The following is a 57,671-nucleotide window of genomic DNA, read 5'->3' on the forward strand; positions in this document are numbered from 1 at the left end:
GATACGTCCACCCTTCTTTTCTCAATTCCAGCGCTTGTTTCCGTCGCCATTCTTTCATTTCGGTTGTGCTGTTTCTTTTTTTCATACCCCTCATTCTAACCAGATTGTGGGGTTAAGCAAATTATGCAACGCTCTATAAAAACCCGGAATCCTGGACAGATGACAAGGTGACAAAATGACAAGGTGACCGAATGACAAGATGACAAAGTGACAGGATGACAAGGTGACAACGTGACAAGGGATTTTTTTCATCCCTCATCTCTCATCCCTCATCCTTTGGTTTCATCCTTCATCCTTCATCCTTTCCGAGCCTGAAACCCTAATTCAGCAATTCATCATCGGCGGCTGATTCCGGCAGTGGATGGGCCGCCTGTTGCACAATACCGACAATCATCCGGCGCTCAGCAAACAGGTTCGAATCAATCAGAGTTTGGACAATGAATTCCCCTGGCCGTTCAAAAGCCAGATTCATGAAAAAGGTGATGTTGTTGGCATACCCACCTTCCGGAACTTCAAACAGCGTTGGGGTTGAGTGTGCCACCACCTGCTGTTTTCCTGGGTAGAGGATGCGTACTTCGGACAAAAACTTGCCATTTCCGCGCCAGTGATTAACCACGGCGATGCGGGGAAGTTGAACCGGAAGCTGTTGAACATAAATGTCTTGAAACACACCCATAAAGCTGAGTTTATTGCCTAGTTCAAGCCGCACATCGTCACACAGGAGTTGATAGATTAATTCAAGATTTTGGGTTGATTTCACAGTCAAAGACTCCGTTGGGTTGATCGTCAGGTTGTGCCAATCAGGCGTTACGATGATTCTCAACGCAGGCCGGATATCGGCACTTTTAGAAAAGAGTGAAGAATTCAATACAGGCTGGGGAAAACGGCGTTTGGAAATGCCTGAAAACTATGCCACGGCTCGCCGTGCAAGTCCAGAAACGTAAAAATTAGGGGGGGGCATCAATTGGGGCGAAGAGTTCAATGTCAGGTCCCAAAAAACAGCCATTTCCAAGTCGAATTGCACAGTCCAGCAGATTTCACTAACGTTGCCTGACTCAGGTTCACACATTGCCTTGCACCAACGAAGGTCTAATTCACATACCTTACTTCAATGGCTATAAAATCTTTATTTGTCAGTAGTTACTTCTGGCAAAGCGATGCTTCAGACATCAAAAGGAAATTTGCCCGCATGAAAGATCAATCCAGCCTGACTCACGAAAGAATTGCCGCGCCGCGCCTTTGGCCCACAGTGGTTACCCGGTGGAGCTTGTTCGGAATACTTATTCTAACTTTGATCAGTGGTATGGTGGGGCAACTGCCCTCCGGCCAGGCATTTCAAACGCACCCGCCGCCAGCCACGACCAGCAAAACTCCATCAAGCAAGGATATTGCCTGTTACCAGGCGCTGCTCAACCTTGAATCACCCTCTTCGCTGCTCTGTGTGGCAGCGCATCCGGATGATGAAGACGGTGCCTCGCTGGTCTATTACCGGATGAAATATGGCGTCAACACCGCCTCCATCACGGCCACACGCGGTGAAGGCGGGCAAAATGCGGTCGGGACGGAATTGAACGAGGCGCTCGGGGTTATTCGGTCTTATGAAATGCAGGCAGCCGCGGCCCACCAGGAATCTCCGAATTACAATCTGGGGTTGGAAGATTTTGGGTTTTCCAAAACTTCGCGCGAGGCACTGGCCCGATGGGGACACGACGAAGCGCTCAGGCGGCTGGTGGGATTGATTCGAAAATTGCGGCCAGACGTGGTGATTACCAACCATGATACCAAAACCGGGCATGGCCACCATCAGGCAGTTGGGGTTTTGTTGCAGGAAGCATTTGATGCCGCCGCCGATCCAAATCAGTTTTCCGATCAGATTATCGGAGGAGTCTTGCCCTGGCAAATTCGCCGGCTGTATGAACGGGCAATTGGGGAAACCAAACCGGATGTTACTTTTGAAGTCAATCAGGTAGATCCCTATCGGCAGGTCAGTTATGTCCAGATTACCTATGATGCGCTCAAGATGCACGCAACCCAGGGGCCCTGGCCAAATGCCGATCTGAGTCGTCCCGTGACCCGCCGCTATCGCCTGATCAAAAGCAAGAATGCCGGAGACCTGCCAGCCGGCGGCGACAATCTGTTTGCTGGATTAGAAAGTCAATCAAAGCCGGATTTTTCCGATGTCTATGCCGGAGTGGTGAAAGCCAGCTTTCAAGGTGTGATGCCGTCTGAGCGGTGGCGACAGATCCAAAGCCTGACAAAATCGGAAGAACGTGAAGCCGCCCGGCGCAAATTGGGTGACGAGGTGCTGGGGGCCCTGCGGTCAGTTCGGACCCAGGCGCTGAATTCCAAAGACCAGTCACGGGTTTTTGAACAACTGGCCGACCGACTGGCCCATGCCTATGTCGTGCTCTCAGGGATTGAGATCCAGGTTCAGGCCACGCCGCAGTTGATTGTTCCTGGCGAAACCGCCTTTGTCCGGCTGACAATTGTCAATGGAAGTTCACAGCCAGTCAGTTTGCGTCAGGTGCAGATCAAGCTGGCCGATGGCTGGCAGTCGAGTGGTGATTATTCAGCCGCTGGCAATGATGTTCAGATTGAACCTGGGAATCAAACTGATGTGAGTTTTCGATTGACGGCTTTCCCTGCGCTTCCGCCAACTCAACCTGCCCCTGAGCACCTGTATGATGCTGATTTCTTGCAACCTCAGGCCCGGTTTACAGTGACCCTGGCGCGAAATGGCATCCGGTTCCAAGTTCCGGTACCGGCTCGACTCGAAGTTGCGCACCCAGTTGTGGTGCAAGGAGTTCCACGCGAAATCCCGGCTATTTTGAAAGAAGGCGATATCAGAGGTCCCGAGCCACAAATCTTCACCGCCACCATCACGCGCAATTCGGCTCGGGTTCAGGCGGGCGAGATCAAGTTTCATATTTTGGGTGGAGTAGTGGTTTCTCCAAATAAAATCAGCGTGCAATTTGGACCAAACCAGATTCAGGTTCAGGCCAAAGTGATTGTAACCTTTTTGCAGCCGCTGGATCCGAAACAAACCCGGATTGATATGGTCTGGACGGATCTTTCTGCTCCACCGCCGCTGCCGGTCCCCAAAAAAGCAGCCTATGACCCAGAGGAACCCAAACCCGCCACGGCTCCGCTTCAACTGGCAAGCATTCAAGTGATTCCGGTTTCAGTGGCCCTGCCGGCAAAGCTCCGGGTTGGGTATGTGCGCAGCTTTGAATTTACTCTGCCGCAAACCTTGAAATTACTGGGTGTGGAGCATCGTGAACTCCAGGAATCTGACTGGAAGCCAGGGGCGCTCAAAGAAAACTTTGACACGATTGTGCTCGACAATCGGGTGTATCTGGCGGCACCGGATCTGGCCAAACATCAATCACAACTCATGGAATTTGTCGAACAGGGTGGCCATCTGGTGGTTTTCTACCATAAAACCGGCGAGTTCAAACCCGAATGGGCGGCGCTGCCGCTCAAGGTTGGGGATCGTCGGGTGGCTGAAGAAACCGCCCCTGTGACATTCCTGCTGCCAGAGCACCCGTTGCTCAACTGGCCAAATAAACTGAGCCAGACTGATTTCGACAACTGGGTCCAGGAACGCGGTTTGTACTTTCCGTCTGAGTGGGATAGCGGCTATCAGGCCCTTTTGGCGTCACACGACACGGGTGAGGAGGAACTGCGTGGCGGGTATCTGGTTGCGCACCGAGGGAAGGGAAGTTACGTCTATACGAGCTATGCCTGGTATCGCCAGTTGCGAGTCTATCATCAGGGGACATTCCGGACTTTCTCAAATATGATTGCCTATCCGGTCCGACCAAACCAAAGCGAGTAGCGAACAAGAGCGAGTAGCGAGTAGCGAGTAGTCAATCCTGAGCGGGGAGTGAGTAGAATCAACTAAAAGATTCAGAGGTCATTCCTATTACTAAATTAAGGTTGAAAAGTAGTTCTGTTAACATGAAAAATATTTTGGCTTGACTATTCGCTACTCGCTTTGGTTCGCTACTTGCTGATTTGGCTTGACTATTCGCTACTCGCTTTGGTTCGCTACTTGCTGATTTGGCTTGACTACTCGCTACTCGCTACTCGCTCTTGTTCGCTACTCGCTCTTGTTCGCTACTCGCTCTTGTTCGCTACTCGCTTTGGTTCGCTACTCTTCAGGTTCTTCTTCAGGTGGGGGGAGGTTGCGGGAATCAATCATAAAGGTCGTGCGGAAGTGGTGAATTTCTTCCTCTCTTTGAGTTCGGGTCTTCATCATGGCCATAAATTCATCCAGGCTATAATCTTCGGCCACCAGGTAGGTCCGGACAGTCAACGAGATCCCCAGATTGAACTCAGGGTCGAGTTGGTAGCCAAAGGACGCTTTTGAGGCAGGTTCGTAGCTCAGTGACCCGCGTAACCTGATAACCCGATCATATTTAGCCATAAGTGATCCAATTGCGAATTATGAATTATGAAGATTGAAGTGCTTATTATTCAATGAAATAGATTCTCTGGTTTTTGTTTTCCTTGTCTGGGTTGGACAAAGAAATGACAGACACATTCAATGCTGGCTATTTCATTTCTTCATAATTCATAATTCATAATTCCTCCACATTCCCCTCAAAATCTAACACGAAGCCAGGAAAAATGTTTTTCGAATTTGCTGAAGTTCTCCTGTCGTTGCTCATCCGCGAAACCGCGCGTGGTATTTTGCGGGCATACAATGGCGTCAAATTATTCACCACCGGCGAGTTTGCGGTGGTGAACCGGGCGTCCCACCGGCTTTTGATTGAGCAGCGTTTGCTCAAGTTGCGTCGTTATTCATCGCGCCGCCGGAGTCGTTCCCGGATTCCAGTGCTTCTGATTCCACCGCTCATGGTCAGACCTGATGTGTTTGATCTGTTGCCGGAACGAAGCCTGGTACGGGCATTACTTGATCAAGGGTTTGATGTGTTTTTGGTGGATTTGGGCGAACCTCTGCGGCGAGATCGTCGGCTGTCAATGGATGATTATATCACGAAGCGAATCCACCGATCAGTTCGAAAAATCAAGCAAGTGACTGGACATCAAGAGCTTACATTGATTGGTTACTGTATGGGCGGCATTTTCGCTAACCTCTACGGGGCGCTGTATCCACACGAAGGCGTCCGCAATATCATCAATCTGGCGGCACCAACTGATTTTGAAGTCATGTCGGGATACCAGCATCTGGGAACGGTGATTGGCTCACCGTTATGGACGCTGGTCGAGCAACGGGGAATGGTCCCGGCTGCGGTCTGTCAGTCCGTGTTCCAACTCAGCCAGCCCTTGAAAACGCTGACCCAGCCGCTGAAATTGCTCTGGAATCTCTGGAACACCGAATATGTCCTGACACAGCGGGCCATCAGCCACTGGATGAACAACTTTCTCAATCTGCCTGAAGCCACGTTTAAGCAATTCTGGACGCAGATTTTCCGCGAAAACCGACTCTATCAGGGCACGTTTGTCATCAATGGGACGGAGGTGGATTTTCAGAATATTCAGGGATCCTACCTGGCGCTTGCTGGTGAAAGTGACCACCTGATTTCGTCTGAAAGTGTTTTTTCAATTCTGGATTTGATCGGAAGCCAGGATAAGACCTGTGATTTTGTCCCCGGTGGTCATCTTGGCGTCCTGGTCGGTGAAGACTCAGCCACCACCGCTCGCCTGATTGGAGACTGGCTGACACCACGGTCACGCACCAGGGCAACGTTGTCATTTCAGAGTGCGACCCGCCGCTCATATTCTAAAAAGCAGCCAGTCTCAGACGCTGTACCCGCAAACCATCCAATTGATGTGAGTAGAGTTGCGAATTATTAGGAAAAAAAGCAGATAAAGCTCTTTTCCTGGCGAAAATTCGGATGGTATACTGGCACTTTCCTTTGCTGTCTGAAATAATTCCACATCCACTATGTACAGTTAGAAAGGATAGTTTGAAGCCTCCTCCTTCATCTATCTCCTGCATCTGCTTCCTGCACGTAGAAGGACTTTCGTGAACGTGACGAACCAGGAGCACGCCGTTCCTTCGGTCGCCTGTCAAGTTGCCCCAAATCCGTTCCCCATCCGGGAAAATCAGCCGCCGCCTAAAAATCAACTCGTCAGCCGTACTGTCTCCAGGCAGTACCAACTCATCTAAGAGGTGTGGCCGAAAGTACTTGTCAACAGACTCGGTCTTCAAGGGCCGGGCTTGAGTCGCGTCGCCACGACGCCATCCTGCCGGATGGCCGGTGTGGGGAGATCGGTCCAAGCTCCGGTTGACCAGACCCCCGTGCAAATCACGGGAAACGATTGGGAAGAATTCATAGGTACCTGCGGATGCCGCCTCAGTCCGCTGCCCTACGGTGACCGGTTAAACAGGCATGGGAGTCAGTGCCAGTGCTGGTCACGGCAAACCTTCCCAAATCCGGTCGAGAGGAAGCCGAATCCGGTCGGCGGTCACAGTCAGACCGGTACGCACTACCCGACGCAAGTCGGTGCGTGATGTACTCTTTTCACATCACATCGAGGGCGGGAAGGATTCGTTCTTCCCGCTTTCGTATCAACTCAAAAAGGAGCGGCGTTTCCTCCCGGCCCAACCAGGACCGGGTCTCCACGCCGAAGATAGGATGAAGCATGAGTCGACAACGAACGTCCAGCGCATCAAAATTACCCCCGTTCCGTCCTCAACCAAAGCCAAAAAACGCTCCAAAACCGCTCTGGTCCTGGCCGGTGGCGGTGTGACAGGTGTGGTGTATGAAGTCGGTGTCTTACAGGCACTCACTCATTTCCTGACCGGCGAATTTACCCTCAATGATTTTGATATGGTCATGGGGTTGTCAGCCGGGTCGCTGGTTGGCTCGCTTCTGGTCAATGGCATCACCCCAGCCGAAATGATGGGTGCCATGGGCGAGCACCCCTCAACCACGCTCACAAAATTCTCAAAATGGGATGTCTTTCGACCAAATTTTGGTGAATTCTTTGAACGGGCCATGGGGTTGCCCTTTACGCTCACGCAGAATCTCTGGAGAAATATTTCAAACTACACGCTGGGGAAAAATCCATACTCGGAACTGCTGGATGAAATTTTGCCGTCAGCCATTTTTACCAACAGCAAAGTCGCTGATTTTGTCCGCACCAATTTGCAGAATTTGGGCCGCACTAATGATTTTCGGGAACTGGCGAAAAAGTTCTATGTGATTGCCACTGAACTGGATACCGGCGACCGTGTGATTTTTGGCGATGAAGGCTATGACCACATTCCGATTTCAAAAGCGGTTCAGGCATCAACCGCGATTCCATTGTTTTACCGCCCGGTTCGGATTGGACGTCGTGACTATGTGGATGGCGCCATGCGCAAAACACTCCACATTGACATTGCGATTGAGAAGGGCGCTGAATTGATCATTTGTATTAATCCGGTGGTGCCCTTGCGCAATGACACTGAAAAGAAATCCATTCCGATGTTTGGCCATAAAGGGCGCTACATTTCGGACAAGGGATTTCAGCATGTCTGGCGGCAGATGCTGCGCTTGATGTTGCATTCGCGGATTCCCGCCGGGTTGGAACGCTATCGCCGGTTTTATCCCAATGTGGATATTATTTTGATTGAACCACGCGAAGACGACTACAAGATGTTCTTCCACAACATTATGGACTATGACGCACGCGTATCGGTTGCCGAGCACGGATACAAGACCATGATCGCCCGATTGTCGGAACATTTTGAAGAATACGCCGCCATTTTCGCCCGTCACGGCATTGATATTCACCCACCCCGCAAGTCCGCCCACCACGCCACACCGCGCAGTTTTGACAACACGCCACCTGCCCTTCGGCGAGTTCGCATTGCACAAGCCAACCATCGTGAGTTAAATCGGTTGCATTCGGTGCTGCAAAAACTTGACTCCAGGCTCGATTCACTGGCTGAAGAGTCAGCCAAGCCTCCGATTCATCCTGAAGGAGAGTTCAAGAGTCGAGTCGCCAATGTATAGTCTGCAGTTTGAAACGATTTATCCGATTGCCGAATTAAAACGCCGCCGGGGTGTGACCGTGACGGCGGTGGACGAAGGCGGCATCGGCGCCGCGCTTGGGTTGGTGCCAGGAGACCGCATCCTGGCCATTAATGACCGTAAAGTCCGTGATTACCTGGATTTCCAGTTTTACACCGGCTCTGAGGAACACTTGAAACTGGCCGTTGCCAGGGTTGACGGCAAAAACGTTGATTTCGAAGTCGCGCTGGACGAAGGGGAAATCTGGGGCCTTGATTTCGAGCAGTTTGTCCCGCGCCAGTGCGGCAACGAATGCTTATTCTGTTTCTGTGAGCAAAACCCGGAAGATGCCCGCCCATCGCTCTTTTTCCGGGACGAAGACATTCGGCTATCATTTCTGCACGGCAACTACACGACAATGACCACGCTCACGAGTGACGAATTTGAGCGCATTGTCGAGCAACGGCTTTCTCCACAGTATGTTTCAGTTCACGCGACTGACCCTGAAGTTCGGCGTCATTTGCTGGGGCGCAACAAAGCCGATGATATTTTGGGGACGATGCGGCGCTTGCTTGAGCACGATATCGAACTCCACGCCCAGATTGTGCTTTGCCCGCGCATCAACGACGGAGAAGTGCTTCGCCAGTCAATTTATGAACTGGCGGAACTCTATCCCGGTCTGGTTTCAGTGGCGATTGTGCCGCTTGGATTGACGAAGCACCATCGCAAGCGTCACCTGCTGACTCCGGTGTGGGACGAATGGTTTGCCGAAATCATTGAGTTGGTCACCCCGTGGCAGAAAGATTTGAACAAGCGGCTCGGTACGAACTTTGCTTTTTTGGGCGACGAGTTTTATATCCGGGCCAAACAGCCGATTCCGTCAACGCGTCACTATGGGCCGTACCCACAGATTGAAGACGGCGTTGGCATGGTCCGGCGGTTTCTCAATAGCTTTCGAACCACGTTGAAGCAGCGCCTGAAACGACCTGGCCTTGCCGACGAGTTACGCCAGGTGACGACGCTGGCCACCGGGACACTGTTTTACCCAACGCTGGCTGCCGCCGCCGAGGAAATCAATCAGGCGTTTGGAACGCAACTGCACGTGGTCCCGGTCACAAATGAATATTTCGGCCCGGAAGTGAATGTGTCGGGATTGCTGACCGCCACTGATTTTCTGGCGGCACGCGATCAGTTCAAAGGCCAGAAGTTGTTCATCCCCGGCGAATCAGTGATGGGAGAGAACCAGATTTTCCTCGACGGTATGACGCTGGCGGATTTGCGAACCAAGCTTGGGATGGATATCCAGCTCGGAGGCATTACGGGGAAGGATTTTGTGCTGACAATGTTGGGAAATCGTTCGAAGGGGTAAAAACTGGCCAAAATTTTTGAACAAGGTAGTTGACAAACAGGCATTTCGTGACGATAATGCCCGTTCCTTTGCGGATGTGGCGGAATTGGCAGACGCGCATGGCTCAGGACCATGTGGGCTTCGGCCCTTGGAGGTTCAAGTCCTCTCATCCGCATTCCCCATTTGCACCCGTAGCTCAGTTGGATAGAGCGCTTGACTACGAATCAAGAGGTCGGAAGTTCGAGTCTTCCCGGGTGTACTTTTAGAATCAAGGATTTAGCCCGCTTGCCAAAGCGGGCTTTTTGCTTTTTGGGTTCAGGAAAAACCAGTCAGGGAGTTCAAGACGCCTGTGGCCGCTTGAATCTGATTGAGTGCGTCCCAGTATTCGGCGTCGCTTCGAATCATAACGAAACTCCACATCCGACAGGTCAGTTTCCCTGGTTCAATAATAGGGAATATCAGCTTGATGTATGAGTCAAGTTTTTCATTTCTTGAATCTATGCCAACTCGAATAGCGCTCTCGATAGGAAGTTTTTGAAAGTACGGCTCAGGAACTTTCGGAATTCGAACGTTGAATCAAGGACACTTCTCATTTTTCAATAGCACGAAAGATTTTAAACAAAATGTACAAGCTTGCGCCTCAAATCGAATCCTTCGCCGATGCGGCCAGCCGCTACTGCGCGTGGGTGGAAGCGGTTGAAACCTATTCCTTTGAAGAAGTCTCCCACCTGCGGCTTCTCCTGGCGGAGTTGCATCTGGGTGTGTTGCGATTGTGGCCGGTCAAACATGGTGCTGATATCCGGATTGAAGCGCTTTCTCACGAGGAATGGAAAGTGATTTACTCCAGACTGGCCCAGTTTGAACTCAATTACTACTGGGATGTGTTTAACCCGCTCGATTCTGAAAACACAACTTCCATCTGCAGTAGCCTGGCCGACGATCTGGCTGACATCTATCGGGATGTAAAGAAAGGACTTGCTTGCTATGACCAGGGACGTTTGACTGAAGCTGCCTGGGAATGGCGCTTTTTGTTTGAAATCCATTGGGGACAACATTTGACCGGGGCGCAACGGGCGCTTCACTGGTATTTTACCAGGGTGGATATTCTGGATTTGATGGGCTGAGGAACCCGTGAGTTGAAAGCCAGGTTTCACAATCTCAACCCGGCACGATATTCGCGGGCCAGGATGGACATAATCACCAGTGAACCAAAGTTCCCATCTCGCTTGACCACGGCTTCGCGCAGTGTTCCTTCTTCATAAAACCCAGTTGCCTGATAGGTGTGACGGGCACGAACGTTGTCATCAAAGACGTCCAGCCAGAGGCGATTGGCGTTCAGTTCAGAAAACGCCAGCTCAATTACTTTGTATAAAACCGGCTTCCCAAACCCAGTTCCGGGTTGGGAGACCACAATCCGGGCCAGTTCGATGCTTCGGGCGGGTGAGGTGAGCCCGGCCAGGATCACGTAGGCGCCGGGCTGTCCGGCTTCGTCAGTCGCCATCAGGTAGCGTTTATCGGGGTCTGTCAGGTTTTTCAGGTGTGTTTCAGCCGACCAGTGACCGATAAATGCTTCAAATTCAGAGCGTTGTTCCTGGGCTACGATCCAGGCAATATCTTCCGGAGTTGCAGGGCGGAGAATTGGTTGAAATGTCATATCTTTTAGGGTTGCTGGGTTGCTGGGTTCGGGGTTGCTAGGAAATCTAGTTTTTTCAGTTATTGAGATTCAATGGTGTTATGTTTTTTGTCCGATTGTCTGTTGAATCCCTGGTGCGACCAGTTCGTGGAATATTTCATCCATTCGCTCTGGAGAATAGGGCATGTTGCTTTCAAGCCACCATTTCAGCATGGAAAAAAGTGTGCTGGCGATGTGGTGTGCCAGAATCGCCGGCGGCACGGATATCGAGACAGATTGTGACACCAGCTTGTGTTCGATCTTTTTGCTCAGGTAGTCCGTCCCGGTTTTTAGGATCAACTCCATTTTTCGCGACATCGCCAGGGCTCGATACAGGTGATGAAAGTCCTGAAGGTGGCTAAAGAGCTGTCGAACGGGGACGATTTGAGCTTTGCCAGCCTGCTCCAACTGGATGTGCCGGTTGACTCCATCCAGAAGATTTTCGAAATCGCTCAGAAAGAGGTCTTCTTTGTCGCGGAAATGGGCGTAAAACGTCGCCCGTCCGACATTGGCGCGGTCAATTACATTCTGCACCGTGATTTCGTCATAGTGCTTTTCCAGAATCAGCTCAATCAGTGCGTCTCCCAACATATCGCGAGTGCGACGGGTTCGCCGGTCTTTTTTCTGTTTTTCCATCATCAAGCTCCTCACGTTTTCGAACAATCCGGGCCTGGTTGTTCAGTTTGGAACAAATCCGGCCAGGCTGTTTGGTGACCTGATTTCATCTGCTGGATAGACTTACGGTCAACCTTTTATTTTTTGATATCAGAAGGACGTTGACCCATGAAACAGCAGTCAATCTATGGAATTGCTCTGATTGTCGGTTCTCTGGCCGGTGTTGTAACCCTGATTTTCCATCCATCGGGACTGAGCCACACTGCGTCACCTGATCAAATGGGGCATCTGGCTCAAGTGGCGGTGGTCACCCATGCCCTGGCGCTGGTCAGTCTTCCAATCCTGGTCTTTGGGTTTCTTGGATTTACCCTCAAACAAGGGGGAGGTCGTCCGTTGATCCAGGCTGGTTTTGTGGCCTATGTCTTTGCTTCTTTTTGGGTTTCAATTTCAGCCGTTTCCAGCGGGCTGATTGCACCACAACTCATTCGGCAAATGGTTGGAGCGGATGAATCAGCCCAGAAAGTTCTGCAAACCATTTTATCGTACAATTTCCAACTCAATCAGGGATTTGCAAAGCTCTTTGTGATTGGTTCATCCGTGGCGGTGATCCTCTGGTCAATTTCTTTGTTGAAATCAGGGACCATTCGCTGGCTGGGGATTCTTGGGTGTGTGATTGGACTGGTCAACCTGTTTGTTTTTGGTCTGGGGCATCTCCGGCTCAATGTGCATGGGTTTGGTCTGTTTACTTTTATCCAGTCAACCTGGGTGATTTTGTTGGGGGCGATGATGTGTCGAGTTATTGATTTCTTTCCAGGCGAGTCAGGTCGGATGGAATGAAAGCCTTGTGTAATCAATGGATTGCAAGGATAAAGATTACAAAAAGACTTGTCTTGACAAATCCTGTAATCAACCCTTACCCTCAACACACAGCCACAAAACATATTTTGATATTTCCTTCTGGATGTTTATGACAAATGAAGAACTTTTAGCTGCTGTTTTGACGGCACTGGATGTAAAACTTAAACCCATACAAGAAGACATTGCTCAACTCAAGGGTGATGTGAATCAACTCAAGGGTGATGTGAATCAACTCAAGGGTGATGTGAATCAACTCAAGTCCAAAATCCAAACCACGTTTAACGCAGTTCTGGATGTTGGTCGGGATGTTCGAGAGTTGAAAGCTCAATATCGTTCAATGGAAGCCCGCATGGATTTACTCGAATCACGAGTTGAGAAACTTGAAGCACGCCCGTAGTGGCTTAATGAATATTATTCTTGAATTAAGCCCGTCAGAATGTTCTGACGGGCTTTTGCATTTCAGAAACAAGATTCCAAGCTCCAAACTCTGGCCTTCAATTTGCACCTGCTCAGGATCAAAGAAATTAAATTTAACTCTCTGGTAGGAACGAAGGCGATGAATGTCAATCTTAAATCACTCATTGGTAAATTAAATCCAACGTGCCGGGCGGTGCTCGAAGCATCAGCCGGTTTGTGTATGCAACGAACCCACTACGACGTGGAAATCGAGCACTTCCTGATGAAGCTTCTGGATGTGCCCAACACCGATTGCGTCGCGATCTTTCGGGCGTTTGAAGTCAATCAGGCCCAGCTCGGACGCGATATTTTGCGGACGCTGGACCGCTTCAAGACCGGCAATGGGCGGACTCCGGCGCTCTCTCCGCGCATTCCACAACTGATTCAGGAAGCCTGGCTGGTGGCTTCGGTCGAGTTTGGTGTGACTTCCATTCGTACTGGTCACCTGCTGCTGGCACTGCTCCGAAATGAGCAACTGGCCCGTATTGGCCGCGAAACATCGCGCGAATTGCTCCAAATCTCAGTTGAACAGTTGCAGCGCAAGTTCACTGAAGTCACCGCTGGCTCGCTTGAAGCCCAGGCTGCCACAACTGAATTGAATTCACCGGCAGATCAAACTCAATTAAATTCGCAAAACCAAAATTCAATTAAATCAGCCGCGTTGGATCAATTCACGATTGATTTGACGGCGAAAGCACGCAAAGGCGATATTGATCCAGTGTTGGGCCGCGATTTCGAAATCCGGCAGGTGATTGATATTTTGACCCGTCGGCGACAAAACAACCCCATTTTGACGGGTGAAGCCGGGGTTGGTAAAACCGCGGTTGTCGAAGGGTTGGCGCTCCGGGTGGCCAAAGGCGATGTGCCCGAAATTCTGAAAAAAGTGGCGATTCGGACACTCGACCTGGGGCTCTTACAAGCTGGCGCTGGAATTAAAGGCGAATTTGAAAGCCGACTCAAGTCGGTCATTGACGAAGTGAAAGCGTCGCCGCAGCCAATCATTCTGTTTATTGACGAAGCGCACACCATGATTGGGGCTGGCGGTCAGGCTGGTCAAAACGATGCCGCCAACCTGCTCAAGCCCGCACTGGCTCGTGGGGAACTGCGCACGATTGCCGCCACAACCTGGGCGGAGTACAAAAAATATTTCGAAAAAGATGCCGCGCTGGCGCGACGCTTCCAGGTGGTCAAGGTCGAAGAACCAACCGAAGCCAAAGCCATGGTGATGATGCGAGGCATTGTTGAATCACTCGAAACCCACCACAACGTTCGGATTCTGGACGAAGCGATTGAAGCCGCCGTGAAACTTTCGCACCGTTACATTACCGGGCGGCAACTTCCAGATAAATCGGTGAGCGTGCTTGATACCGCCTGTGCCCGTGTCGCCATTGGACAGATGGCGACACCGCCAGCGATTGAAGATGCCGAACGCCAGATTGAGCAGTTGACGACCGAAATCCGTGTTTTGGAACGCGAAACCGCGACGGGTGCTGCGCATGACCAACGCATCAGCGACCTGACTGCTCAACGTGCCCAGGTCGAAGAAACGCTTTCACGTTTGAAAGATCAATTGGACAAGGAATCAGCCCTCATCAATCGAATTCGCGATATTCGAACCCACCTGGAAGCGCTTCATCACGGAGAGCCCACCTCAGACCGCGAACTGGCAAAACAAAGTCCAGACTCACTCCGCACCGATTTGCAGTGGCTCCAGGAAGAACTGGAAGCCGTTCAGGGAGAAACACCGCTGATGCAGGTTTGTGTGACCGGTCAAACCATTGCCGAAGTCATTTCCGGCTGGACTGGTATCCCGGTTGGTCGCATGGTCACCGATGAAATCAATGCCGTGCTGGCGCTCAAAGATCGTCTGGAACAACGCGTCGTGGGCCAGAGCCATGCCCTGGAAAGTATTGCCCAGCGAATTCGGACTTCACGGGCCAGTCTGACTGACCCACGGCGTCCGGTTGGGGTTTTCCTGCTGGTTGGGCCAAGCGGCGTCGGAAAAACCGAGACCGCGCTGACACTGGCCGAAACGCTCTATGGCGGCGAACGCAACCTGATCACGATCAATATGAGCGAATATCAGGAAGCCCACACCGTTTCATCGCTCAAGGGCTCGCCTCCAGGCTATGTCGGATATGGTGAAGGTGGCGTGCTGACCGAAGCCGTTCGCCGCAAACCCTATTCGGTGGTGCTGCTTGATGAAGTCGAAAAAGCCCATCCGGATGTGATGGAACTCTTTTATCAGGTCTTTGATAAAGGAATACTGGAAGATGGCGAAGGCCGCGAAATTGACTTCAAGAACACCGTGATTTTGCTGACCTCGAATGTGGCGAGCGATTCGATGATGCTGCTGTGTACCGATCCAGAAGAGCCACGACCGGAACCAGAAGTGCTGGTTGAAGCCATTCGCCCGGCACTGATCAAAACCTTCAAACCGGCCCTGCTTGGTCGAATGGTGGTTGTCCCTTATTATCCAATCGCAGATGATGTGATGCGCCAGATTGTGACGCTCCAACTGGGTCGGATTGGTCGTCGGCTGGCCGAAAATCACAATGCGGCTTTCAGTTATGACGAAGCCGTGGTGGATGAAATCGTCAAACGCTGCACCGAAGTCGAAAGTGGTGCTCGCAATGTAGATAACATTTTGACTGGAACCATGCTGCCGGAAATGGCGGAAGAAGTTCTGGCCAGAATGGCTGCCGGAGAGACCCTGGCTCAGGTTCATGTCGGTATGACTGAAACGGGTCAATTTACCTATCAGGTGCGGTAAGGAAAAACGGGTTCCGGGTTCCGGGTTCCGGGTTCCGGGTTCCGGGTTCCGGGTTCCGGGTTCCGGGTTCCGGGTTTTCGAATCAACTACAACGGGCAGAGACCAGTCTGGTTTCTGCCCGTTTTGTTTTGTATCGAAATGCAAACCAATGAGTGGTACTCTGGTGTAAGGATTCTTACCTTATATTCAATCTCACTGATCCAAGCTTTCATTCTGTCACTCCTTTCAAGGGTTCAAAGGTTTTGAACCCCACCTGCTTACGCGGGTGGTACTGACTATTTTGCTACTTTGTTATTCAGCTATGTGCAGGGGGATCAATATGATACGACGATTTTATTCATCTACTGTGGTTTTTGTGTTCAGTCTGTTACTGGTCGGGGTAGGATTTTTTTGGACAACTGGAATACCATTTCACAAGGTTGTTCTGGCGAAAAAACAATCTGCTCAGCCGGCATCCCCAACCATCACCTCCATCACACCCAATCAAACACCAAAGGGAACTGTTCCAGCCAAAATACGCATTGCGGGGACTGGTTTGGTGGCTGGTTCAAAAGTGCTTTTCAACCAGCGTGAAGTCATCGGCAAGGTAAAACCCACCACCAAAAAATTGATTATCAAAGACCTTCCGGCTGATTTGCTGGTCGAAGACCGGACCTATGACGTCGCGGTGGTCACACCAGAAGGGCTTCGGTCAAACACGGTCAGTTTTAAAGTTGGTACGGGAGTTGGTAGAACTCCGTCTGATATTGAAATTACCGAACCGAATTCGCTCCTCATCAACACGAATGCGCCGACCCAACTTCGGGTCAGGGTCCTGGATGGCACTGGCGTCGAAATTCCAAACCCATCACTCACTTTTGAAACAGAAGACCAGACGCTGGCCAGCATTACCGCTGAAGGAAAGTTGACGGCTCTGGGCCCTGGCGTGGTGGCGATTCGCATTCGCTCTGGGGAATTGAGCAAAACCTTTTCATTCCAAATCAGTTCGGTGGCGACTGTATCGTCAGGGATTTTTGCCGAGAGCGATATGGTTTTGCAGGGAACAACCATTTTTGCCTCTGATTTTGCCAATCACGTCATTCGGCGTAGTCAGGCGTTCCAACCGATGAGCGATTTTGCCGGGCGGTCAGGACTCTCAGGTGATACTGATGGAACAGGTGAATCCGCCCGCTTCAATGCGCCGCTTGGAATTGGGCTTCGCAATGGAACTGTCTATCTGGTGGATACGGCCAATCGTGCCATTCGCCAGATTGAAGTTGCTTCTGGGTCCGTGAAAACCATTCTGACCGAAGATGATCTGGTTGCTGCCGGGCTGGCGACCAGTTGGGAACCACGTGATATTGAAATTGATGGAAACGAGGACCTCTTTATCACTGATGCCGCCAATCACGTCATCTGGCAGGCAACACCCAAAGGCAACGGCTATCGGCTTGGGTTGCTGGCTGGGACTTTAGGGCAGGCCGGAACTCTGGATGGAACCGGTGTTTCAGCTCAATTTGACACGCCGCAACGACTTACGCTGGTTGGGAGGCTTCTTTCCGTCACGCAGGCCACCGACCAAATTCGTCAGGTGGCTTTACCCGGCGGGGCCGTAAAAACGATTCAATCACAGATTGGAGTGCGGCGGTCTGACACCGCTTTGCCGTTGACGGATCCGCGCGGCATTACTGCTGATGCGGATGGAACCCTGTATGTGGCGGTTCCAGGCAACGTCAAAGTCGTAACAATTGTGGATGAACAGGTTACGGTTCGGGATTTGCTGCCGCCTGGGACCGTGGCCCAACCGGTTGCGGTTGCTCTGGATGAAACCGGGTTTTATATCCTGGATCGGGCCAATGGGCAGCTCGTTCGGGCAATTTTTGGAAAACCAGCCATCACGACACTCGCCCCACCTCAGGTCACTGCGGGCAATGGAAGCACCGAAATTACCATCCAGGGGAAAAATTTCTCGCCAGGGACACAGGTTTTTGTTGGAAGTGATCCGGTTTCAATCGTCAAGGTGGTCAGCCCAACCCAGCTTCAATTTACCCTGCCGCCACAACTCTTTGGCGAATCGGTGACGATTCGGGTTCGAACTTCAGGTGGGGTGACGGCAACAACCCTGAATATCACCGGTCCCAACCGGCCAGATGCCGTTTCGCTTGAAGGTTATCCCGAAAGCCGCTCGCTCAAACCTGGGGAACAGACGACCTTTACCATCAATATTCAGCGGGTGAATTTCACCGGCAGCGTCGGGCTTTCGGTGAGTGGCTTGCCCACCGGCGTGACCGCCCAGTTTTTGCCAAATCCAGCTATTTCAGAAACCGCAAAACTGGTGGTAACCGCTTCACAGACCGTTCCGGCTGGAACTTTTTCATTGCAGGTTCGCGGAACTGCCTCTGGTGTATCGGTTCAATCAGCCGTGCTTTCACTTGGGGTCAATGTGGATGCCAGGGTGATTCTGGGGGCGACTCCGACATTCCAAACCGTAACCCAGGGGAAAGGCACCTTTTTCAATATTTCGCTCAGCCGGACAAACTACACCGGCACGGTCAATTTCTCAGTGACCGGGGCACCAGCAGGTTCAAATCCATTTTTCACGCTCAATCAAATTACTGGTAATTCCACATCGCTTCGGCTTGAGCTTCGCCCAGATGTCGTACCCGGAACCTATCAACTTAAAATCGAAGGAACTGGTGCTGGTGAAATCAATGTGGTGCCAGTGGTCGTGACCATGCGGGTGCTGCCGATCCAGCCAAGTGTCAGGCTTATTGTGGAGCCGCCGCAATGGTCAGTGCTGGCCGGGCAGGGAACGACCTATCTCGTGATTTTGAATCGAACCGAGTACCTGTTGCCGATTCGGTTGAAGCTTGAACAAATCGGAGGCAGCCAGGATGCTGGGGTTGAAGCCGTCCTGGGTGGAAATGACACCACCGCGTTTCGATTACCAGCCTTTGTGACTTCATCTCCTGAAACTCCACCTGGTGCCTATCGGTTTCGAATCACGGGAACGGCTGAAGGGGCAATCATTTATGACTCGAATGATTTTGTATTTAATGTTGTCCCGCCCCCACCGATTGTTCAGTTGAGCGTGGATCCATTAAGCCAAACGGTTGTCCAGGGCCAAAGCACCAGCTATGACGTGACGATTACCAAAGTCAATTATACCGGTGACGTCGCGTTGATCATTTCGGGTGAGATTCCCCCAGGTACCCAAATTGCCCCCACCCCAACCGGTTTTCAAGACCGCGGCCTGTTGCAGGTCAGAACCAGTGCTGATACCCCGGTGGGAGAATATCAACTATTCCTCAATGGACTGGCCGATGGTGTTGGTATCCAGTCCATTCCTTTCCGCTTGATTGTCGAAGCCCCTTCTGGCGTGCCACGACCTTAATACAAGGGCTGAAGACTCGCAGGCTCGGGGCAACTGAAGGGATGAGGGATGAAGGATGAGGGATGAAATCAAGGGATGAGGGATGAAGGATGAGGGATGAAAGAAAACCAATTCTTCAACCCGATGTTTTCAGCCCGCTTTCTTCAGCCCGACTTCTTCAGCCTTGAGCCCTAAACCGAAAATCCAGTCGAATTCAGGTTAAACCAAATTCGGCTGGATTTTTTTGATAAACAGATTGTGACCTGCTCAGGCTTTATTGGATTGCACAACTTTTCGAATCAATCCAATTTTTTCCATGCCCCAAATCAAATAGGCGGAAGGGTCAATCTCCCACCAGTGGAAGTTATGAATGGCCGCTTTCGGGTGAAAATGGTGGTTGTTGTGCCAGCCTTCACCGAGGGCCCATAACCCAACCCACCAGACATTTCCGCTATTTTCACGGGTGTCGTGTGGCCGACTCCCCCAGCGATGGCAAACGCTGTTGACGCACCAGGTCGCGTGCCAGACCCAAATGGTGCGCAGCACACCGCCCCAAATCACACCAGCCCAGCCATCAACGGCAAAACAGATGATCATGGTGAGCACCCACGGGAGAAGTGGGCTAAAACCACCGGTGCCACGGTCAAGCCAGTTAATAAACCGGTCAGAGGCCAGATCCCGAGCCAGTATCCGATGGCGGGACAGTGAGGAACGCACCAGCATCCAGCCCATATGGCCATGGAAGAAGCTATCCTTGGGTGAATGTGGATCTTCATCACGGTCACTTGCGGCATGGTGCTTTCGGTGTAATCCGACCCACCAGACTGGACCCCCTTGCAAAGCTGCCGTGCCAAGAAACGCCCACAGACGAAGCAGAAACTTGGAGCATTCAAACCCACGATGGGCCAGCAGGCGATGAAACCCAATGGTAATCCCAAACCCGGTCAATAAATAAAAAGCCACGAAAAGTGCCAGTGAAGTCCAGGTTGGACGCACAAAAAATGCCGCGAATGCAGCCAGATGAACCAAAGAAAAAACCGTAATATTGACCCAATTTAAGCGGGGACGGACGGAAACAGTAGCAGCAACTGAACTCATAAACTCGCCGATCTGCTCAACGACCCTCCAAAAAAGAGCGGTCACAAGCACAAAAAGATAATATTCAGAGAAAAGCGTCCACGGACGTCTCTGGGGAAACTCAAGATTCTATGACTGAGGTAACTGTTGCGAAGCGATTCAAGAGGGGCAACCTGACAACTGAGGAAAGGATCACCAAAATGATTGAATCTTTTCTCAAAAGAGCCTGCCAACAATACTGGATAGCGCTGCTTTTGCCAAGAGAGAATCGAGGTGATTGGCGGCTGGAATTGAAGAAAGTGGGACTGAAAAAACCAGGGCTGAAAACATCGGGCTGAAGACATCGGGCTGAAGAAGGCGGGCTGAAGAATTGGTTTTATTTCATCCCTCATCCTTCATCCCTCATCCCTTGATTTCATCCCTCATCCTTCATCCCTCATCCCTTGATTTCATCCCTCATCCTTCATCCCTCATCCCTTCTTTTGCTCCGAGCTTGCGAGTCTTCAGCCCGAGGTTTTATCGGCTAACCCAACCAGTCCAAGCAACAACAGGATACCGCGTTGAAGGCTGAGTTCGCGTTCGGTAGGTTCATACCACTCATCGAGTGTATGACATCCGTTGCAGCGTCCTCCTGCTCCAATTGTAATTGCGGGGATTGAAAGCGAGATCGGCAAATTTGAATCCGTCGAAGAACAATCCAGCAACGGACGACAGCCGCAAATCATGGTCGCCGCCTGAGCCAGCCGGACCAGTCGGGCGGTGGTTGGTGTTTCTCCTGAAGGCCGATTCCCCATTGGGGTCACGGTCAACTTGAGCCGGGTTCGGCTAAGGGCTGCCGACCGCTCTTCTTCTTCCCAGGCTTGTTTGACTGCCTCACGCAGATGCTGTTCCAGATGATCCAGCTCACCTTCGGAAACTGACCGTAGATCAACTTCGCACCGGGCTGACCGAGGGATGGTGTTCACCGAGGTGCCGCCTTCGACCACACTGACGCTGTAGGTTGTTCGCGGAATCGTGGGTGGATGATAACTCGTCATGTAATGAATGAATTTTCCAAGGGCATGGACCGGGTTCACAATCCCGTAATCGCCCCACGAATGACCACCGGGACCTTCAAATTTGACTTCATAGCGCCGTGAGCCAAGTGCCTGATGGGTAATGCGCTCGATTCCCGGCCCGTCATAGGCAATAAATTCAGTGATTTGTTTGCCATAGGGGTTTTCCTGAAACAGGTATCTGACACCCCGTAAATTTCCTGGACCTTCTTCACCAACCGTACCGACAAACAAAATTGACTGTTTAGTTTTCAAAGGGGCCTGGGTGAAACATCGGGCCAGGGTCAGTACGCCAGTCAGGCCGCTGGCATTGTCACCAATACCAGGTGCGTACAGTCGGCCATCCCGCTCATGGACCGTCACATCCGTTCCTTCCGGGAACACACTGTCCACATGGGCGGCCAGTGCCAGAAATGGTCCGGTTCCATCGGGATCATTTACCCCCGGAAAAACGCCCAGTACGTTTCCTTCTTCATCAATATGGGCATGAACGAGCCCAAATTCACGAAACCGGTTCAGCACATAGGTTGCCCGTTGATGCTCTTTAAATGGCGGGGCCGGAATTTCATTCACCGTAATGAGTTCGCGTGTTGCCTGATCGGCTGTTTCATCAAGGTACTGAAAAGCCCGTTTGACGGCAGGCTCCTGCATTAAGTCACGCAAGTGGTTGGTCACTTCAGTTGATTGAAAGGCAAATGACGGCATGCGGAAGAGTGAAAATGACATAGCAGCAAAATGAAGAGAATGAAGAATTGAGAATGAAGAATTGAGAATGAAGAATGATCTGAATTTCGCCCAAAATAGCACCCTGTTGCTCCAAGATTAGTGCCGACCAGTCCGGGACCTTGCTCGCAACGGGAAATTTCGTCGAGCCGTACCTGGCATCAAACTTCACCACATGCTCTCGATGACTCCCACAAAACTGACTTCCATCTGGGCTTTTATGTCCTTTATGTCCTTTATGTCCTTTATGTCCTTTGGTTCTGGCTCAATCAACTGCATTTGAGAGCCAAACTGAGCAAGTGGTCAGTAAGTACCTTACCGAAAATTTCCAGACATTTTGAACCACGAAACACACGAAATACACGAAAAGAATCAAATACTTACCAAATTCAATATCTCAGGAAATTTATGACAAGGTACTTATTTTGGGCGAAATCTGGGGAATGAAGAATTGACCCAAGATTCTACAATAAATGTGCTCTAAACTATTTTTGTTTTAAAATCAATGGTTTAGAAGTCTTCAGCAAGCAAAAACGAGCAATTTCCTCATTCTTCATTCTTCATTCTTCATTCTGCCTTTTGCTTCATTCTTCCTTAAAGCTCCATTGGTCAAGGATATCCATGGCCTGTTCAACTGTGGCGACGCATTGCACAAGGTTGACGTCAGCTTCTGAAACAACCAGGTTTTGTTTGAAGGCTTCAACAATTGGGGGCCAGCAGTCACCAATCAGGATCAGAGGGCGTGGAGGAATAACCCCAGTATACAGTTTGTTCCAGACCAGAGAAATTTCAGTTACCGTTCCCATCCCGCCACGGAGCGCCATATAGGCGACTGATGACTGAATCAATTTTTGCAGCCGGGCATAAAAATCATCAGTTGGCCAGGTTTCTTTGAGAAAAGGGTTGGGCTTGCCTTTCAACTGGCTCAGCGTAACACCGACCACATGCCCGTCCACTTCGTGAGCGCCCCGGCTGATGGCTTCCATCACCCCGGCATATCCGCCAGTGCAGACTGTATACCCAGCTTCAGCCAGACTCCGGCCTAGCTGGAGCGCCTGGTTATATTCGAGTGTTTCCGGCGAACAGCGAGCCCCGCCAAAAACAGTGATCATCGGAGCGGTTTGGTGGCGATGTGGATGGCTCATGATGTCGGCTTACCTATTGAAATCAGGGGAAATGGATTGGAATGAAGAATGAAGCCTTGTTAATACCATTTTAGAATGAAGCTATCGTATCAGAGAACAGTTAAATTATTTGATCAAATAGAGTTAGTGGACTGCTGACTACGATCTACTGACTACAAACTGGTATAAGTATATGCTATTCAATGAAATAGCTTTTTCATCATTCATAATTCATTTTAGCGATGAGGAGCGGCTGAGTCAGCTTCTTCCAGTATTTGATGTTCAAGTTGACGGGACTCACAAATAATACATTCAAAAATGCGTTGCAAGGCGTCGGGTTTGAGCGGTCCAGGGTTGGTCGTCCGAATCCGCGCATGGATTTGTGCTTCTCGTTCTGGAATATGAACCGGAAGGTGGGCCATCTGCTTCAACCGGGCAATTTCGGCGACAAACACCGCGCGCTGGTTGATCAGTTTGACCAGTTCATCATCTATTGCATCAATCTGTTCTCGCCAATGTTGAAGATCCATAATTTCGGGCCACAAAAATGACCAGTCAGCCAGAACGCACATTGGTTCTGGAAGTACAGGTTTGACTGACAGGATAAAGAAGATGATTGAGAGGGAGGTGGTCGCGTTTTCAAACGATACGCACCCTGGTTTCAGAAGGCAAGGCCGCCAGGTGACCAAAATGACAAGGTGACCAAATGACAAATGACAAGGTGACAAGGTGACAAGGTGACAAGGTGACAGGGTGACAGGGTGACAAGGTGACCAGAGGAAGAGGACTGTCCAAATTTTTCTGTAACCAGTCAATTTAACCTGGAAAAACCAGGTGATCGGCTTATCTAAGCTTGAAAAACGAGCTAAAAATCCAGTTTAGCCATTTAAACAAAAAACTGAAAAGTCTCCAGAGGAAAAAGCATCATTTTGGTATTTGTCACCTTGTCACCTTGTCACCTTGTCAGTTGTCACCTTGTCACCTTGTCACCCTGTCACCTCTGTGGCATCTCGCCCCACCCGATACAAGTTTGCCTCAGGTACAACCGTGAATCATCGAATCGCACAGTTGGTTGATTCGCTTACTTCTTTGGAACGAAGCAGTTGTAGCCATTGGCCAGTTCTTGGAATGATTGGCACGACAGTTGCTCTTATGCCTGGCGAAAGAAGAAATTGATGTTTGGAAATGCTGATGAAGACGATTCGGTGTGGGAACTATAAGCCTGGTTTGGTCTATACAGGTTTTGCTAGACACAACTCAGGTGAGTGCCGCCGCCGTCAAAAAACAAAATCTTTTAACATCGTCGAGGAGACTCAACTGTATGCGAACATTTTCATTTCGACAGGTTTTATTGATTGTTTTGCTGGCTGTGGCTGCCAATACCATTGTCTCACATACCTTGATCGAGTATCGAACCCGGCCAACATGGGCAGCCTCGCCGGTGACTACGCCCGCCCGTGAAATCACCAGTCCAACGGTTGCCTCAGATGAGCAAAACAACGTGGAAATCTACCGCCTGGCCAGTCCGGGTGTCGTTCACATTACCAGCACGGTGAATGTTCAGAGCTTTTTTGGGGCGGTTCCCCAGCAAGGAACCGGTTCCGGGTCAATTATTGATGAGAAAGGACATATTCTGACCAATTATCATGTCGTGCGGGATGCCAATAACCTCGATGTGACGTTGTCTGACAAGAGTACCTACAAGGCGCGTCTGGTGGGAGCTGATCCAGATAATGACCTTGCAGTTATCCAAATTGATGCTCCGGTCAATAAGTTGAATGTCATGCAACTGGGGACATCCGGCAGTCTCGAAGTCGGTCAAAAAGTACTGGCCATTGGAAACCCCTTTGGGCTGGATCGAACTTTGACCACCGGTGTCATCAGCGGGTTGAATCGCCCACTTCAGACTGAAGACGGACGTACCATCGAAAATGTGATTCAGACGGATGCTTCAATTAACCCTGGGAATTCCGGTGGGCCGCTGCTCAATAAATTTGGTCAGATTATTGGAATCAACACCGCTATTTACAGTCCAACCGGCTCCAGCGTTGGGATTGGGTTTGCCGTGCCAATTGACACGGCGAAACAGATTATTCCGGAACTGATTGCTTCAGGGAAAATTCGACGTGGCTACCTTGGCGTGACCACGGCGCCGCTGACTCCGAAAATTGCCGAACAATTTAATGTCCCAACCAAACAGGGTGTCGTGGTAGTCAGCGTTCAACCAAACAGCCCGGCCAGTCAGGCTGGATTGCTGGGAGTCCAACAAGATCAGGATCAACTGGGTGATGTGATTGTAAAAGCTGATGGGAAACCAATCGAAACGCCTGATTCACTGGTCAAAACGATTGGAACCCGCAAACCAGGAGACCGCGTGACCTTAACCGTGCTGCGTGATGGGCGTGAACGTCAGGTCGAAGTCACGCTGGCTGATCGCCCGCTCCAGATTTCTCAAAATCGCCCCCAACAACGCGTCCAGCCTCGGGGCAATTTGTTTGATTGGTTTCGCAAATAAGCCTGAAGAATGAAGAATGAAGAATGAAGAATGAAGGGGTGAAATTGAGATTTTAAAATCAGCCACTCACCGGCAGCAGATTCAGCGACTGAAATTCGGGGAGGTTGATAAATCGTTTGTTTCCAATAAAATTTTTTCAACCCTTGACTGGCATCACGAATCATCAGGTGGTTTCTCAATTCTTCATTCTTCATTCTCAATTCTTCATTCTTCTTCATTCCAGCATGGGGTGATGGTGTGATGTCACCGGTAACAACTCAGGAAAAAAACAGAAAACTTTTTTGGAGAAGGATGAAAATTGTTTGTTTTGCCGGGCTGGTTTGTATTCGCCTGGCTACCTGTGCCCGTCATAAACCGGTTGAGGAGATTGTCACCATCAATGCTGGTCGCCCAATCGTAACCGAGCCAGTTTCAGTCTCCCTCAACTCACCTTCTGCTCAAATATCCCCCCAGGTCTCAACCATTGAACTGATCGGTGATTATCTGGCTGAAACCACGGTGTATCTTCAAGAAGAACAACAGCTTGAAGCTCTGACCACCCTGACGAAAGCGGAACAAGTCACTCGCCAGATGATGGATGAGAACCAGACAAAAGGTCCATTTGAAATATCGTTGCAAACTCTGATTCAAGAGCAAGAGCAAACTGAGCGTGAAATCCGTGGAGGCAATATTGAGGCGGCACTCCAAAATCTTGACCGTCTGTCACAAAGCCTGAGCCAGCTTGAATCGTCAATGCTCCCAGATCTTCAAGGGGCTCCGCCGCCAGCCATGGCTGTTTCCCGCAAGTAGTCTCCGGTGGTGGCTACAAAAGCGGCGTCAAGCCGCCGCACTCCATTAAGTTTCTCCATCCAGCTTGATTCCAAAGCGTTCGGCCATTCGATACAGCGTCCGGCGATCAATTCCCAAAATCTCAGCCGCACGGGTCCGGTTACCGCCAACCTGTTCCAGGACGTGAAGTAAATAGCGACGTTCCAGTTCATCCAGCGTTGGAAGGTCCGCATACAGCACAAGCAGCGGCGATGGTGATCGGGTAGCTCGATGCCGGAGTTCGCTGCTTTGTAATTTGGGCGGCAGGTCTTCTGGGGCGATTTCATTGCCACGGGCGTGAAGGGCGGCATATTCAACCGCTGCTTCAAGTTCACGCACATTTCCCGGCCAGTCATATGCCACAAAAATAGCCAGGGCCGACTCTGAAACCCGGAGTCGGCGACCAACCGAGACCGCCGCCTTTTGTAGAAACCGCTCGACCAAAACCGGAATATCCATTCGACGGTCACGCAGGGGAGGGACATTCAGGGTGACCACACTCAGCCGATAAAACAGATCTTCGCGAAAAGTACCGGCTTTCACTTCTTTTTCCAGGTCGCGATTGGTCGCCGCCACGATGCGGGCGTCCACTTTGGTCGTCCGTGACGACCCAACCCGTTTAATTTCACCTTCCTGGAGCGCCCGCAGAAGTTTGACCTGCAAGGCGGGTGTCGTTTCCCCAATTTCATCGAGAAACAAGGTGCCACCTTCGGCTTCTTCCCAGAGACCTTTGCGATCACTGGCGGCACCTGTAAATGCTCCTCGAACGTGGCCAAAGAGTTCGGCTTCCAGCAGGGTTTCGGTCAGCGCGCCGCAATTCACGGCAATAAATGGTTTATCAGAGCGAGGACTATGCGTGTGAATTGCACGGGCGACCAGTTCCTTCCCCGTGCCGGATTCGCCCGTAATCAGAACCGTTGATCGTGCCGGAGACACCCGCGCAATTTCCTTATACAACTCAATCATTGCCGGGGCTCGCCCAACCATGCCGGAACCGGCATACCGTGCCAGCAGTGATTCGGAATCAGGTGCGGAACCTGCCTGGTTTTTTTGGCTGTGGTGTTCAAGGGCACGGCTGGCCGTGGCAATCACTTCGTCCACTTTGAACGGCTTGGAAATAAAGTCCCAGGCGCCCTCGCGTGAGGCATCCACCGCTGTTTCCAGGGTGCCAAACGCCGTGACCAGAACCACCGGGCAGCGATCCCGAAACTGCCTGACCAGATCCAGGCCGGTTTGCGCTGCCTCTAAATTAAAATCGGTAATCACCAAATCAAACTGTTTTTTCTGAAACAATTGAATGGCCTGCTCCGGGAGTTGAGCGGTTTCAACCTGCCAGCCCTGATCGGTCAAAATTTCTTTGAGCAATTCACACGATGCCGGATCATCATCAATGACAAGTATTTGTTTCATATGAGTTTAGTGAAGACGTGAAAAATAGCGAGATAGTGAGTAGCGAGTAGCGAGTAGTCAATCAAATCCAGTGTACTCAGATTGAGGTAATTGATAACAATTTATCGCTGACAAGATAAGATCAGTTGAAGGATCAACCAAATTTGAGATGTTTGGTTTACTACTCGCTATCTCGCTACCTCGCTACCTCGCTATTTCGCTATCTCGCTATTTCGCCCATTTAATTCAGGACACCTTCAACACCAATGTGGCTTTGGATTGAAAAGACCGGTTTCCATGGGTACTTGTGCATATCCAGAAATGTCCGGCATTCGACCGGTACATAGAGTTTGATTTCATGGCCAGCGGCTGAAATATCAACCCGGATGGTGTTTTCAAATAGCGGTTCGCCTGAAGCAAGCCCGGTGACACAGGAAAACGGGATGAGCAACGGCGGATGTGCAATTCTGAAAAAGAGTAAAGGTTCAATATAAATTCCTTGATTGCCAAGGGTTACATTGAGACAACGTTTATAGCGGGTCCGGGAATTGATAAAGGCTGAACACCGTGGATAGGTCGTTCCCGGAGGACGACGTTCGCACCCGTAGTGTTTGGCAATGGTCGCCCATCCGGATTGAGCCAGAAGCACAAAGATCGAACTCCAAAACAGGGGAAAGACCACCAAAACTGCCAGGAAAATTACAATTGAAGGCCACATGAGGATTGCCCTTGTTCAAATTGGAAAAGAAAGCCGGAAACACGTTCCTTGCCCAGGGGTGCTTTCGACATCAATTTGACCGTGGTGGTCGCGCATGATCTGGTGAACCACAACCAGTCCAAGGCCAGTTCCACGACCTTTTTCTTTGGTGGTATAGAGCGGATCAAAGATCCGGGCTCGAACCTCATCCGTCATTCCACACCCAGTATCAATCACGGAAACAACCACTTGCAATGGGTCACCGCAGTCTGATGATTTGAGTTCGGTTTGAATCGTCAGCGAACCCCCCTCTGTCATGGCATCCATTGCGTTGTTGATCAGGTTGAAAAAAACCTGCTGGAGTCGGTCAGGATTTCCCATCACGGCTGGGAGCGGGGATGTAAAGTGGGTGATCAGGTGAATATCACGTTGGTGAAGGGTTGGCGTCACCACGTCAATGATTCGGTTGAGCAGGGTTTCAAGATCAACCGGGGCCACTGGTGTGGCTTCTGAGCGGGTCCGATCCAGCATGGACCGCACAATGCGCTCAATCCGCGCAATCTGAATATTGATGGTTTCAAGCCGTGAGAGGGCTTTCGGGTCTTGTTTGAGGTTGTTTTGCAGAAGTTGCACGTGCCCACTGATCAGGTTGAGCGGTGTCCCGACTTCGTGGGCAAACTGGGCGGCGGTTTGACCTGCCACCGCCAGACGCTCCATTTCCGAAAGGCGGCGTGAGAGTTGCCATAATTCACGGTTGGCCGATTCCAGTTGCTGGTTGCGTTCAGAAAGTTCCTGGGTCGCTTCGTTCACCTGTTCCTGGAGCAGCAGTTTTTGGGCTTCGCGTTCCTCAGTCATCTGCCGGACTCGCTGAATCATTCCATTAAAATTTCGGGTCAGGAGGCCAAGTTCATCAACCCTGGTTTCCGAGATTTCAACGGCCAAATTGCCGGCTTCCACTTCATTCATGGCCTGTAAAAGTTGTCCAATCGGACGATAAATCAGGCGGTCAAAGAGCGTGAATGTTCCAATCGTAATCACCATGACCGCGCCCAGGGCAATCCAAATTGACATTTTTTCCGACTGGGCGGCAATGGAGGGCGTGTCGTCAAGTCGTTCGATCAACTCGACGGCACCGCTTAACCTGGAGCCGGTAAACACCGGGGCAAAGACTCGATACAGCGAGGCATGGGTGCCTTCGGGGCGTTGTTGAACGGTCCGCGACGGTAATCCGCTGCGCAGCAAGGTGATTGTTTCTTCAGGGATATTCTCGGACGGAGCTTCGCCGGCAGCGGCCACTTTGACATACACCGCCCCGACCCGTTCCCAGATGCGAACGGCATTGACGCCGGAGCGGGCATTTTGCATTAAAACCACCGCCCGCTCCAAAATTTGGGGATCGCGTGGGTAGGGAAGCTGACTGATTTGCGAAGCCAGAAAACTGGCCTGGAGTTCAGCTCGGGCACGCTGTTCATTGCGGAGGAGTTCCGCCGTGTGCGAACTGCTGATGAATCCGCTCAAAATCAACACCGCAACTGTGATGGCCGAGGTGAGGAGTGTGGTTTTTTGATGCAATTTAAGTGGTGGCATATTCTTTGGGGCTGAGGGCTGAGGGCTGAAGACATCGAGCTGAGAAAATCAGGGCTGAGGGCTTGGGGCTGAAGAAGATAGGCTGAAGTCTTTGGATTGAATTGCTTCTTCATTCTTCATTCCCTAAATTTCGCCCAAAATACTGATCTCTTCCCTGGGTTTGGTGATGTCCAGAGGGTTGATTGAGCCAAAACCAAAGGACATAAAGGACATAAAGGACGAAAAGGACCTGGTGGAAGTCAGTTTTGTGGGAGTGACCAGGAGAGTTCGGTACAGTGTGAGAGCGGTCATCGCTTGACCGACGCTCCATTGGCGAGCGATGTCCCGGACTGGTCGGCACTGATCTTTGATCAAGGTGGTGCTATTTTGGGCGAAATTCAGGTCATTCTTCATTCTCAATTCTTCATTCTCAATTCTTCATTCCGCTCTTCATCTTCAGCCGTTTTCTTCAGCCCGAAGTTCTTTTATGATGTCGGTACATCATTGACAAGGGATGAAGCATCCATCGTGCCACGTCTCTTCTCAATTCAAGTTGTTCATTTCACATAATCATTCATTTTGACGCCAGACTATCAAGGCTCGGCGTCACAACCTGTGTATTGCACCTTTCGAAGGAGTTTGTATGTTGCTCAAAGCACGTCGTGCCGCGTGGGGAACCGCGCTGATCTGCCTGGTATTGTTCGCTCTCCCGTTTTCAAGTCTCTTTTTATATCCCGTATCCGCCGGACAAGCGAAGAAAGATGATGATGGTCGCAAACGCGTGGCGGTCATTCCCCAGGATGATAGCCGCACCTGGACCAAAGACATCACCGTTGCTTCGCTTGAAGACGCCCTCAAGAAAACCGGTCGGTTCACAATCCTCACCCGTTCTGAACTCGATGCCGTGATGTCGGAACTCAAAATTGCCAATTCCGATGTCGTCAACCCAAAAGACGCCGTTCGCATCGGCAAGGCGCTCTCGGCTCAGTATGTGATCCTCGCCCGTTGCCTGGGTGTGGAAAACAAGTCGAAATCTGGCGGTTTTGGGGGCATCAAAATCGGCAGCAGTGAAATGACCTGTGCCCTTCAGATGCAGATGATCAACACGGAAACGACGGAAATTCTGGCCTCGGAATCCTACAACAAAAAGAAAAAGACCGGGTCGTCGTTCTCTGGCACTTTTGGCGCCTCAAAGGATGCGGATGCTGACACGTTGAAAGCCTTTACCGAAGCTGTCAGCGAATCTGCCACTGACTTTGCCGAAAAACTGGCTCTCGCCACCCCGCTGGAAGGTCTGGTGGTACTGGTCAAAGCCGACCGGGTCGCCATCAATGCCGGCGCTGATAAAGGCGTGGTTGAAGGCCAGGAATTTGAAGTCATGATCGAAGGCGACCCGATCACGGATGAAAATGGAAACACCATTGGCTATGACCGAACCAAAGTTGGCGTGATCCGCGTGGTCCAGGTCGAACCCAAGCTGGCCTGGTGTACGCTGGTTCAAACCTTTGACGCCAAGGGCACACCGGATGCCGCACCAAGCACCAGCCGAATCGAAAAATTCCATAAGGTCCGCCAGATTGGCAAAGGCCACCGCTAAAGAGATGGGTCAGTACCACCTGCGTAAGCGGGTGGGTATTTTCCCAGTCGAAATGGCGATACTGACAAATCCTTTTCGTCATAAGGGCACAGGTTGAGACTGTGCCCGTTTGTTATTTTCCGAAGGAGGAAGTAGTTGTGAAACCATTGATGAAGTATGCAACCCTCGCGCTTGTCATCCTGCTCGGATGGGCCATGTCAGCCCAGGCTGAAACCCTCAAACGTCGTTACACACTGCCCTTTAAAGGTGGAGCGATGCGCACTGCCTCTCGCAGTCAGGCGCTCAATCAAGCCAAACAACGCTTTTTAGCCGATTTTCTCAAAGACAAATTTTCGGAAACCGTTATTCAAGAACATCAAGAAGAAATTGATATTGCCCTTGATCCGCCAACTGATTACGTGCTCGATTTTCAGGTGAAATCAGAAAAAATTAATCCTGACGAAACTCAAATCACTCTCACGGTGGAAGGAAACCTGGATTTGCCCAAAATGGTCGCCGCCCTGGTCAATAACGATGTGTTGAGTTTTGGCGACAAGCCGCCACGGGTGATGGTTATTCCAGCCGGGAGTTTTACCGATCCGCTCACCGCAAAAAAACTGCGGGCCATGATTTATGACCAGCTCAAACAGGCTGGCCTCCAGCCAGTGGCCTTTGAAGGCATTACCGAAGTGACCGCCGCCCAGATCAAATCGTCTCCGGAAGGCGTGCGGATGTTGGCCAAAAAAGCGCTTGAGTACAAAGCTGATTACCTGATGCACTTTGATGTCGAAGCCGATAATCGTCCGTTTAGCCAGGGCGGGTATGTCTGCGATGCCAATTTCATCTACACCTTGATGCGGCCCTATGACAACACCATCCTCGGTGAATCGCTGTTTTCAGAGCGCGGAGGCGGAAATTCATCAATGGTGGCGTTTACCAATGCCCTTGAAACCGTGAAGGATCAACTGGTGCTGCAAGCGGTTGGCCAGCTCTTTCGGTCAGTTTTTGAAGACAGCGATGTGATTACCGACACCAAACAGCTCAAAAATGCGTTTACCCTGACCGTCTTCTTTAAAGATAACCCCGGTCAGGTTCAGGCAATTATTGATGGTTTGCAGGCACTTGGCGCCAATGTCCAGCTCGGTGTTGGTGCCGGGGCAGGTGACCGGCTGCAAATTGAAACCACGATGGATCAACTGACGCTGTATAACTACCTGAATGACCAAACGTTTAGTGCGAATGGAGTGAAATTCAAGTCGCCAGTGGTGGACTATACTGAAAACACAATTTCAGTTGAAATCGTCAAAGTCGGGGCGCCGGCGAAAAAACCGGTTGTCAAAAACACCCCACCACCTCGGAAGGAGCAGCAGGCTGACCTTGGTTCAACCGGCAAAAAAGGGAAACCCATCATTTTGAAGCTCAAAGGAAACGTTCGCCCACCGTCATTTGCGTAGTCGGGCTGAAGAAAACGGGCTGAACAAACCAGGGCTGAGGGCTGAAGACATTGGGCTTGGGGCTGAGGGCTGAAGAACTGATTTTATTCATCGCTTGCTTTGCTCCGAGCTTGTGAGTCTTTCTACCCCAAGCCCCAAGCCTGGTTTTCAGTTCCAAGCCCTGGTCTGAATTCCACTAAGCCCGGTTTACGAACCGCATGGTTCGAATGCTATAATCCTGACCCTCTGCCTTCATTTTATATTTCGCATACCGCCAGGAATCATCCGGTCATAAAATTTTCCGATGCAGAGACACCATCAGAGCCAAGGGTTGAAGGAGACATTTGTGAATCAACAGGCAGACGTAGCGACTCGAATGAGCAAGGCCGAAACGACCCGCCAGTTACGCCAGTTAGAAGAATCAATTGAATCAGTTATTCGTGGTAAACGTGAAGTTGTCCGTCTGGCGCTGATGACGTTGCTAGCCGGAGGTCATCTTTTAATTGAAGACGTTCCCGGTGTCGGCAAAACAACGCTTGCCCAGGCGATGGCTAAATCATTTGATTGTTCTTTTCAACGCATTCAATTTACCAGTGATCTGCTCCCGTCCGATATCGTGGGCTTGAATGTGTTCAATCAACAAAACAACCAGTTCGAGTTTCGTCCAGGCCCTATTTTCGCCAATGTGATTCTGGCGGATGAAATCAACCGGACAACGCCCAAAACCCAAAGCTGTCTGCTTGAAGCCATGTCTGAAGGGCGGGTCACCGTTGAAAATCGAACGTTTCATCTGCCCCAACCTTTTATCGTGCTGGCGACCCAAAATCCGGTTGAGCACCATGGCACTTATCCCTTGCCTGAGTCTCAGCTTGATCGCTTTTTGGTGCGGTTACGGATCGGCTATCCGGATGCCAAAGAAGAAAAGCAGATTCTGCTCAGTCAGATGCAGGTACACCCAATCGAAGCTCTGACTTCAGTCATGCACTCAGATCAAGTGGTTCACTTTCAGGAAATTACCCGAAACATTCAGGTGGATGACACACTGGTGGATTACCTGCTGCGAATTATCAACGCCACCCGCGAATCGGAACTTCTGGAACTCGGGGTCAGCCCACGTGGCAGTCTGGCGCTGTTTCGGGCGGCTCAGGCCATGGCGGTACTCGACGGACGGGACTTCTGTTTACCGGACGATATCAAACAAATTGCGATTCCAGTCCTTTCACATCGGGTGATGATCAACCCGCATTATTCGAGTGGTCGTCGCCAGACAGATGAAGCCGAGTCCGCACTGGAAGAAATTTTAAAAGGCGTTGCTGTTCCAGTCTAAGGAAATTGGGTTCGGGGTTGGGGGTTCGGGGTTCGGGGTTCGGGGTTCGGGGTTCGGGGCTTCGGGGTTCCGGGTTCCGGGTTCCGGGTTTTCCGGGTTCCGGGTTCCGGGTTCCGGGTTTTCGGATTTATGTCCTTTTCGTCCTTTTCGTCCTTTTCGTTATTTCTCTAACCTCTAACCCCAAACCCTGAACCCCAAATCCTGAACCCCAAACCCTGAACCCCAAACCCTGAACCCCAAACCCTGAACCCCAAACCCTGAACCCCAAACCCTGAACCCTGAACCCTGAGCCCTGAACCCTATCTTTCATGGTAGTTTCAACCTCATCTCAACCAGATTCTTTACTTTATGCCCTGGCCGCCAGCGATACCGTTCGTTGCGTGACGGCGGTAACCACCCATCTGGTGCAGGAAGCCTGCAACCGTCACCTGACGTGGAAAACAGCCTCGGTTGCACTGGGCCGGGCCTTGACCGGCGGTGCACTGATTGCCAGTCAGCTCAAGGAGTTGGAACGGTTGACCCTCCAGTTTCAAGGACGCGGGCCGCTTGGTTCAATCACGGTTGATGCTGATGCCCACGGGCGGGTCCGTGGGTTCATCCAAAACCCCCAAACTGATGTGCCGCTCCGAGAAGATGGCAAGTTTGATGTCGGCGGCGCGGTTGGGAAGGGCGTGTTGCACGTGATGCGGGATGCGGGTTTTGAAATCGGCTTTATGAAGGATCCGTATCGAGGATCGGTGCCGCTGGTTACCGGCGAAATCGCGGAGGATCTGACCTTCTATCTGACCAACTCCGAACAAATCCCGTCGGCCATGGGGCTTGGTGTCTACATGGATCGTGGGAGCGGGCACGTTCGGGCGGCGGGTGGTTTTCTGGTTCAGGTTTTGCCTGGAACCAGTGATGAGGTAATTTCACATCTGGAGCAGGCCATTCTCCAGGCTCCCCCGAGTACGGAACTTGTCAGTGCCGGAGCCAAACCGGAAGATATTATGAACATTATTCTGGGCGGGATGGATTACCGGGTTCTGGCTGAAAAACCGCTCAAATTTGAATGTACCTGCTCATATGAACGTGCCCTGACGATTATTTCAGCTCTGGGAGATGTCGAAGTCTGCGACATGCTCGAAAAAGATGGGCAGGCTGAAATGACCTGCCACTATTGCAACGCCGTGTATCATCTTGATGCGGAAACCCTTGCCCGTATTTTGAGCGGCGAGATTTGACTTGTTCAGTAGCTTAGGGACTGTAAACATACAACTTCCCGTTTTTATCGAAAGTCACCCGGAGAGATCCAATTTCAGAACAGGAAACCACGAAATACACGAAAAACACGAAAAAGAAATCCAAAGACTTCAATGGGGTCTGAGCTTGTGTCAGAGGTACTTATCCCATTCTGCAATAAATACCTTGTATATTGGGACGGCTAAACTATTGAAAAAACCGTATTTTCCTGAACCCTGAACCCTGAACCCTAAATGGTAGAAAAACCCTGATTCGCTCAGGGTTTTCTTTTTTAGCCGCATGGCGAATGAGCATTTTTTGCAAAATTCTTCGCGTTTAAGAGTAAGGCCGGCTAAGGAAAAACCTCACCCGTAATGACCTTCGATGTTTTGACAGGTTTTCATCTTCTTTAGAGCCGGCTCATTTCATTACATTGAGCCGTAGCCAGAGGTTACTCAGCGAGATTTCTTATTTTCATTTGTTTTTGTAAGGAAAATTTGTGTTATGGATATTCGTTTCCGAATTGTTTTATGCTTTTTTGGAATCATGCTTACTGCCTGGTTCCTGAATCAGGCGGTTTCAAGTAATACCGCAACTCCTTTATCAGTGGCGACACCCGCACCTGTTGGTGTGATTTCCAGTTTGCCATATCACCAACCTCTGGTTTTCAAAACTGATTTATCAAAGCCCTCATTGTCGCTAACCGCCAGAGCTTCGACTTCGACATTGGTAAAAGATCTTACCGGAGATGGCAAGGCTGATTTGATCCAACTGGTCAATGGGCAACTGTCAATTCGTCCTGGAGGTGGAGAGGCAACATTTGCTGATGCCACCCTACTTGATCTCGGTCACACGGCTTCACTTCTGGCTGTAAGCGATGCGAACGAGACTGGTAAGCCTGTGGTGCTGGTGTTACACACAATTGGTCAACTCGAAGCCTTTCAGGTTTCCTGGACATCACCTGAATCCAGGCTGCAATCCGACGTGTCATCGGTGGCTACCTTTTCAACGCTGGCTGATGGTCGCTCACTGACGGTGAGTGATGTGAATCACGACGGATATGACGACATCGTGGTTGCCTTTGACCATCAGGTGATGGTCTGGTTCGGAAGTATGGACGGATATGACCGTTCTCAGACTATCACCTTGCCCATCAATGGGTTAACTCATATCGACAAGAAAACAGGGCGATTGCTGGCATTTGACGAATTGACTCAGGTCATTCATTCCTGGAGCTGGCAAGATGACGAATTCCGGCAGGGAAGCCCCCTTCCGTTGCTGGCGAATAGGGCTGTTTTGACCACCTCTGATTTGAATTTTGATGGGTATTCTGACGTCGTGGCAGCAACTGATGACGGCCAGTTGAATCTCTGGCTGGGCGATGAAGTTGGCGAATTTACCTTCTTTCATCAATTTCCAGTCGTGCCAGGAATTACCCGAATGGAGTGCGGTCATCTCAACCTGGATGGTCTTTCTGATCTGGTGTTTGAGACGGCAACTGGTCAGTTGGGAGTGATGTGGGGTGATTCAACTGGAATGTTCAATCATCGGCAATTCCTTGAGCTGTCAGAACCGGCCCAGGATTGGGCGGTTGGCGAACTTGATGGCGATACTTTGACCGATCTTGTGCTCAATGAACCAGCCGCACTCAAAATCTTTGTTTCACAACAAAAGGCGGCGCTTTTGGTGACCACCACCGACGATGCCGGGCCTGGTTCGCTCCGGGAAGCTATTTTGGGAGCGACCGCAGCCGGTGGGGCCAATACCATTGCCTTTAACATTCCAGGTCCATCGAGCGGGCCGTTTGTGATCAAACTGGCGACGGCCTTGCCGCAGATTCCACGAGGAACGGTCATTGATGGCACCACTCAGGTGAGTAATTCAAAAGTTGACCCTAATCCAAATGGACCCGATATTTTTATTGATGCAACGACCACTGGCGTCGGTATCGGATTCAATCTGCCGAGCGGACAAAATATCATTCGGGGAATTGGAATTTTTGGCGCCAATGGTGTCGCGATTCAGATTTCAGGTGCCAGCGCCACCGGAAACCGGGTTGAAGGGTGCTATCTTGGAACGAATGCCGATGCCTCAACCGTGGCGGTTCGAGGAAACAATACCGGGATTTTGATCAATGCTGGGGCGACGAACAATACCATCGGCGGGGCATCTCTGAGTACCCGGAACATTATTTCGGGAAATTCGGGGTCCGGTGTGGTGTTAGATGGTACGGCGACCCGGTCCAATCTGGTCACCAACAACATCATTGGATTGAATCGGTTGGCAACTGCCGGCATCAGCAACGGCGGCAGTGGCGTTGTGCTTCAAAATGGTGCTTCAACCAACCAGATTGGAAATGCGAGTGGAGCAACCGGCTCCGGAAATATAATTGGGAAAAATGGAAATCATGGCATCCTGGTAACTGGGACTGGAACCGCGTCAAATGCCATTCAGGCAAACCTGATTGGCACCAATCAGTCGCGTGCCAGTTTGGGGAACACTGGCGATGGGATCCGCATCATCAGTGGCGCCACCCGAATCTTTATCGGCGGTGTGGCAGGCAATACCGGAAATACCATTGCGTTTAACACGGGGAGCGGCGTCAAAATTGGAACAGATAACGCTGATACAAACACCCAACGCAATACTATTTCTCAAAATAGCATCTTTGGAAATACTGGTCTGGGGATTGATTTGGGAAATACTGGGGCCACGGTCAATGATACGGGTGATGTGGACACTGGTCCCAATAGTCTGGTCAATAAACCGGTGATTACCAGTGTGATTGCCACGGGGACAAACCTGACCATCACGGGCACGGTGGATACTCCAAATCCTAGAGGCACCGTGGAGTTGTACGCGAACACGCTGACCAGCACCAATCCACCGACGACGACCGATCAACGGTTTTTGACCCTGGCGAACGCTGCTTCCACTTTTACGGTGACCATCAGTGTGCCGTCTGGGGCTTTTGCCGTGACGGCGATCTTTACGGATGACCAGGGAAATTCCTCGGAATTTGCCGATCTGATGTCAGTCAATTCTGGGGTGGCTGACCTCGTGGCGCAGAATTTGGTGGTTTCGCCAGCTTCAGCACCAATTGGTGGAACGATCAACGTGGGGTTTTCAATCCGCAATCAAGGGGCCGCCACGGCTGGCGCCAGTAGCGCGGCGATTGTATATTCCTCAGATGCCACAATTGATGCCAACGATCAGGTCGTGGCCAGAGTCAATGTGGCCAGTTTGGCAGCGTCGGGAACCTCAAGTTTTCCGACCAATTCAGTAACAATTCCTGCCGGCGCCGTGGTTGGATCACGATTTATCGCCGTGATTGCTGATTCCCAAAATGCGGTGACTGAAGGAAATGAAGCCAACAATACGGTTTCAATCGGATTGAATGTTTTGCTGCCGAAACCTGATTTGGCCGTGACAAATCTTTCAACTTCAACAACTTCGGGGACTCCCGGCTCGACGGTTTCGGTGAGTTTTAATGCGGCAAACCGTGGCAGCGCGGTTGCCAGTACCTCCGTTGCCCAGATCTATCTCTCGACCGATTCAACGATTACGGTCGGAGACACGCTGGTTGGAATGGCTACGATTCAGTCCGTTGCCCCAAATACCTCGCTCCCGGCAACCACCACGGTGACGATTCCTGGGACATTGACTGTGGGCAGTTATTTCCTGGGCGTGATTCTTGATCCAAACGGGCAGATTGACGAAATGGACGAAACCAACAACACTGCGTCCAGTGCATTTTCAATCACGGGACAACCTGATCTGGTGGTTGATTCGGTCACCATTTCACCGACCAGTGTCGCCCCTGGCGCTACGGTTTCAATTAACCTGATCATCCGCAACCAGGGACCGGTGGCTGCCGGGAATGCTTCACACGACATTGTCTTTTCAAACGATGCCACCATTCGGAGCGGAGAAGATGTGATCCTGGTCAGCCGGTCGGTTGGTCCATTGCCTCCAAATCAAACTGTACCCATCAGTGTCACCGTTGTGATTCCGACGAATCAAACCAGCCTGGGAATGAAGTTTATTGGTGTGATTGCCGACTCTGGAAACGCTGTGGCTGAAGTTTCGGAAACCAATAACACCGGGAGTACTGCTCTCACGCTCATTGATATCGTTGCCCCGTCTGGAAGTATCATCCGACCCAATGGCGGGGAAGCCCTTGCTGCCGGACGGGCTTTCGAGACGATTGAATGGACCGCAACCGACAATCTGAGCATTGCCAGTCAGGAACTCCGGCTTTCAACCGACGGAGGCGCTACCTTCCCAACCGTGATTATGACGGGGCTTGCGCCGGAAGTTCGAACCCTGCGCTGGGACGTTCCAGTGGGAATCAACACCAGTGCCGCCCGCGTTCAAATCGTGATCCGAGATGCGTCTGGAAATGAAGGACAGGCGAGCAGCTCAGCCAATTTTACAGTTGCGCCACCACCCGTCATTGTTCCCACGCCGAAGCTCAAAGCAACCGGAAAGCTCGTGTTTTCGGCAGTCGGTTCAAATATTGTGCCTGGAGCGAAATTGCAGGTGACCGTAAACGGAGCGGTGGAAACGTTTGATCTGGCCGTCAGCCAAAAGAACGTGATTGTGAAAAACAGTGCCCGCAGTACACCCGGAGGCCGTTCGATCCGGCAACTGCTTCCAAAAGGGACGTCTGCCACACTCGTGATTCAAAACCCAAACAATGTGACTTCAACTCCATTTGTGTTTGTAGTTCAATAATTACAAAGAGTCAGGTCGCACGGAGAAAGCTCGATCTGGTTTTGTAAAGTAATAAAAACAAGAGGCGATAGATGAGCAATCATCTATCGCCTTGTTGCATGCAATAAGGCTGGAACTCTTTATCAAAGTGTTGATGAATTTTAAGTTAATCATACCATTTTGGAATGAATTGCTTATAAATGAGCTTCGATTGGGAGCGGCGGAATGAGACTAAGTACCTTTCCATAAGTTTACTGAGAAATTGAATTTTGTAAGCGGTTGATTTTTTTCGTGTTTTTCGTGTATTTCGTGGTTAAAAATGTCTTGGAATTTTCGGTAAGGTACTTATCAAATGTGTCTCTCTGTTCCCTTGTCCAGATCAGGTATTGTTCCCTTATCCTGGCACTTATGAAGGATTCCCCTGTGGTAAGATAGTTTCCAAACTTGAAGTGAACACTATGAGGTGAGATATGAAATTCTTCAACACCGCAGGGCCGATGCAACCGGATATTCATTATGTGCTTCCACCAGTGAATCGCTTGAATCGAAATGAATTATTGTCCTTAATTGACGAGCGTAAATATTTCATCCTGCATGCCCCGCGCCAGACGGGAAAAACGAGTTGTATGCTGGCGCTGGTTGAAGAATTGAACCGGAGTGGAAAATACCGGGCGGTGTACGCCAACATCGAGGCCGCCCAGGCTCAACGCAACCAGGTGGAGCGGGCGATGCGCGTCATCATCAATGAAATCGCCCGGCAGTCAGCGTTGATACTGAATGACAAATTCCCATTGAGTCGAATGAAGAACATCCTGGAGCAGTTTGGGGCAGATGATGCCCTCACGGCATTACTCACGGAATGGAGCGCCGCCGAATCAATCCCACTGGTCCTGATTTTCGATGAAATTGATGCACTGATTGGAGATACTTTAATCTCAGTCTTACGCCAGTTGCGGGCTGGATATGCCAAACGACCAGCCGCGTTTCCCCAAACCGTGATTTTGTGCGGCGTGCGTGATGTGCGCGATTACCGGATTCATACCTCGAACCAGGAAATCATCACGGGAGGAAGTGCGTTCAACATCAAGGCAGAGTCATTGCGGTTGGAAAATTTCAGCCGGGAAGAAATCCAGGCGCTTTACGAACAGCACACCGCCGAAACGGGTCAGGTGTTTGATGACGCGATTTACCCGCTGGTGTGGGAATTGACCACCGGGCAGCCGTGGTTGGTAAATGCGCTGGCCTACGAAATTTGTTTTCGGAAAGGGCGGGGGAATGACCGAACGCAGCCGGTAACGGTTGAACTGGTCCAGGAAGCGAAGGAAAAACTCATTGAACGGCGTGACACTCATCTGGACCAGTTGACCGACAAGCTGCGCGAAGATCGGGTTCGGCGGGTGATTGCTCCGATTCTGTCTGGACTGACCAGTCCAGAAACAATTCCAAATGATGACATCAGTTATGTCTATGACCTGGGTTTAATCACGACAGAAGGTGGGCAAATCGCAATTGCCAACCGAATTTACCAGGAAGTCATTCCACGTGATTTGACCTATTCGACCCAGGTGACAATTTCCCATCAGACGGCCTGGTATATCGGTGCGGATGGTCGGTTGGAGATGAACCGGCTTCTGACGGCCTTCCAGCAATTCTTTCGGGAACATTCGGAGCATTGGGTAGAGCGGTTTGACTACAAGGAAGCCGGGCCACAGTTGTTGCTTCAGGCATTCCTCCAACGCATCGTCAACGGCGGAGGTCGAATCGAGCGGGAATATGGGCTGGGACGTCAACGGACAGATTTGCTGGTGATTTGGAATCATCCGCAGGGAATCCAGCGCGTGGTGCTCGAACTCAAGCTCCGAACCACCAGGCTTGAAACGGTGATTGAGGCGGGACTCCAGCAAACCTGGGAATACCTTGACCGCTGTGCTGGTGACGAAGGCCATCTGGTCATTTTCGACCGTGACCCAGGTAAACCCTGGGAAGAAAAGATCTTTCATCGGACTGAAACAGTTCACGGACGCACACTGGAGATTTGGGGAATGTGACGGAATAAATCAGGGTTCAGGGTTCAGGGTTCAGGGTTCCTAATCCCCCCGGATTTTGTGGGGTAAGCTCAAAAATGAGTCCAAAAGCCCTAAAAATGGCCTGTTTTGAGCTGTTTTACCTGTTACCCACAAAAACGTGGGTTAGCTAAGTCATTTGTTTTCAATTTCTTTTCGGATTGATGATGGTTTGCGCGCTTCTCTATGGATGGGTGCGCTATCAGGCCAAACGCGCCGTTGATGAATCCTCCATCGAAGCCCAGGCTGAAAATCAGGTTACAGTGACCACCACGCCGGTGACTCCGCCACGGATGGATGGCATTGGACTGTGGTTGCAACCGATGGAAAGCCGGGCGCTGGCTGAGTTTCAGGGGCGGCTCTATGTTGCAACTGCTGGCGGACTTGTCGCTTATGAGCCGTCAGGGAAGCTGGTGCGGCACTACACGGCAGCAGATGGTCTGCCCGAACACGACCTGACGTCGCTGGCGGTCTTCCAAAACAAGCTCTATCTCGGCACCCGGACTCAGGGCTTGCTGAGCTTTGACGGAACAGCGTTTACCCAATATACCATTCGCAAACCGCAGGCTCGCTCGGTGAGCGCTCTCTGTTCGACGCCACGCTATCTGCTGATTGGAACGCTTGACGCCGGGCTCTTTGATTTTGACGGACTGGTTTTTAGTCAGCGGTTTCAACCATCGAAAGGGCCGGAAATCGCCGGTGTGACTGCGATCTGGGCCGATCAGTCCCGTCTGTATGTCGGCACGCAAAAAAATGGGCTTTTTGTCTGGCGCGATGGCGAACTCCGGGTATTTGGCACGACTGACGGGTTGCCTTCGCCGAGGGTGACGGCGATTGTCTCAAGCGGTGGCGATATCCTGGTTGCAACCGATATTGGTGTGGTGCAACTGACTGATAATCCCCCGTTTCCGGTGCTTTCAAAACAGCCGAATTTGACTTCGCTGGCTGAATTTCAGGGGAAAATCTGGGGTGGACTTGTGACAGGCGGCGCGGTTGAAATTTCGCGGACGCCGACACCAGTCGAACGCGCCAGTTCGCGCTTTTTTGCCGGAGGCGTGTCGTTGGGCGGCACCAACCCAAGTCATACCGTGCTGGCCGTCGCTGACAACCATCTCTGGGCATTGACCGAAGCCGGACTGTTTCAGCTTGAACCGCAGCCCAACCAGAAAGCCTCTGAGTGGAAACGTTGGGGAAGCGTCCCCGCCGGGAAAACGCCGCTGGCTTCGCCGCATGTGATTTCACTGGCCGTTGACGAACGGGGCTTGCTCTGGATTGGATACTTTGAACGCGGTCTGGATGTTGTGTCACTGACGACTGGCGAGCGCGAGCACCATTTCCAGGATGAAGCAGTTCGGGAAATCAATTTTTTGACTTCCGACCCGGACACGGGAAGTATGCTGGCCGCTACATCAGCCGGACTGGTGGTCTATGACGCCGGATTTAAGCCGCGCCGCTATGATGAAAAATCCGCCAGTCTAATTGGTAACAATGTTGCGCAGGTGCTGCGGGTGCCGGGGTACAAAACCGGGCCTCATGTTGCTCCGTCAAGTGACGTGCCGCTGGTGCTGGCAACCGCCCGTGGTTTGACTGTCATGCAATCGGGCATCAGCCGGAGTTTGACCGCGTTTCACGGACTGGCAAGCAATTATCTCTACTGTGCGGAAATGGTTGGAGGAAAGCTCTATCTGGGCAGCCTCGGTGGTCTGATGGAACTCGACGGGCTGCGGGTGGTGCGTACCTGGAAAACAGATAATTCTAAACTGAGCGCCAACTGGATCAACGCTTTAAAAGCGGTCAATGGCACGCTCTATGTCGGAACCTATGGCGGCGGTGTGTGTGCCCTGACACCGACCGGCGACATCATTCCATTTGAAGAAACCGCCAAAATCGAAGTCAACCCAAATGCCATGGCGAGCGATGGGGAACGGCTCTACGTTGGGACGCTTGATCAGGGGCTGTTGCTTTTTGACCTGACCCGTCGTGAATGGCGGCGCTGGCGCACAGGGCTGGCTTCGCCCAATGTGACCAGTATCGCTATTCACAACGGAATTGCCTATTGCGGAACAACTGGCGGTCTGACTCAGGTTGAGGTGAAGCGATTGGTGGAATAGTTGGGTTCCGCGCTTCCGAGGTTTCTGAAGGGATGAGGGATGAAGGATGAGGGATGAAAAAAATCCCTCTTTTCATCTTGTCACTCTGTCCGGGTTTTCGAATTTATGTCCCTTTCGTCCTTTATGTCCCTTATGTCCTTTTCTTCACCAAACCCTGAACCCCGCAGTCCTATTTCACTAGATCATTCACCGTTACAAAGGTATAGCCTTGAGCCCGTAACTTTGTGATGATCGGTTCGACGGCTTCCATTGACGCTTCGCGGCCACGGTACATCACGTGGAGCAGAATGATCGAACCTGGACGAACATTCGTGGTGACGTGATTCACAATGTTCTGAACATTACCTTCAATTCCGGAGAAGCTTTCCGGCTCGACATCCCACATCAGCGTGGTGCGCCCGGTCTGGCTTAAATAGTAGGGAAGTCCAAACAGCTTCTTGCCATACGGCGGCCTGAAGAGAATTTCACCCTGGTAGCCAGCCTGACGAATCAACGCATCGGTGCGCTCAACTTCATTCCGAATAAAGTTTTGTGATTGAAGCACCATCCGGTCATGCGAAAACGAGTGGTTCGCGACTTGATGGCCAGCCGCGACGATTTTGCGACCCAGGTCCGGATACTGGGTCAGTTCCGCACCCGTCAGGCAGAAAGTCGCTTTGACTTGATTTCGAGCCAGAATGTCCAGGATTTTGTCGGTTCCGACCGGGTTTGGGCCATCGTCAAAGGTTAAGGCAACAACTTTTTGCGTGGTTTCGACGCGGGCAACGAGTTTGCCGAAGAGTTGGAAAGTCCGCGAGCGACTGAGCGTCCAAAGCGTGTAAAATGTCGTGAGAAAGAGTACCAACCCAATTCCAAGCACCAGCCATTTTCTCGACCAGATTTTGGTGCTCCAAAAAGCCTTCAATTGATTGAAAATCACTTCATTGAGTTCCTTTTTCCAGGAATGCGTCGGGTCAAATCCCAACCTATACCAAAAGATAAATCAAATTCAATTGATCCCTATCCAAACCCTGAACCCTGAACCCGAAATGGTTTCATATGCTCAAAATCAAAGACGAACGGTTACCAACGCGCTGCGACATTTGCCATCAAGCCGATCAATTCGACCCGGCAACGGGCAGTTGTCAGCGGTGTGAGGGAGTTGAACCCATTACCATCAACCGTGAAATTGCCTTTGGTCCACTGGTCGAAATTCCTGGATTTGGTCAAGCTATTCGCTGGCAAGAACCAGCCGAAGACCTGGCACTGCTCCCAATTGTCGTCAGTGCCTGTGAAATCTGTGGAACGGGTGAGTTTTTAGACGAACGAACCGGCGAATGCCTCGTTTGCGGGCAGAACTTTCGGGAAATTGATGACCCTGAGCAGGCAGTTTTAGAAACACGGGTAATGATTGTGCTTGCTCTGGCTGTAATTCTTGGACTGGTGATCCTGATTCTTCGCTTATGTCAGATCGGAATAGGTCATTCACCAGAGAACTTATGATTTGGAGAAACAGGTAAAAGCACCTATACTTGGTTGTTCTCTTGAAAGTCAATAAAATCAGGGAAAGGAACAGGTTATGGCCACAATCGTGTCTGAAATTGAAGCCTCGGACATTGCAATTTCTCAACTTGAAAAATGGATTGAGAGATTCCAAACCAAAATTGAGGTAACAGGCCGTCACGCTTCTCCCGATGAAAAAACAATCCGGGTTGATTTGAAATTGACGGTACCACAGAACACGGAACGTTCCCTTGAGGTTGGAATCATTATTGATCGGGAAACAGGAAAAATCGTCTCATCTCCGTCCAGGTCAGTGCTTGTTGCATCCCTCGTGCAATTATTTCCTCCCAGATATGCTCCAAAAACTGGAATTTCTGGAGAAAAACTGTACGGGATTTTGAAAAGTGAAAATCCACTGCCAGCCGATGAAGAACTCAAGGAAGAGTATTCGAATTACCTGATGGAGAAGTATCGTTGATGCGGATCTTACTGGACGCAAATGTGCTCTTAGATCTTTTTCTTGCACGCTCGCCCTGGGACGAAGATGCACGAATGATTTGGGATCTTCATTTATCTGGCCATGTTGAGGCTTTTGTCTGTGCCATCACGCCTGATAATCTTCATTACATAATTCGAAAAGAAAAAGCCAAACAGGTAGGTCCTGACTCTTCTCAACAACATGTATCGCTTCAGTTTGCACATCAGGTGATTTCAGATGTGGTCACAACTTTGCTGGTCGCCCCGGTTGATAAATCCGTTTTGCAAGCTGCCGTTGCTTTAAACTGGAAAGATTTTGAAGACGCCATTCACAGTGTCTGTGCAACGGAAATGGCTTTAGACGCGATTGTCACTCGCAATAAGAAGGATTTTTAGTCACCCTCTGTACAAATTTTTCAGCCAGGCGAGTTTCTGAACTTCCTGGCCAGTCAGTACCCTGAACCACCACCGAACCAATAAGTTACCTCATAAGTACCTTACCGAAAATTTCCAGACATTTTAACCACGAAAAACACGAAAAATACGAAAAAGATCAACCACTTACCAAACCCAATATCTCAGGAAACTTATGATAAGGTACTTAGGGAGTCGGATGGAAATATCATACCACCAGGGTTCAGGGTTCAGGGTTCAGGGTTCAGGGCCAGATACTCCACGTTGAGTGGTACCCGCCAGTTCCCCAGTCTTCATCTTGAGTCGGATCAGTCAACTCATCGCCGAAACCCTGAACCCTGAACCCTGAACCCGATTTCAGTGGGTAATGTTGGTGACTTTGATTTCTTGCTTGATGATTTTCTGACGGGCAGCATCCACTTCGTCAATGACTGTTTGGGGAATTAGCTTCTGATTGTATTGATCGAGGGCAAACGTAATGCCATCGTTTTGGAGTCCGTAGGAGTGAATTCCGGCTTTGAATTTCTTTTCGACGACTTCTTTGACCGTGCTGTACACGGCGACATCAACGCGTTTGACCATACTGGTCAGGATAATGCCCGGCTTCATCCAGTTTTGATTTGAATCAACGCCAATGGCAAAGTGGTTGACTTCTTCAGCCGCATCAAAGACGCCAATCCCCGAGTTTCCAGCCGCCTGAAAGACAATATCCGCCCCTTTGTCAAACTGTGCTTTGGCTAACTCTTTGCCTTTGCCGGGGTTGTTCCAGGCCGCGTCGTTGATGCCGACAAAGTTTTCATAGACTTCGCACTTTGGATTGACATAGTGGATGCCTTCTTCATACCCCTTGGCAAATTTGCGGATCAACGGAATATCCATACCGCCAACAAACCCAATCTTGTTGGTTTTGGTGGTTCGCGCGGCAATCATTCCCACCAGGAAGCAGCCTTCGTGTTCGTCAAAGACCAGGGAGGCCACGTTGGGCAGTTCAATCACTGAATCCACAATCGCAAAGTTCAAATTCGGATAGTCTTTGGCGACGCTTTCCATAATCGGTGATTGGGCAAACCCGATGCCGATGATCAGGTCATATCCACGTTCGGCAAAAGCCCGCATCGAAGGTTCAAGCGAGGTGGGTTCACCGGGTTCAACATCCCGGAGCACAATCGGGAAGTCTTTCGCCGCCCGTTTGACACCCTCCCAGGCTGCGGCATTAAACGACTTATCGTCTTTTCCGCCAATGTCAAAGACGATTCCGACCCGAATTTTCCCAGCTTCTTCCGGACTCGGGCCAGTTTTGCAAGCCAGACCTAAAAACAAAGAACTGAGTAGCACCAGGATGATCAAACGTCGCATAAAACCCCACTGAGAATGAAGAATTGAGAATGAAGAATTGAGAATGAAGAATTGAGAAAATTCTTGGTTTTTGGACGGTATTGGTTCCAAGTCACCAGTTACCAGGTAAGCACTGGATCATTTCTTCATTCTCAATTCTTCATTCTTCATTGCTTTAGAGCAGGCAGGTAGACATATCAACCGTCACCGGAGAGGCATCCCAGATTTCCTCGGCATACTGCCGGATCGTACGGTCGCTAGAGAATTTACCGACATTGGCGACGTTCAAAATCGAACGCCGGGTCCATTCTTCCTGATCGCGGTAGACTTCAGACACGCGGTCCTGGCATTCAATATAGGCAGCATAATCGGCCAGCAGCATATATTGATCGCCCGAATACAGCAGGGAATGGATGATTGGGTCAAACAGATCACGATGCAGCGGGCTGAAGTACCCGTTCTGGATCATATCCAGCACCTGTTTGAGTTCAGTATTTTGGTTGTAGTAGTCCTTTGGGTTATAGGTTTTCCGAAGTTCTCGAACTTCATCCGCCTTGAGCCCAAAAATGAACATGTTGTCTTCGCCGATTTCTTCGAGCATTTCGATGTTGGCACCATCGAGCGTACCGATGGTGAGGGCGCCATTGAGGGCAAATTTCATGTTGCCGGTGCCGGAAGCTTCAGTCCCGGCAGTTGAAATCTGTTCGGAAAGATCGGTTCCAGGAATGATTCGTTCTGCCAGCGAGACGCGGTAATTTGGCAAAAAGACGACTTTGAGCAATCCACGAACGGCTGGATCCTGATTGACGACTTCACCCACCGCATGGATCAGCTTGATAATCAGCTTGGCCATGGCATACCCCGGTGCCGCTTTGCCGCCAAAGATGACGGTTCGAGGAACATACTCCACATTGCGATTTTCACGAATCCGATTGTAAGCGGTAATGACGTGTAACACATTGAGCAACTGGCGCTTGTATTCGTGGAGCCGCTTGACCTGGGTGTCAAAAATCGAGTCCAGGCTGGTATCGCCCTTGATGAGCCCGGCCAGTCGTTTTTTGTTATGGCGTTTGACAGCCTGCCATTGCTTGCGAAATTCAGCATCTTCAGCGAATGGGATCAGTTTTTTCAAATGATCGAGGTTGGTGGTCCATTCATCGCCAATCGCATCGTTGATGAGCGCTGACAGTTTCATATTACACATCTTGAGCCAGCGACGCTGGGTAATGCCATTGGTTTTGTTGTTAAATTTCTCGGGAAACATCTGGTAGAAATCCTTAAAGAGGTCATTTTTGAGGATTTCAGTATGCAAGGCAGCCACGCCGTTGGTGCTATGGCTGCCGACAATCGCCAGATAGGCCATCCGAACATGTTTTTCACCGCCGGGCTGGGCGGGTTCTTCGATGAGTGACATGCGGGCGCATAGATTGTCGTCATTGGGATGAAGTGCCCGGACTTGCTGCAAAAACTGGTGGTTGACTTCATAAATGATTTGCAGGTGGCGGGGGAGGACTTTTCCAAGCAAGGTCACCGGCCATCGTTCCAGGGCTTCGGGCATCACCGTGTGGTTGGTGTAGCCAAACACCTGCGTGGTCATTTTCCAGGCTTTGTCCCATTCCAGATGTTCCTGATCCAGCAAAATTCGCATAAATTCGGCAATCGCAATTGCCGGATGGGTGTCATTGAGTTGGATGGCAATCTTTTCAGGTATCTGGTCAAACGTGGTATGGACTTTTTTATACCGCCGCATGATGTCTTGCAGCGTGGCCGAAACGAAGAAGTACTCCTGTTTGAGCCGCAGCTCTTTTCCAGAAACCCGGTTGTCATTGGGATAGAGCACTTTAGAGATGGTTTCAGAGTCGTTTTTGGCTTCAACCGCACCGATGTAATCACCTTCGTTAAAGTAGGTGAAGTCAAAGTCACGCGAGGCTTTGGCTGACCAGAGCCGCAGTGTGTTGACCGTATTGGTCTGGTAGCCAGGAACTGGAATGTCATAAGCCATGGCCATAACTTCGGTGGTTTCAAGCCACTCGCTCACCAGATGGCCTTTGCGGTCAACATATTGCAGCACATGACCATAAAAATTGATGGGATAGAGCACCTGTGGCCGGGGAATTTCCCAGGGGTTGCCAAATCGAAGCCAGTTGTCAGGTCGCTCAACCTGATTCCCGTTTTTGATGCGCTGATTGAAGATCCCATATTCATAGCGAATCCCATATCCGTACCCTGGCAACCCGAGGGTGGCCATTGAATCGAGAAAACAGGCCGCCAGTCGGCCCAGACCACCATTTCCAAGCCCGGCATCCCATTCCAATTCGGCCACTGATTCAAGCTCAAGGTCCATTTCTTCCAGGGCTTTCCGGCATTCATCATAGAGGCCCAGGTTGATCAGGCTATTGGTCAGGGTGCGCCCAATCAGAAACTCCATCGAAAGGTAATACACACGCTTGGAATCATGCTGGTAATAGGTATCCTGGGTTCGCAGCCAGCGTTCAATCAGGCGATCCCGAATGGTATAGCTCAGTGCCATATAGCGGTCGAGATCAGTGGTTGAAAAGCGGTCTTTGGCAAGGGTGTATTCAAGATGGTCCTGAAACGCGGTTGAGATTGCTTGAGCATCCATGCCGTGATAGAGGGCATGCACATTGAGTTCTTGCTTTGAGTTGGCCATGAGGTCACCTTTGATTGGGGGGAACAAATGTTAATCTGCACCATGCACATTGCAGGAGATCGCCGTCAGGGAGAAATTGTGGGCACTGCTGGGACGTCGGCTGCAACGACAAAGAGCAGGTGGCGAATTGAGATTGGGGCAACGCCGGGTGAATTATGAATTATGAATTATGGAATATGAAATAGGCAGATCGGTGAAGTAGATGACCTGGGGTTTGCTCTGGTAGATTGTTTTGAGGTTATCTTATTGATTTGTCAATAGTTAAGAGTTCATAATTCTAATTCATAATTCATCCTTTCTGTGCGGCGTCAAACATCAGGTCAAATGGAATCTCCTGCCCGGTCCAGGCAGCAAACTGGAGGCGAGCCTGCTCAACCAGCATTTCCAGCCCGTCCAGCGTGGCGATTCGCTGTGCCTGTGCCACCGCGAGAAGGGGTGTCAGGCGCGGGCGGTAAATCAAGTCATAGACCCAGTGCAGTCCAGAGAGTTGTTGCGGTGTCACAGGCATGGTAGCCGGGTTGGCTGTGCCATGCATTCCAATTGGGGTACAATTAACGGCGCCTTCAAACTGATGCCCGCGAAAATCTTCCAGCGAACGGCAATTGGTTCCAAATTTGTCGGCCAGCGCCTGAGCTTTTTCCTGATTGCGGGCAAAGAGCGTAACCTGTGCCTGACGCTGAACCAGCCCATACACGAGGGCGTGGGCTGATCCTCCAGCCCCAAGTACCGCCACCCGTGAACCAGCCAGTTTAAATCGTTTTTCAAGCGGAATCATGGCGCCATCCACGTCCGTGTTGTGGCCAATCAACCGGTTTCCTGCAATCAGCAATGTATTGACCGCCCCGACCGCTTCAGCGATTGTTGTCAGACTATCAAGCAACGGGATAACTGCCTGTTTATGTGGGATCGTGACACTAAATCCCATTGATTGAAATGGAACCTGACGGCTTTGAGGGTGGACAAGAAACTGGACAAAATCAGCCAGATCAGTGCTTTGGGGTTGTACCTCAAACGGAAGATAGACCCAATCGAGCCCCAAGGCTTCAAACGCGGCATTGTGCATATGCGGCGAAAGCGAGTGCCCGACCGGTTTTCCGATCAATCCGGTGACTTTGGTCGCCGTTGAGAGTCGGTGGATGTGATACACCTGACGTAAATCAGCCGCTGAAAACTGGCCTGGTGCTGACAGATTCCCATCTGGCGCGGCAGAATAGGTTACCTGACTGCCAAGCGCCGGTCCCAAAATCCGGGTTGGTGCGCCAGGTGCTCCCATTCCAATCAAAATAAACCGTTGCCTGGATTGCGCTGCCAGCAACTGAAAAGCAGTAAAGAGCGCCATCAGGTCACGAATCGAAGCTGTGCGGACCGCGAGTTTGATGGTTGCCGCTTCGCGTGGAAACCGTTGCTCAATCAATGCCGGAAGATCCTCTGGGGTATGCTCAAACTCGTGCCAGGAAGCAATAATTTTGTCCCACGGAAGCGCCGCTGCTCCCAGTTTTTCAACCAGCATTGGCACAAAATCAGCTTCAAGATCAAACTGGACATCTGGAAGCGTCAAAACCTGGTGCCAGAAAGCCAGTCGTTCATCAAGGGAAATTTCCCGCTTGCCGCCCTGTTCTTTTGGGCGAAACGTGATAATCACTGGTTTTGAGCATTCGGCCACGAGCGTTTCAACCGTCAGGCGTGACTGACCTGGGTCAAGGTCTTCCAGAAAATCAAGCCGGAGTTCAATCCAGTCGGCATTCGGTTGAGCCTGGGCAATCGCCTGTCTTGCATCGCCAAGGGTTGGGGAGAGAATCGGGGTGCAGATTCGGGTTCCGGGTTCCGGGTTCCGGGTTCCGGGGTTAAAAGATGAAAAGGACATAAAGGACATAAAGGACATAAGTTCGAAAACCCGGAACCCTGACAAGGTGACAAGGTGACAAGGTGACAAGGTGATTTTTTTCAGCCCTTATCTCTTAAAGGACCTGGAACCCGGAACCGCAATTTCCTGATAGTGTGAGACAGTAGTTTTGTAGATAATGTGCCACACACTCCACGACATCTACTTCACCACATCCAGGAAGGGAATTTCGCTATGCAGACTGCTCCGCACGCTACTCCAAAATCCGTTCGTGAACAGGTATCAGCCGAAGAATGGCAGATTCGGGTTGATCTGGCCGCCTGCTACCGACTGGTGGCCCACTATCGCTGGGATGACCTCATCTTTACACACATTTCCGCCCGTGTTCCAGGTGCCGACCACCATTTCCTGATCAATCCCTATGGCATGATGTTTGACGAAATCACGGCCTCCAGCCTGGTTAAAGTTGACATCAATGGAAATATCGTCATGGAAACGCCATATCCGATTAACCCGGCGGGATTTACCATTCATAGCGCTGTCCATGCCGCCCGCGAAGACGCCCGGTGTGTTTTACACGTCCACAGCTTGAATGGCGTCGCCGTGTCAGCCCAGAAAAACGGCTTGCTTCCGCTCTCGCAACAATCGCTGTTTGTGCTTTCAAGCCTTGGCTACCACAACTATGAAGGTGTGGCGCTTAACGAAGGGGAAAAACCCCGGTTGGTAGCGGATCTTGGGGAAAATAAATTCCTGATCCTGCGCAACCATGGCCTGTTGACCTGTGCTGAAACGATTGCCGATGCCTTTTTATATATGTACTTGATGGAAAGCGCCTGCACGATTCAGGTCCGTGCCCAGTCGGGAGGCGGCGAATTGATTCCCGTGCCGACGCCAATTTTGCAGGGAATCCAGGCTCAAGCCAAAGTCGTGACTAAAAGTGTTGGCGGTGCCCTGGCCTGGCCTGGGTTGTTGCGCAAACTTGATCGGATTGATCCATCATTTCGAGAGTAACTATCGGAAAAGTTTAGAGTTCCGCCTTCAGGCAGGTATTGAATTGGAATTCTGATCGTGAACGACGAAGGAGAAATTATGTCAGCGATTGCACCAGCGACGGTTCGCTACCAGAGTTTTCGAGAGTTTTATCCTTTTTATTTAGGCGAACATTCAAACCTGACCTGCCGGCGACTGCATTTTATTGGGAGTTGCCTGGTGCTGGTCCTGCTCGGCATTACGATTGCCACGCGAAACCCGTGGCTGTTGCTGGCGGTACCGGTGTGCGGCTACGGGTTTGCCTGGGTTGGGCATTTCTTTTTTGAAAAGAATCGCCCGGCGACTTTTACCTATCCAGTGTACAGTTTGATTGGTGACTGGGTGATGTTTGGGCAGATTCTGACCGGAAAGATTCCCTTTTGATGTGAGGTGTGATGACCTATCAGACTGTTTGTGCCAATGGTATCAACTTTGCTTTTCTGGAAGCAGGGAAGGGGCCGACGGTGCTCTTGCTCCACGGGTTTCCGGACATTGCCGAGACCTGGGACTATCAAATCCCGGAACTGGTACAGGCCGGGTTTCGAGTCGTGGCCCCGTACCTGCGCGGCTATCCGCCAACTGAAATTCCTCAAGCCGGGTACTATGACCGGGCGACCCTGGTGCTGGACATCAAAGAATTGATCCTGGCCGTCGGGAATGGCGAACCGGTCTTTCTGGTGGGGCAGGACTGGGGTGCCGCGATTGCCTACGGTGTGATCGCGGCCTTTCCCGAACTCATCCGCCGGGCAGTGGTGATGGCAATTCCACATCCAGCCATGATTTTGCAAAGTCTGGCCAATCCTGAACAGGTGCATCGGGCTTTTCACTGGTGGTTTTTTCAGTTGCCCGATTTGCCTGAAAAATCAGTTGCCGCCAACAATTTTGCCTTTATTGATTACCTGTGGAAGTACTGGTCTCCTGGTCACGACGATGCCGACCATATCCGCCAGATTAAAACCATGCTTTCAGTTCCCGGCGTCATCTCATCAACCATTGGCTATTATCGGGCGATGTTAAATCCTGTGAACCAGGACCCGGCACTGGCTGAAATTCGGAAGGCACTTGAAAACCCAATCCAGGTTCCAACGCTGGCCATTTGCGGCTCAAAGGATATTCGCGGAGAAGTTCTGGAAGCCCAATCGGTCTTTTTCAAGGGCGAGTACCAGTCAGCTATCATTCCCGACTGTGGGCATTTTTTGCACCGTGAACAACCAGCCCAGGTCACCCGCCTGATCCTGAACTGGATTTCACAAACCTGAGCCTCACAATGTTTATTCTGGTAAGGTGACCTTCATCCAAATATTCTAACTGCATTTCTTCAATACCTATGAAACTTGCGAAAGCCCCAACTTCCGAAACACCTCTACCTCATCTCAATATTTTGGTGTTGGACGATGACCTTGATTTCTGCCAGTACCTGGGGAATTTGCTGACGGATGACGGTCATCAGGTGCGGACGGCAAACGATCCGGATGCCTTCTGGCCGCTTGTTTCAAAACATCCGCCAGACCTGGTGTTGCTGGATATGAAAATGGGTGCCGTGCGAGGCGAAGAAATCCTGGCTGAACTGCTCCGGCGCGATCCTGAGTTGTGTGTGATTGTGGTAACAGGATTCCCAGATCTGGCCACCATGCGCGCCACATTTCAACTGGGTGTCTTTGACTATATTGCCAAGCCCTTTTCTTTGAGGCAGTTACGTGAATCAATCCAGCGTGCGGTTGATGTGAAGGGACTTGGGAAAAATCCCTTAATCCTGTTGCGGGAACGATTGGGTCACCGGATCAAAATCCTGCGGGCTGAACGGCGGTGGGGGCTCAAAGATCTGGCTGAACACAGTGGGATCAGTATTTCCCAGTTGAGTTCGATTGAACGTGGCGTTCATCTCCCCAGCGTAGACGCGCTCTATGCCATTTCCAAAGCCTTCAATAAGAAGATTTCAGTGTTGTTGGGGGAAATTGATTTTTAGGACGAGGTGCTTACCAGGCACTGATCACAAAAGCGCCAGCATCCGGCGGCGGGTGGCGGCGACCAGTTCGGGAAGCGTCTCGACCGTTGGCACACCATAGCGCAGACACACCACCTCTACATTGCCCTTGCGCCAAAACCCTTTGGGACAACACACAATCAGTTTTTGACTGGTGGCAAAGAGTCCCAGTTCGAGCAGTGTGATCGGAGCGTGCGTTTCCGGAGCAAAATACATTGCGATGGCGTCTGCTTTTTCCTGGGCGTCGAGTTCCCATTCAACCTGTCCGCGAAAGTTTGGATTGCGGAGACTCTGCTCCCAACTGGCGTCCCAATCATCACGGCGCGGATTGAGGATGGTTACATCCAGGTCGCTCAGTTCTTGTTCGAACAGCGCCTGCCAGTGCACCGCCCGGCCCATTTCAATCGAGCCAGCCAGAAAGAGACCTGGCTGATTTGGGGCAAGATCAAGCGGTTGTGGAGGTTTCAAAATGAAAGCCATAAGCGGATGTCCTTGAGTTGGAGAAGGGAACGAATGTAGTTGAAACAGCTTCTGGTTGATGGTAACAGTTGGGATTATCGCAAAAGTCGCTGGACTTGGAAAATTGAATCCATGGAAGTGAGGAATGTATGTCTGAAAAATTGCGGGAAGATGATGATTCAGGAAAGCACCCTGTCATAGAGGACTTACCCGAGACACCTGTCGAAGACGGGTTGGTGGTTGAATCTTCTAAAACTGATCTGGTTCCTATCGTTCGTCAGGGAAATATCGTCCGGCTAAGCACTGATGCCCTGAGTGCAGAGGCTCGGGCCGCGATTCACGCTGAACTGGCTGAAGAAAGCGGGCAGACATTTTTTATTGGAAGGGTTGAGAATGGGTATTCTCTCCAGTCAGCACGCCATCCAGACCAATGCCCCCAGTGCCAGTCGCCAACGAAACCCCACATGGCGAGCTTGATCTATGCCACCGATCAGGGACCCAGAGTGATGACAACCAGAGGTGTCCATTTTTGTACTGCCTGTCCAACGGTGATTGTGGATGAAGACATGGTCGAGCGGAGTATGGCCGAAGAATTTGAATACCGGGGGCTCCTTGGGCTCGATTTTGATGGGAAGGCCAAACCCTGTTTCTTGAAGTATTGGAATGGTCAGGAGATGGTTGTCCTTGTGGACGAGGAAACCGGGTTCATGGAACTGGTGCCGAAAAACGAGTTAAAACTGTCCAAACCCACGATGGGCAAAGCGCCAACCCGTCAAGTGCCGAAAAAGAAATCAGGTCGAACCGCCATGGCCAAAAAATCCCGCAAACAAAACCGGAAGAAGAAGTAGACCCGACTGTCTCTATAGATGATTCTCTTTGCTGAAAGCCAATTGAGGAGGGTTCATTATGTCAACGAAACAACTCCTGGACCGTGATCAGCCAGTTGGGGGTGAGTTTCAAGAAACCAACAACACTCTTGAAGCGACTGAAAAACCGCCAGGCTCTGATCAGAAACTATTGGAACGTATTTCAGTGAGTCCCGCCGTGATGGTTGGAAAGCCAGTGATTAAGGGAACACGAGTGACAGTTGAATATGTCTTGAATTTGCTGGCCCATGGTGCAACACAAGGCGAAATTCTTGAGGAATACGAAGGTCTTTGTGAGGAAGACATTCATGCCTGTTTTTTATTCGCCTCAAGATTCCTTGAAAAGTCGGGCACTCTTCAGACGAGAAGTGAAGGATAACGTCAATGAGATTTCTCGTGGATGAATGCACTGGGCCTGCAGTGGCACGCTGGCTTCGTTCGTCAGGGCACGATGTGTATTCAGTTTTTGAGGAGTCCCGTGGAAGTGATGACGACGACGTGATGAAAAAGGCGTTCGAGGAAAATCGAATTCTTATCACCAACGATAAAGATTTTGGGGAAAAGGTTTACCGTGAAGGAAAATCACATCACGGCATTATTTTGCTGCGGTTATCTGATGAGCGCAGTCCCAACAAAATTGAACGACTCAGGATCTTGTTGGAAGAGA

Annotated in this window: 45 protein-coding genes and 2 tRNA genes (1 of these 47 running past the window's edge); 30 read left to right on the forward strand and 17 right to left on the reverse strand. The window is 50.8% G+C overall.

The features are described from left to right. Window positions 1-319: 319 nt before the first annotated feature. Entirely contained in the window at window positions 320-760 is a 441-nt protein-coding gene (locus HY774_11520) for a hypothetical protein (protein ID MBI4749111.1), read from the reverse strand. 429 nt (window positions 761-1,189) lie between these two features. Between HY774_11520 and HY774_11525 the strand changes: the two genes are divergently transcribed. Further along, window positions 1,190-3,838, forward strand: coding sequence for a PIG-L family deacetylase (locus HY774_11525; protein MBI4749112.1), 2,649 nt, complete (start codon window positions 1,190-1,192; stop codon window positions 3,836-3,838). A gap of 315 nt (window positions 3,839-4,153) precedes the next feature. Here HY774_11525 and HY774_11530 read toward each other — a convergent pair whose 3' ends face one another. Continuing rightward, window positions 4,154-4,429, reverse strand: coding sequence for a hypothetical protein (locus HY774_11530; GenBank protein MBI4749113.1), 276 nt, complete (start codon window positions 4,427-4,429; stop codon window positions 4,154-4,156). Between the two features lie 203 nt (window positions 4,430-4,632). Between HY774_11530 and HY774_11535 the strand changes: the two genes are divergently transcribed. From HY774_11535 to HY774_11560, 6 genes are all read left to right on the forward strand, one after another. Next, window positions 4,633-5,823 carry an alpha/beta fold hydrolase gene (locus HY774_11535; protein MBI4749114.1) on the forward strand — a complete coding sequence of 397 codons (1,191 nt, stop codon included), beginning with the start codon at window positions 4,633-4,635 and terminating at the stop codon, window positions 5,821-5,823. Window positions 5,824-6,608: 785 nt separating this feature from the next. After that, a complete protein-coding gene (locus HY774_11540) occupies window positions 6,609-7,973 on the forward strand; it encodes a patatin-like phospholipase family protein (GenBank protein MBI4749115.1) in 1,365 nt (454 codons plus the stop codon). Then, window positions 7,966-9,339, forward strand: coding sequence for a DUF512 domain-containing protein (locus HY774_11545; GenBank protein MBI4749116.1), 1,374 nt, complete (start codon window positions 7,966-7,968; stop codon window positions 9,337-9,339). Before HY774_11540 ends, HY774_11545 begins: the two co-directional genes overlap by 8 nt. A 70-nt stretch (window positions 9,340-9,409) precedes the next feature. Then, window positions 9,410-9,493, forward strand: a tRNA-Leu gene (locus tag HY774_11550). 10 nt (window positions 9,494-9,503) lie between these two features. Continuing rightward, window positions 9,504-9,577 (forward strand) — tRNA-Arg (locus HY774_11555). Between the two features lie 364 nt (window positions 9,578-9,941). Continuing rightward, a complete protein-coding gene (locus HY774_11560; protein MBI4749117.1) occupies window positions 9,942-10,442 on the forward strand; it encodes a DUF5063 domain-containing protein in 501 nt (166 codons plus the stop codon). A gap of 26 nt (window positions 10,443-10,468) precedes the next feature. On the opposite strand, the gene HY774_11565 is transcribed toward HY774_11560, so the two are convergent. Together HY774_11565 and HY774_11570 are read right to left on the reverse strand one after the other, a co-directional pair. Continuing rightward, a complete protein-coding gene (locus HY774_11565; GenBank protein ID MBI4749118.1) occupies window positions 10,469-10,972 on the reverse strand; it encodes a GNAT family N-acetyltransferase in 504 nt (167 codons plus the stop codon). Window positions 10,973-11,050: 78 nt separating this feature from the next. Further along, on the reverse strand, window positions 11,051-11,626 hold the full coding sequence (locus HY774_11570) for a TetR/AcrR family transcriptional regulator (GenBank protein ID MBI4749119.1): 576 nt from the start codon (window positions 11,624-11,626) through the stop codon (window positions 11,051-11,053). A gap of 147 nt (window positions 11,627-11,773) precedes the next feature. On the opposite strand from HY774_11570, the gene HY774_11575 reads away from it, so the two are divergent. From HY774_11575 to HY774_11590, 4 genes are all read left to right on the forward strand, one after another. Next, complete coding sequence (locus tag HY774_11575) at window positions 11,774-12,442, forward strand: hypothetical protein (protein ID MBI4749120.1); 669 nt, start codon at window positions 11,774-11,776, stop codon at window positions 12,440-12,442. Between the two features lie 130 nt (window positions 12,443-12,572). Further along, a complete protein-coding gene (locus HY774_11580; GenBank protein MBI4749121.1) occupies window positions 12,573-12,860 on the forward strand; it encodes a hypothetical protein in 288 nt (95 codons plus the stop codon). A gap of 159 nt (window positions 12,861-13,019) precedes the next feature. Continuing rightward, window positions 13,020-15,692 (forward strand): type VI secretion system ATPase TssH, encoded by a 2,673-nt coding sequence (tssH, locus tag HY774_11585; GenBank protein MBI4749122.1) that lies wholly within the window; start codon window positions 13,020-13,022, stop codon window positions 15,690-15,692. 319 nt (window positions 15,693-16,011) lie between these two features. Continuing rightward, complete coding sequence (locus tag HY774_11590) at window positions 16,012-19,065, forward strand: IPT/TIG domain-containing protein (protein MBI4749123.1); 3,054 nt, start codon at window positions 16,012-16,014, stop codon at window positions 19,063-19,065. 246 nt (window positions 19,066-19,311) lie between these two features. On the opposite strand, the gene HY774_11595 is transcribed toward HY774_11590, so the two are convergent. From HY774_11595 to pheA, 4 genes are all read right to left on the reverse strand, one after another. Beyond that, a complete protein-coding gene (locus HY774_11595) occupies window positions 19,312-20,142 on the reverse strand; it encodes a fatty acid desaturase (GenBank protein MBI4749124.1) in 831 nt (276 codons plus the stop codon). Between the two features lie 482 nt (window positions 20,143-20,624). Next, window positions 20,625-21,902 carry a M20/M25/M40 family metallo-hydrolase gene (locus HY774_11600; GenBank protein ID MBI4749125.1) on the reverse strand — a complete coding sequence of 426 codons (1,278 nt, stop codon included), beginning with the start codon at window positions 21,900-21,902 and terminating at the stop codon, window positions 20,625-20,627. 581 nt (window positions 21,903-22,483) lie between these two features. Next, window positions 22,484-23,044 (reverse strand): LOG family protein, encoded by a 561-nt coding sequence (locus HY774_11605; protein ID MBI4749126.1) that lies wholly within the window; start codon window positions 23,042-23,044, stop codon window positions 22,484-22,486. Between the two features lie 215 nt (window positions 23,045-23,259). Continuing rightward, on the reverse strand, window positions 23,260-23,553 hold the full coding sequence (gene pheA, locus HY774_11610; protein MBI4749127.1) for a chorismate mutase: 294 nt from the start codon (window positions 23,551-23,553) through the stop codon (window positions 23,260-23,262). A 791-nt stretch (window positions 23,554-24,344) separates the two neighbouring features. Between pheA and HY774_11615 the strand changes: the two genes are divergently transcribed. Both HY774_11615 and HY774_11620 read left to right on the forward strand, forming a co-directional pair. Further along, entirely contained in the window at window positions 24,345-25,538 is a 1,194-nt protein-coding gene (locus HY774_11615) for a trypsin-like peptidase domain-containing protein (GenBank protein ID MBI4749128.1), read from the forward strand. Window positions 25,539-25,829: 291 nt separating this feature from the next. Continuing rightward, window positions 25,830-26,327: a hypothetical protein gene (locus tag HY774_11620; GenBank protein ID MBI4749129.1), complete on the forward strand. Its 498-nt coding sequence runs from the start codon at window positions 25,830-25,832 to the stop codon at window positions 26,325-26,327. A 45-nt stretch (window positions 26,328-26,372) separates the two neighbouring features. Here HY774_11620 and HY774_11625 read toward each other — a convergent pair whose 3' ends face one another. The 4 genes from HY774_11625 to HY774_11640 all read right to left on the reverse strand — a co-directional run bounded on the left by HY774_11625 (window position 26,373) and on the right by HY774_11640 (window position 30,411). Further along, window positions 26,373-27,755 (reverse strand): sigma-54-dependent Fis family transcriptional regulator, encoded by a 1,383-nt coding sequence (locus HY774_11625; GenBank protein ID MBI4749130.1) that lies wholly within the window; start codon window positions 27,753-27,755, stop codon window positions 26,373-26,375. Window positions 27,756-27,975: 220 nt separating this feature from the next. Beyond that, window positions 27,976-28,452, reverse strand: a complete 477-nt coding sequence (locus HY774_11630; protein MBI4749131.1) for a hypothetical protein — start codon at window positions 28,450-28,452, stop codon at window positions 27,976-27,978. Window positions 28,453-28,467: 15 nt separating this feature from the next. Continuing rightward, window positions 28,468-30,018: a HAMP domain-containing protein gene (locus HY774_11635; protein ID MBI4749132.1), complete on the reverse strand. Its 1,551-nt coding sequence runs from the start codon at window positions 30,016-30,018 to the stop codon at window positions 28,468-28,470. A gap of 123 nt (window positions 30,019-30,141) precedes the next feature. Beyond that, window positions 30,142-30,411: a hypothetical protein gene (locus tag HY774_11640; protein MBI4749133.1), complete on the reverse strand. Its 270-nt coding sequence runs from the start codon at window positions 30,409-30,411 to the stop codon at window positions 30,142-30,144. 229 nt (window positions 30,412-30,640) lie between these two features. Between HY774_11640 and HY774_11645 the strand changes: the two genes are divergently transcribed. The 7 genes from HY774_11645 to HY774_11675 all read left to right on the forward strand — a co-directional run bounded on the left by HY774_11645 (window position 30,641) and on the right by HY774_11675 (window position 44,444). Next, window positions 30,641-31,594 (forward strand): hypothetical protein, encoded by a 954-nt coding sequence (locus tag HY774_11645; GenBank protein ID MBI4749134.1) that lies wholly within the window; start codon window positions 30,641-30,643, stop codon window positions 31,592-31,594. Between the two features lie 137 nt (window positions 31,595-31,731). Then, window positions 31,732-33,027 carry a hypothetical protein gene (locus tag HY774_11650; protein MBI4749135.1) on the forward strand — a complete coding sequence of 432 codons (1,296 nt, stop codon included), beginning with the start codon at window positions 31,732-31,734 and terminating at the stop codon, window positions 33,025-33,027. Window positions 33,028-33,382: 355 nt separating this feature from the next. Then, the gene (locus HY774_11655; protein MBI4749136.1) at window positions 33,383-34,333 is read left to right on the forward strand and encodes a MoxR family ATPase; all 951 of its coding nucleotides are present in this window, start codon (window positions 33,383-33,385) and stop codon (window positions 34,331-34,333) included. Between the two features lie 308 nt (window positions 34,334-34,641). Then, complete coding sequence (gene hslO, locus HY774_11660) at window positions 34,642-35,556, forward strand: Hsp33 family molecular chaperone HslO (protein ID MBI4749137.1); 915 nt, start codon at window positions 34,642-34,644, stop codon at window positions 35,554-35,556. Window positions 35,557-36,058: 502 nt separating this feature from the next. Next, window positions 36,059-40,291, forward strand: coding sequence for an FG-GAP repeat protein (locus tag HY774_11665; protein ID MBI4749138.1), 4,233 nt, complete (start codon window positions 36,059-36,061; stop codon window positions 40,289-40,291). A 449-nt stretch (window positions 40,292-40,740) separates the two neighbouring features. Further along, a complete protein-coding gene (locus HY774_11670; GenBank protein ID MBI4749139.1) occupies window positions 40,741-42,318 on the forward strand; it encodes an AAA-like domain-containing protein in 1,578 nt (525 codons plus the stop codon). 182 nt (window positions 42,319-42,500) lie between these two features. Continuing rightward, on the forward strand, window positions 42,501-44,444 hold the full coding sequence (locus HY774_11675) for a hypothetical protein (protein ID MBI4749140.1): 1,944 nt from the start codon (window positions 42,501-42,503) through the stop codon (window positions 44,442-44,444). Between the two features lie 169 nt (window positions 44,445-44,613). On the opposite strand, the gene HY774_11680 is transcribed toward HY774_11675, so the two are convergent. After that, on the reverse strand, window positions 44,614-45,324 hold the full coding sequence (locus HY774_11680) for a polysaccharide deacetylase family protein (protein ID MBI4749141.1): 711 nt from the start codon (window positions 45,322-45,324) through the stop codon (window positions 44,614-44,616). A 158-nt stretch (window positions 45,325-45,482) separates the two neighbouring features. Between HY774_11680 and HY774_11685 the strand changes: the two genes are divergently transcribed. The 3 genes from HY774_11685 to HY774_11695 all read left to right on the forward strand — a co-directional run bounded on the left by HY774_11685 (window position 45,483) and on the right by HY774_11695 (window position 46,799). Further along, the gene (locus tag HY774_11685; GenBank protein MBI4749142.1) at window positions 45,483-45,926 is read left to right on the forward strand and encodes a hypothetical protein; all 444 of its coding nucleotides are present in this window, start codon (window positions 45,483-45,485) and stop codon (window positions 45,924-45,926) included. A 76-nt stretch (window positions 45,927-46,002) separates the two neighbouring features. After that, window positions 46,003-46,404, forward strand: a complete 402-nt coding sequence (locus HY774_11690; protein MBI4749143.1) for a hypothetical protein — start codon at window positions 46,003-46,005, stop codon at window positions 46,402-46,404. Next, window positions 46,404-46,799 (forward strand): PIN domain-containing protein, encoded by a 396-nt coding sequence (locus tag HY774_11695; protein MBI4749144.1) that lies wholly within the window; start codon window positions 46,404-46,406, stop codon window positions 46,797-46,799. The genes HY774_11690 and HY774_11695 overlap by 1 nt, the downstream gene beginning before the upstream one ends. 375 nt (window positions 46,800-47,174) lie before the next feature. On the opposite strand, the gene HY774_11700 is transcribed toward HY774_11695, so the two are convergent. The 3 genes from HY774_11700 to aroE all read right to left on the reverse strand — a co-directional run bounded on the left by HY774_11700 (window position 47,175) and on the right by aroE (window position 52,687). After that, entirely contained in the window at window positions 47,175-48,173 is a 999-nt protein-coding gene (locus tag HY774_11700; protein MBI4749145.1) for a BMP family ABC transporter substrate-binding protein, read from the reverse strand. Window positions 48,174-48,327: 154 nt separating this feature from the next. Beyond that, window positions 48,328-50,823, reverse strand: a complete 2,496-nt coding sequence (locus HY774_11705) for a glycogen/starch/alpha-glucan phosphorylase (protein MBI4749146.1) — start codon at window positions 50,821-50,823, stop codon at window positions 48,328-48,330. Between the two features lie 289 nt (window positions 50,824-51,112). After that, a complete protein-coding gene (aroE, locus tag HY774_11710; GenBank protein MBI4749147.1) occupies window positions 51,113-52,687 on the reverse strand; it encodes a shikimate dehydrogenase in 1,575 nt (524 codons plus the stop codon). A gap of 213 nt (window positions 52,688-52,900) precedes the next feature. Here aroE and HY774_11715 point away from each other — a divergent pair, with 213 nt between their 5' ends. From HY774_11715 to HY774_11730, 4 genes are all read left to right on the forward strand, one after another. Beyond that, window positions 52,901-53,677, forward strand: coding sequence for a class II aldolase/adducin family protein (locus HY774_11715; protein ID MBI4749148.1), 777 nt, complete (start codon window positions 52,901-52,903; stop codon window positions 53,675-53,677). A 78-nt stretch (window positions 53,678-53,755) separates the two neighbouring features. Next, window positions 53,756-54,079, forward strand: coding sequence for a DUF962 domain-containing protein (locus HY774_11720; protein MBI4749149.1), 324 nt, complete (start codon window positions 53,756-53,758; stop codon window positions 54,077-54,079). Window positions 54,080-54,090: 11 nt separating this feature from the next. Next, a complete protein-coding gene (locus HY774_11725) occupies window positions 54,091-54,954 on the forward strand; it encodes an alpha/beta hydrolase (GenBank protein MBI4749150.1) in 864 nt (287 codons plus the stop codon). Window positions 54,955-55,022: 68 nt separating this feature from the next. Continuing rightward, the gene (locus HY774_11730) at window positions 55,023-55,661 is read left to right on the forward strand and encodes a response regulator (GenBank protein ID MBI4749151.1); all 639 of its coding nucleotides are present in this window, start codon (window positions 55,023-55,025) and stop codon (window positions 55,659-55,661) included. A gap of 24 nt (window positions 55,662-55,685) precedes the next feature. Here the strand turns inward: HY774_11730 and HY774_11735 are convergent, their stop codons facing one another. Continuing rightward, entirely contained in the window at window positions 55,686-56,159 is a 474-nt protein-coding gene (locus tag HY774_11735; GenBank protein MBI4749152.1) for a nucleoside 2-deoxyribosyltransferase domain-containing protein, read from the reverse strand. Window positions 56,160-56,287: 128 nt separating this feature from the next. Between HY774_11735 and HY774_11740 the strand changes: the two genes are divergently transcribed. The 3 genes in view from HY774_11740 to HY774_11750 are tightly spaced (at most 58 nt apart) and all read left to right on the forward strand, a layout consistent with a single transcriptional unit that may run on beyond the window. Further along, window positions 56,288-56,986: a hypothetical protein gene (locus tag HY774_11740; GenBank protein ID MBI4749153.1), complete on the forward strand. Its 699-nt coding sequence runs from the start codon at window positions 56,288-56,290 to the stop codon at window positions 56,984-56,986. Between the two features lie 58 nt (window positions 56,987-57,044). Continuing rightward, a complete protein-coding gene (locus HY774_11745; GenBank protein ID MBI4749154.1) occupies window positions 57,045-57,383 on the forward strand; it encodes a DUF433 domain-containing protein in 339 nt (112 codons plus the stop codon). Window positions 57,384-57,388: 5 nt separating this feature from the next. Further along, window positions 57,389-57,671, forward strand: partial view of a DUF5615 family PIN-like protein gene (locus HY774_11750; GenBank protein MBI4749155.1) — the 5' portion only. It continues 98 nt past the right edge of the window; only the first 283 of its 381 coding nucleotides appear in the window; its start codon is at window positions 57,389-57,391; the stop codon falls past the right edge of the window.

The sequence above is a fragment of the Acidobacteriota bacterium genome, from assembly GCA_016208495.1.
Classification (GTDB): Bacteria; Acidobacteriota; Blastocatellia; order Chloracidobacteriales; family Chloracidobacteriaceae; genus JACQXX01.

What these genes read in the sequence shown, in the direction of transcription:
- HY774_11705 (MBI4749146.1), bottom strand. Translation starts at nt 50,823, where the DNA reads ATGGCCAACTCAAAGCAAGAACTCAATGTGCATGCCCTCTATCACGGC.
- HY774_11535 (MBI4749114.1), top strand. Translation starts at nt 4,633, where the DNA reads ATGTTTTTCGAATTTGCTGAAGTTCTCCTGTCGTTGCTCATCCGCGAA.
- HY774_11630 (MBI4749131.1), bottom strand. Translation starts at nt 28,452, where the DNA reads ATGTGGCCTTCAATTGTAATTTTCCTGGCAGTTTTGGTGGTCTTTCCC.
- HY774_11595 (MBI4749124.1), bottom strand. Translation starts at nt 20,142, where the DNA reads ATGAGTTCAGTTGCTGCTACTGTTTCCGTCCGTCCCCGCTTAAATTGG.
- HY774_11615 (MBI4749128.1), top strand. Translation starts at nt 24,345, where the DNA reads ATGCGAACATTTTCATTTCGACAGGTTTTATTGATTGTTTTGCTGGCT.
- HY774_11640 (MBI4749133.1), bottom strand. Translation starts at nt 30,411, where the DNA reads ATGAAGAATGACCTGAATTTCGCCCAAAATAGCACCACCTTGATCAAA.
- HY774_11590 (MBI4749123.1), top strand. Translation starts at nt 16,012, where the DNA reads ATGATACGACGATTTTATTCATCTACTGTGGTTTTTGTGTTCAGTCTG.
- HY774_11655 (MBI4749136.1), top strand. Translation starts at nt 33,383, where the DNA reads ATGAGCAAGGCCGAAACGACCCGCCAGTTACGCCAGTTAGAAGAATCA.
- HY774_11540 (MBI4749115.1), top strand. Translation starts at nt 6,609, where the DNA reads ATGAAGCATGAGTCGACAACGAACGTCCAGCGCATCAAAATTACCCCC.
- HY774_11690 (MBI4749143.1), top strand. Translation starts at nt 46,003, where the DNA reads ATGGCCACAATCGTGTCTGAAATTGAAGCCTCGGACATTGCAATTTCT.
- HY774_11635 (MBI4749132.1), bottom strand. Translation starts at nt 30,018, where the DNA reads ATGCCACCACTTAAATTGCATCAAAAAACCACACTCCTCACCTCGGCC.
- HY774_11625 (MBI4749130.1), bottom strand. Translation starts at nt 27,755, where the DNA reads ATGAAACAAATACTTGTCATTGATGATGATCCGGCATCGTGTGAATTG.
- HY774_11580 (MBI4749121.1), top strand. Translation starts at nt 12,573, where the DNA reads ATGACAAATGAAGAACTTTTAGCTGCTGTTTTGACGGCACTGGATGTA.
- HY774_11665 (MBI4749138.1), top strand. Translation starts at nt 36,059, where the DNA reads ATGGATATTCGTTTCCGAATTGTTTTATGCTTTTTTGGAATCATGCTT.
- HY774_11620 (MBI4749129.1), top strand. Translation starts at nt 25,830, where the DNA reads ATGAAAATTGTTTGTTTTGCCGGGCTGGTTTGTATTCGCCTGGCTACC.
- HY774_11725 (MBI4749150.1), top strand. Translation starts at nt 54,091, where the DNA reads ATGACCTATCAGACTGTTTGTGCCAATGGTATCAACTTTGCTTTTCTG.
- hslO (MBI4749137.1), top strand. Translation starts at nt 34,642, where the DNA reads ATGGTAGTTTCAACCTCATCTCAACCAGATTCTTTACTTTATGCCCTG.
- HY774_11565 (MBI4749118.1), bottom strand. Translation starts at nt 10,972, where the DNA reads ATGACATTTCAACCAATTCTCCGCCCTGCAACTCCGGAAGATATTGCC.
- HY774_11575 (MBI4749120.1), top strand. Translation starts at nt 11,774, where the DNA reads ATGAAACAGCAGTCAATCTATGGAATTGCTCTGATTGTCGGTTCTCTG.
- HY774_11740 (MBI4749153.1), top strand. Translation starts at nt 56,288, where the DNA reads ATGTCTGAAAAATTGCGGGAAGATGATGATTCAGGAAAGCACCCTGTC.
- HY774_11645 (MBI4749134.1), top strand. Translation starts at nt 30,641, where the DNA reads ATGTTGCTCAAAGCACGTCGTGCCGCGTGGGGAACCGCGCTGATCTGC.
- HY774_11735 (MBI4749152.1), bottom strand. Translation starts at nt 56,159, where the DNA reads ATGGCTTTCATTTTGAAACCTCCACAACCGCTTGATCTTGCCCCAAAT.
- HY774_11525 (MBI4749112.1), top strand. Translation starts at nt 1,190, where the DNA reads ATGAAAGATCAATCCAGCCTGACTCACGAAAGAATTGCCGCGCCGCGC.
- tssH (MBI4749122.1), top strand. Translation starts at nt 13,020, where the DNA reads ATGAATGTCAATCTTAAATCACTCATTGGTAAATTAAATCCAACGTGC.
- HY774_11730 (MBI4749151.1), top strand. Translation starts at nt 55,023, where the DNA reads ATGAAACTTGCGAAAGCCCCAACTTCCGAAACACCTCTACCTCATCTC.
- HY774_11685 (MBI4749142.1), top strand. Translation starts at nt 45,483, where the DNA reads ATGCTCAAAATCAAAGACGAACGGTTACCAACGCGCTGCGACATTTGC.
- HY774_11695 (MBI4749144.1), top strand. Translation starts at nt 46,404, where the DNA reads ATGCGGATCTTACTGGACGCAAATGTGCTCTTAGATCTTTTTCTTGCA.
- HY774_11560 (MBI4749117.1), top strand. Translation starts at nt 9,942, where the DNA reads ATGTACAAGCTTGCGCCTCAAATCGAATCCTTCGCCGATGCGGCCAGC.
- HY774_11700 (MBI4749145.1), bottom strand. Translation starts at nt 48,173, where the DNA reads ATGCGACGTTTGATCATCCTGGTGCTACTCAGTTCTTTGTTTTTAGGT.
- HY774_11530 (MBI4749113.1), bottom strand. Translation starts at nt 4,429, where the DNA reads ATGGCTAAATATGATCGGGTTATCAGGTTACGCGGGTCACTGAGCTAC.
- HY774_11545 (MBI4749116.1), top strand. Translation starts at nt 7,966, where the DNA reads ATGTATAGTCTGCAGTTTGAAACGATTTATCCGATTGCCGAATTAAAA.
- pheA (MBI4749127.1), bottom strand. Translation starts at nt 23,553, where the DNA reads ATGGATCTTCAACATTGGCGAGAACAGATTGATGCAATAGATGATGAA.
- aroE (MBI4749147.1), bottom strand. Translation starts at nt 52,687, where the DNA reads ATGTCCTTTTCATCTTTTAACCCCGGAACCCGGAACCCGGAACCCGGA.
- HY774_11605 (MBI4749126.1), bottom strand. Translation starts at nt 23,044, where the DNA reads ATGAGCCATCCACATCGCCACCAAACCGCTCCGATGATCACTGTTTTT.
- HY774_11670 (MBI4749139.1), top strand. Translation starts at nt 40,741, where the DNA reads ATGAAATTCTTCAACACCGCAGGGCCGATGCAACCGGATATTCATTAT.
- HY774_11720 (MBI4749149.1), top strand. Translation starts at nt 53,756, where the DNA reads ATGTCAGCGATTGCACCAGCGACGGTTCGCTACCAGAGTTTTCGAGAG.
- HY774_11675 (MBI4749140.1), top strand. Translation starts at nt 42,501, where the DNA reads ATGGTTTGCGCGCTTCTCTATGGATGGGTGCGCTATCAGGCCAAACGC.
- HY774_11745 (MBI4749154.1), top strand. Translation starts at nt 57,045, where the DNA reads ATGTCAACGAAACAACTCCTGGACCGTGATCAGCCAGTTGGGGGTGAG.
- HY774_11600 (MBI4749125.1), bottom strand. Translation starts at nt 21,902, where the DNA reads ATGTCATTTTCACTCTTCCGCATGCCGTCATTTGCCTTTCAATCAACT.
- HY774_11570 (MBI4749119.1), bottom strand. Translation starts at nt 11,626, where the DNA reads ATGGAAAAACAGAAAAAAGACCGGCGAACCCGTCGCACTCGCGATATG.
- HY774_11715 (MBI4749148.1), top strand. Translation starts at nt 52,901, where the DNA reads ATGCAGACTGCTCCGCACGCTACTCCAAAATCCGTTCGTGAACAGGTA.